The organism is Stenomitos frigidus ULC18, assembly GCF_003003795.1.
Classification (GTDB): Bacteria; Cyanobacteriota; Cyanobacteriia; order Leptolyngbyales; family Leptolyngbyaceae; genus Stenomitos; species Stenomitos frigidus_A.
Window position 1 is genome coordinate 1 of sequence record NZ_PVWK01000079.1, and the last position, 56,297, is coordinate 56,297.

Annotated in this window: 58 protein-coding genes and 1 riboswitch (1 of these 59 running past the window's edge); of the genes, 28 read left to right on the forward strand and 30 right to left on the reverse strand. The window is 51.7% G+C overall.

Annotated elements, in window-relative coordinates; genetic code table 11:
• Positions 1 to 76: 76 nt before the first annotated feature.
• A complete protein-coding gene (locus tag C7B82_RS35105; protein WP_422632135.1) occupies positions 77 to 244 on the reverse strand; it encodes a transposase in 168 nt (55 codons plus the stop codon).
• A gap of 52 nt (positions 245 to 296) precedes the next feature.
• Complete coding sequence (locus C7B82_RS13180) at positions 297 to 920, reverse strand: MBL fold metallo-hydrolase (protein ID WP_281258974.1); 624 nt, start codon at positions 918 to 920, stop codon at positions 297 to 299.
• Between the two features lie 428 nt (positions 921 to 1,348).
• Between C7B82_RS13180 and C7B82_RS13185 the strand changes: the two genes are divergently transcribed.
• From C7B82_RS13185 to C7B82_RS13210, 5 genes are all read left to right on the forward strand, one after another.
• Positions 1,349 to 4,627 carry a phytase gene (locus C7B82_RS13185; protein WP_106256751.1) on the forward strand — a complete coding sequence of 1,093 codons (3,279 nt, stop codon included), beginning with the start codon at positions 1,349 to 1,351 and terminating at the stop codon, positions 4,625 to 4,627.
• Positions 4,628 to 4,780: 153 nt separating this feature from the next.
• Complete coding sequence (locus C7B82_RS13190; RefSeq protein ID WP_106256752.1) at positions 4,781 to 5,404, forward strand: hypothetical protein; 624 nt, start codon at positions 4,781 to 4,783, stop codon at positions 5,402 to 5,404.
• Between the two features lie 7 nt (positions 5,405 to 5,411).
• Complete coding sequence (locus tag C7B82_RS13195; protein WP_106256753.1) at positions 5,412 to 7,184, forward strand: Hsp70 family protein; 1,773 nt, start codon at positions 5,412 to 5,414, stop codon at positions 7,182 to 7,184.
• 70 nt (positions 7,185 to 7,254) lie between these two features.
• A complete protein-coding gene (locus C7B82_RS13200) occupies positions 7,255 to 7,554 on the forward strand; it encodes a hypothetical protein (protein WP_106256754.1) in 300 nt (99 codons plus the stop codon).
• Between the two features lie 748 nt (positions 7,555 to 8,302).
• Entirely contained in the window at positions 8,303 to 9,124 is an 822-nt protein-coding gene (locus C7B82_RS13210; protein ID WP_106256756.1) for a tetratricopeptide repeat protein, read from the forward strand.
• A 72-nt stretch (positions 9,125 to 9,196) separates the two neighbouring features.
• Here C7B82_RS13210 and C7B82_RS13215 read toward each other — a convergent pair whose 3' ends face one another.
• Both C7B82_RS13215 and psaM read right to left on the reverse strand, forming a co-directional pair.
• Entirely contained in the window at positions 9,197 to 9,583 is a 387-nt protein-coding gene (locus tag C7B82_RS13215) for a slr1601 family putative cell division protein (RefSeq protein WP_106256757.1), read from the reverse strand.
• Positions 9,584 to 9,911: 328 nt separating this feature from the next.
• Positions 9,912 to 10,004 carry a photosystem I reaction center subunit XII gene (gene psaM, locus C7B82_RS13220; RefSeq protein WP_106256758.1) on the reverse strand — a complete coding sequence of 31 codons (93 nt, stop codon included), beginning with the start codon at positions 10,002 to 10,004 and terminating at the stop codon, positions 9,912 to 9,914.
• A 480-nt stretch (positions 10,005 to 10,484) separates the two neighbouring features.
• Between psaM and C7B82_RS13225 the strand changes: the two genes are divergently transcribed.
• Complete coding sequence (locus C7B82_RS13225; RefSeq protein ID WP_106256759.1) at positions 10,485 to 11,243, forward strand: TerC family protein; 759 nt, start codon at positions 10,485 to 10,487, stop codon at positions 11,241 to 11,243.
• Between the two features lie 101 nt (positions 11,244 to 11,344).
• On the opposite strand, the gene ndk is transcribed toward C7B82_RS13225, so the two are convergent.
• From ndk to C7B82_RS13245, 4 genes are all read right to left on the reverse strand, one after another.
• Positions 11,345 to 11,794 carry a nucleoside-diphosphate kinase gene (gene ndk / locus C7B82_RS13230; protein ID WP_106256760.1) on the reverse strand — a complete coding sequence of 150 codons (450 nt, stop codon included), beginning with the start codon at positions 11,792 to 11,794 and terminating at the stop codon, positions 11,345 to 11,347.
• A gap of 109 nt (positions 11,795 to 11,903) precedes the next feature.
• The gene (locus C7B82_RS13235) at positions 11,904 to 12,407 is read right to left on the reverse strand and encodes a pentapeptide repeat-containing protein (RefSeq protein WP_106256761.1); all 504 of its coding nucleotides are present in this window, start codon (positions 12,405 to 12,407) and stop codon (positions 11,904 to 11,906) included.
• Between the two features lie 87 nt (positions 12,408 to 12,494).
• On the reverse strand, positions 12,495 to 13,577 hold the full coding sequence (gene hrcA, locus C7B82_RS13240; protein ID WP_106256762.1) for a heat-inducible transcriptional repressor HrcA: 1,083 nt from the start codon (positions 13,575 to 13,577) through the stop codon (positions 12,495 to 12,497).
• A 230-nt stretch (positions 13,578 to 13,807) separates the two neighbouring features.
• Positions 13,808 to 14,161, reverse strand: a complete 354-nt coding sequence (locus C7B82_RS13245) for a rhodanese-like domain-containing protein (RefSeq protein WP_106256828.1) — start codon at positions 14,159 to 14,161, stop codon at positions 13,808 to 13,810.
• A gap of 359 nt (positions 14,162 to 14,520) precedes the next feature.
• On the opposite strand from C7B82_RS13245, the gene C7B82_RS13250 reads away from it, so the two are divergent.
• Positions 14,521 to 16,356, forward strand: a complete 1,836-nt coding sequence (locus tag C7B82_RS13250; RefSeq protein WP_106256763.1) for a DUF3352 domain-containing protein — start codon at positions 14,521 to 14,523, stop codon at positions 16,354 to 16,356.
• 114 nt (positions 16,357 to 16,470) lie between these two features.
• Here the strand turns inward: C7B82_RS13250 and C7B82_RS13255 are convergent, their stop codons facing one another.
• Positions 16,471 to 16,956 (reverse strand): DUF1643 domain-containing protein, encoded by a 486-nt coding sequence (locus tag C7B82_RS13255; protein WP_106256764.1) that lies wholly within the window; start codon positions 16,954 to 16,956, stop codon positions 16,471 to 16,473.
• A 210-nt stretch (positions 16,957 to 17,166) separates the two neighbouring features.
• Positions 17,167 to 17,760, reverse strand: a complete 594-nt coding sequence (locus C7B82_RS13260; protein WP_181357478.1) for a thylakoid membrane photosystem I accumulation factor — start codon at positions 17,758 to 17,760, stop codon at positions 17,167 to 17,169.
• A 510-nt stretch (positions 17,761 to 18,270) separates the two neighbouring features.
• On the opposite strand from C7B82_RS13260, the gene C7B82_RS13265 reads away from it, so the two are divergent.
• Entirely contained in the window at positions 18,271 to 18,717 is a 447-nt protein-coding gene (locus C7B82_RS13265; RefSeq protein WP_106256765.1) for a Fur family transcriptional regulator, read from the forward strand.
• Positions 18,718 to 18,753: 36 nt separating this feature from the next.
• Here the strand turns inward: C7B82_RS13265 and C7B82_RS13270 are convergent, their stop codons facing one another.
• Complete coding sequence (locus C7B82_RS13270; protein ID WP_245939875.1) at positions 18,754 to 19,983, reverse strand: 5-(carboxyamino)imidazole ribonucleotide synthase; 1,230 nt, start codon at positions 19,981 to 19,983, stop codon at positions 18,754 to 18,756.
• 50 nt (positions 19,984 to 20,033) lie between these two features.
• Positions 20,034 to 20,546 carry a pentapeptide repeat-containing protein gene (locus C7B82_RS13275; RefSeq protein WP_219904343.1) on the reverse strand — a complete coding sequence of 171 codons (513 nt, stop codon included), beginning with the start codon at positions 20,544 to 20,546 and terminating at the stop codon, positions 20,034 to 20,036.
• A 194-nt stretch (positions 20,547 to 20,740) separates the two neighbouring features.
• On the opposite strand from C7B82_RS13275, the gene C7B82_RS13280 reads away from it, so the two are divergent.
• Entirely contained in the window at positions 20,741 to 20,968 is a 228-nt protein-coding gene (locus C7B82_RS13280; RefSeq protein ID WP_219904345.1) for a hypothetical protein, read from the forward strand.
• A gap of 5 nt (positions 20,969 to 20,973) precedes the next feature.
• Positions 20,974 to 21,141 (forward strand): hypothetical protein, encoded by a 168-nt coding sequence (locus C7B82_RS32275; RefSeq protein ID WP_181357479.1) that lies wholly within the window; start codon positions 20,974 to 20,976, stop codon positions 21,139 to 21,141.
• A 58-nt stretch (positions 21,142 to 21,199) separates the two neighbouring features.
• Here the strand turns inward: C7B82_RS32275 and C7B82_RS13285 are convergent, their stop codons facing one another.
• Entirely contained in the window at positions 21,200 to 22,105 is a 906-nt protein-coding gene (locus C7B82_RS13285; RefSeq protein WP_106256768.1) for a succinate--CoA ligase subunit alpha, read from the reverse strand.
• A 386-nt stretch (positions 22,106 to 22,491) separates the two neighbouring features.
• Between C7B82_RS13285 and C7B82_RS13290 the strand changes: the two genes are divergently transcribed.
• The 4 genes from C7B82_RS13290 (at position 22,492) to C7B82_RS13305 (ending at position 26,390) form a co-directional block, all read left to right on the forward strand.
• A complete protein-coding gene (locus tag C7B82_RS13290) occupies positions 22,492 to 23,460 on the forward strand; it encodes a sodium-dependent bicarbonate transport family permease (protein WP_106256769.1) in 969 nt (322 codons plus the stop codon).
• A gap of 4 nt (positions 23,461 to 23,464) precedes the next feature.
• On the forward strand, positions 23,465 to 23,776 hold the full coding sequence (locus C7B82_RS13295; protein ID WP_106256770.1) for a P-II family nitrogen regulator: 312 nt from the start codon (positions 23,465 to 23,467) through the stop codon (positions 23,774 to 23,776).
• A 140-nt stretch (positions 23,777 to 23,916) separates the two neighbouring features.
• Positions 23,917 to 24,624, forward strand: coding sequence for a carbonic anhydrase (locus C7B82_RS13300; protein ID WP_106256771.1), 708 nt, complete (start codon positions 23,917 to 23,919; stop codon positions 24,622 to 24,624).
• Positions 24,625 to 24,791: 167 nt separating this feature from the next.
• Positions 24,792 to 26,390 (forward strand): phenylacetate--CoA ligase family protein, encoded by a 1,599-nt coding sequence (locus tag C7B82_RS13305; RefSeq protein ID WP_245939876.1) that lies wholly within the window; start codon positions 24,792 to 24,794, stop codon positions 26,388 to 26,390.
• Between the two features lie 6 nt (positions 26,391 to 26,396).
• On the opposite strand, the gene C7B82_RS13310 is transcribed toward C7B82_RS13305, so the two are convergent.
• Complete coding sequence (locus C7B82_RS13310; protein WP_106256773.1) at positions 26,397 to 27,023, reverse strand: HD domain-containing protein; 627 nt, start codon at positions 27,021 to 27,023, stop codon at positions 26,397 to 26,399.
• A gap of 22 nt (positions 27,024 to 27,045) precedes the next feature.
• Between C7B82_RS13310 and C7B82_RS31495 the strand changes: the two genes are divergently transcribed.
• The 3 genes from C7B82_RS31495 (at position 27,046) to C7B82_RS13320 (ending at position 29,044) form a co-directional block, all read left to right on the forward strand.
• Positions 27,046 to 27,369 (forward strand): hypothetical protein, encoded by a 324-nt coding sequence (locus C7B82_RS31495; RefSeq protein ID WP_146141148.1) that lies wholly within the window; start codon positions 27,046 to 27,048, stop codon positions 27,367 to 27,369.
• 4 nt (positions 27,370 to 27,373) lie between these two features.
• Positions 27,374 to 27,871: a TonB-dependent receptor plug domain-containing protein gene (locus tag C7B82_RS13315; protein WP_245939877.1), complete on the forward strand. Its 498-nt coding sequence runs from the start codon at positions 27,374 to 27,376 to the stop codon at positions 27,869 to 27,871.
• A 249-nt stretch (positions 27,872 to 28,120) separates the two neighbouring features.
• Positions 28,121 to 29,044 (forward strand): histone deacetylase family protein, encoded by a 924-nt coding sequence (locus C7B82_RS13320; protein WP_106256774.1) that lies wholly within the window; start codon positions 28,121 to 28,123, stop codon positions 29,042 to 29,044.
• A 75-nt stretch (positions 29,045 to 29,119) separates the two neighbouring features.
• On the opposite strand, the gene C7B82_RS13325 is transcribed toward C7B82_RS13320, so the two are convergent.
• On the reverse strand, positions 29,120 to 30,559 hold the full coding sequence (locus C7B82_RS13325) for a sensor histidine kinase (RefSeq protein WP_106256775.1): 1,440 nt from the start codon (positions 30,557 to 30,559) through the stop codon (positions 29,120 to 29,122).
• A gap of 602 nt (positions 30,560 to 31,161) precedes the next feature.
• Between C7B82_RS13325 and C7B82_RS13330 the strand changes: the two genes are divergently transcribed.
• Both C7B82_RS13330 and C7B82_RS13335 read left to right on the forward strand, forming a co-directional pair.
• The gene (locus tag C7B82_RS13330; protein WP_106256776.1) at positions 31,162 to 31,692 is read left to right on the forward strand and encodes a universal stress protein; all 531 of its coding nucleotides are present in this window, start codon (positions 31,162 to 31,164) and stop codon (positions 31,690 to 31,692) included.
• Between the two features lie 84 nt (positions 31,693 to 31,776).
• On the forward strand, positions 31,777 to 32,502 hold the full coding sequence (locus C7B82_RS13335) for a hypothetical protein (protein WP_106256777.1): 726 nt from the start codon (positions 31,777 to 31,779) through the stop codon (positions 32,500 to 32,502).
• 196 nt (positions 32,503 to 32,698) lie between these two features.
• Here the strand turns inward: C7B82_RS13335 and C7B82_RS13340 are convergent, their stop codons facing one another.
• Together C7B82_RS13340 and C7B82_RS13345 are read right to left on the reverse strand one after the other, a co-directional pair.
• The gene (locus tag C7B82_RS13340) at positions 32,699 to 33,736 is read right to left on the reverse strand and encodes an aromatic ring-hydroxylating dioxygenase subunit alpha (RefSeq protein WP_106256778.1); all 1,038 of its coding nucleotides are present in this window, start codon (positions 33,734 to 33,736) and stop codon (positions 32,699 to 32,701) included.
• Positions 33,737 to 34,003: 267 nt separating this feature from the next.
• Complete coding sequence (locus tag C7B82_RS13345) at positions 34,004 to 35,395, reverse strand: malic enzyme-like NAD(P)-binding protein (protein ID WP_106256779.1); 1,392 nt, start codon at positions 35,393 to 35,395, stop codon at positions 34,004 to 34,006.
• 330 nt (positions 35,396 to 35,725) lie between these two features.
• On the opposite strand from C7B82_RS13345, the gene C7B82_RS13350 reads away from it, so the two are divergent.
• Positions 35,726 to 36,160 carry an SRPBCC domain-containing protein gene (locus C7B82_RS13350; RefSeq protein ID WP_106256780.1) on the forward strand — a complete coding sequence of 145 codons (435 nt, stop codon included), beginning with the start codon at positions 35,726 to 35,728 and terminating at the stop codon, positions 36,158 to 36,160.
• 109 nt (positions 36,161 to 36,269) lie between these two features.
• On the opposite strand, the gene C7B82_RS13355 is transcribed toward C7B82_RS13350, so the two are convergent.
• A complete protein-coding gene (locus tag C7B82_RS13355) occupies positions 36,270 to 37,169 on the reverse strand; it encodes a TIR domain-containing protein (RefSeq protein WP_245939878.1) in 900 nt (299 codons plus the stop codon).
• Between the two features lie 368 nt (positions 37,170 to 37,537).
• On the opposite strand from C7B82_RS13355, the gene C7B82_RS13360 reads away from it, so the two are divergent.
• The gene (locus C7B82_RS13360) at positions 37,538 to 38,365 is read left to right on the forward strand and encodes an LmeA family phospholipid-binding protein (protein WP_245939879.1); all 828 of its coding nucleotides are present in this window, start codon (positions 37,538 to 37,540) and stop codon (positions 38,363 to 38,365) included.
• A gap of 187 nt (positions 38,366 to 38,552) precedes the next feature.
• Here the strand turns inward: C7B82_RS13360 and C7B82_RS13365 are convergent, their stop codons facing one another.
• The 3 genes from C7B82_RS13365 to folD all read right to left on the reverse strand — a co-directional run bounded on the left by C7B82_RS13365 (position 38,553) and on the right by folD (position 41,102).
• Positions 38,553 to 39,008: a divergent PAP2 family protein gene (locus C7B82_RS13365; RefSeq protein WP_106256782.1), complete on the reverse strand. Its 456-nt coding sequence runs from the start codon at positions 39,006 to 39,008 to the stop codon at positions 38,553 to 38,555.
• Positions 39,009 to 39,105: 97 nt separating this feature from the next.
• The gene (gene crtE, locus C7B82_RS13370; protein WP_106256783.1) at positions 39,106 to 40,032 is read right to left on the reverse strand and encodes a geranylgeranyl diphosphate synthase CrtE; all 927 of its coding nucleotides are present in this window, start codon (positions 40,030 to 40,032) and stop codon (positions 39,106 to 39,108) included.
• 203 nt (positions 40,033 to 40,235) lie between these two features.
• Entirely contained in the window at positions 40,236 to 41,102 is an 867-nt protein-coding gene (folD, locus tag C7B82_RS13375; RefSeq protein ID WP_106256784.1) for a bifunctional methylenetetrahydrofolate dehydrogenase/methenyltetrahydrofolate cyclohydrolase FolD, read from the reverse strand.
• A gap of 136 nt (positions 41,103 to 41,238) precedes the next feature.
• Here folD and C7B82_RS13380 point away from each other — a divergent pair, with 136 nt between their 5' ends.
• The 3 genes from C7B82_RS13380 to C7B82_RS13390 all read left to right on the forward strand — a co-directional run bounded on the left by C7B82_RS13380 (position 41,239) and on the right by C7B82_RS13390 (position 43,677).
• Positions 41,239 to 41,685 carry a hypothetical protein gene (locus tag C7B82_RS13380; protein ID WP_106256785.1) on the forward strand — a complete coding sequence of 149 codons (447 nt, stop codon included), beginning with the start codon at positions 41,239 to 41,241 and terminating at the stop codon, positions 41,683 to 41,685.
• Positions 41,675 to 42,121, forward strand: coding sequence for an NUDIX hydrolase (locus C7B82_RS13385; protein WP_106256786.1), 447 nt, complete (start codon positions 41,675 to 41,677; stop codon positions 42,119 to 42,121). Before C7B82_RS13380 ends, C7B82_RS13385 begins: the two co-directional genes overlap by 11 nt.
• 539 nt (positions 42,122 to 42,660) lie before the next feature.
• Positions 42,661 to 43,677, forward strand: coding sequence for a GGDEF domain-containing response regulator (locus C7B82_RS13390; protein WP_106256787.1), 1,017 nt, complete (start codon positions 42,661 to 42,663; stop codon positions 43,675 to 43,677).
• Positions 43,678 to 43,889: 212 nt separating this feature from the next.
• Here C7B82_RS13390 and C7B82_RS13395 read toward each other — a convergent pair whose 3' ends face one another.
• On the reverse strand, positions 43,890 to 46,568 hold the full coding sequence (locus C7B82_RS13395; RefSeq protein WP_106256788.1) for a DEAD/DEAH box helicase: 2,679 nt from the start codon (positions 46,566 to 46,568) through the stop codon (positions 43,890 to 43,892).
• A 407-nt stretch (positions 46,569 to 46,975) separates the two neighbouring features.
• A riboswitch (cyclic di-AMP (ydaO/yuaA leader) is annotated at positions 46,976 to 47,109 on the forward strand.
• Between the two features lie 132 nt (positions 47,110 to 47,241).
• Here C7B82_RS13395 and C7B82_RS13400 point away from each other — a divergent pair.
• Positions 47,242 to 47,913 carry a universal stress protein gene (locus tag C7B82_RS13400; protein WP_245939880.1) on the forward strand — a complete coding sequence of 224 codons (672 nt, stop codon included), beginning with the start codon at positions 47,242 to 47,244 and terminating at the stop codon, positions 47,911 to 47,913.
• 70 nt (positions 47,914 to 47,983) lie between these two features.
• Here C7B82_RS13400 and C7B82_RS13405 read toward each other — a convergent pair whose 3' ends face one another.
• On the reverse strand, positions 47,984 to 48,970 hold the full coding sequence (locus C7B82_RS13405) for a M48 family metalloprotease (protein ID WP_106256790.1): 987 nt from the start codon (positions 48,968 to 48,970) through the stop codon (positions 47,984 to 47,986).
• A 214-nt stretch (positions 48,971 to 49,184) separates the two neighbouring features.
• On the opposite strand from C7B82_RS13405, the gene C7B82_RS13410 reads away from it, so the two are divergent.
• From C7B82_RS13410 to C7B82_RS35110, 3 genes are all read left to right on the forward strand, one after another.
• Positions 49,185 to 49,601 (forward strand): hypothetical protein, encoded by a 417-nt coding sequence (locus tag C7B82_RS13410; RefSeq protein WP_106256791.1) that lies wholly within the window; start codon positions 49,185 to 49,187, stop codon positions 49,599 to 49,601.
• 164 nt (positions 49,602 to 49,765) lie between these two features.
• Positions 49,766 to 51,484: a gamma-glutamyltransferase gene (gene ggt / locus C7B82_RS13415; RefSeq protein WP_106256792.1), complete on the forward strand. Its 1,719-nt coding sequence runs from the start codon at positions 49,766 to 49,768 to the stop codon at positions 51,482 to 51,484.
• Between the two features lie 150 nt (positions 51,485 to 51,634).
• Positions 51,635 to 51,868, forward strand: a complete 234-nt coding sequence (locus tag C7B82_RS35110) for a PTPA-CTERM sorting domain-containing protein (RefSeq protein ID WP_146141149.1) — start codon at positions 51,635 to 51,637, stop codon at positions 51,866 to 51,868.
• Between the two features lie 18 nt (positions 51,869 to 51,886).
• Here the strand turns inward: C7B82_RS35110 and C7B82_RS13425 are convergent, their stop codons facing one another.
• The 7 genes from C7B82_RS13425 to C7B82_RS13450 all read right to left on the reverse strand — a co-directional run.
• The gene (locus C7B82_RS13425) at positions 51,887 to 52,072 is read right to left on the reverse strand and encodes a hypothetical protein (protein ID WP_106256794.1); all 186 of its coding nucleotides are present in this window, start codon (positions 52,070 to 52,072) and stop codon (positions 51,887 to 51,889) included.
• Between the two features lie 111 nt (positions 52,073 to 52,183).
• The gene (locus C7B82_RS13430; RefSeq protein ID WP_106256832.1) at positions 52,184 to 53,215 is read right to left on the reverse strand and encodes a M28 family peptidase; all 1,032 of its coding nucleotides are present in this window, start codon (positions 53,213 to 53,215) and stop codon (positions 52,184 to 52,186) included.
• Positions 53,216 to 53,275: 60 nt separating this feature from the next.
• Positions 53,276 to 54,106 carry an Npun_R2479 family HD domain-containing metalloprotein gene (locus C7B82_RS13435; protein WP_106256833.1) on the reverse strand — a complete coding sequence of 277 codons (831 nt, stop codon included), beginning with the start codon at positions 54,104 to 54,106 and terminating at the stop codon, positions 53,276 to 53,278.
• A 48-nt stretch (positions 54,107 to 54,154) separates the two neighbouring features.
• Positions 54,155 to 54,289 (reverse strand): hypothetical protein, encoded by a 135-nt coding sequence (locus C7B82_RS34280; RefSeq protein WP_281258971.1) that lies wholly within the window; start codon positions 54,287 to 54,289, stop codon positions 54,155 to 54,157.
• A gap of 130 nt (positions 54,290 to 54,419) precedes the next feature.
• Complete coding sequence (locus C7B82_RS13440; protein ID WP_106256795.1) at positions 54,420 to 55,292, reverse strand: aldo/keto reductase; 873 nt, start codon at positions 55,290 to 55,292, stop codon at positions 54,420 to 54,422.
• 199 nt (positions 55,293 to 55,491) lie between these two features.
• Positions 55,492 to 55,941: a hypothetical protein gene (locus C7B82_RS13445; protein ID WP_106256796.1), complete on the reverse strand. Its 450-nt coding sequence runs from the start codon at positions 55,939 to 55,941 to the stop codon at positions 55,492 to 55,494.
• Between the two features lie 128 nt (positions 55,942 to 56,069).
• Positions 56,070 to 56,297, reverse strand: the 3' portion of a protein-coding gene (locus C7B82_RS13450; RefSeq protein WP_106256797.1) for a TIGR02450 family Trp-rich protein. Its footprint extends 36 nt past the window's final position; only the last 228 of its 264 coding nucleotides appear in the window; its start codon lies off the right edge, out of view — the gene reads right to left on this strand; the stop codon is at positions 56,070 to 56,072.

Sequence of the window (56,297 nt, forward strand, 5' to 3'; positions counted from 1 at the left end):
AAAGGGGCGTCCTGGCATGACCCATGACCTCAAAGGGGACTCCTTTAGTTTGGCGCAACTTCATATTTAATTGGTATTAGGACACCGCCTCTTTGAGCACGGACTCCATCGCCTGACGCAGTGAAGCCGCTTGCGCGAAGCGCTTGCGCATGAGACTTTTGAGCCAAGCCCAACACTTTTCAATCCGGTTGAGATCGGGCGAATAGGGCGGCAGGTACAAGAGGCGGCAACCGGCCGCTGCAATGCAATCAAAGCCGCAATGCGTCCGCCATGATGAAAGGTGGCATTATCGGCAATCACGACCTGTCCGGATTGGAGGGCTCCTGATAGCGATCGCGCCCAAAGGTGTTGTAATGACCGGGATAAACGGTGTTGATCGGCAACTTCTGCAAGCGTTCATAGGTGGCAATATACGTGGGGATATCGCTTCCGGGCAGTTGGTCGAGCAGTTCGCCATCGTAAATGACATCACCAGAGAACAGCTCTTGATTTTTAGCATCGTAGAGCGCAATGCAACCGGGGGAATGTCCCGGTAGGTGGAGCACTTCAAAGGCGCGATCGCCCAAATCCAGCACATCGCCTTCCTGCAAAAGCTGCGTGGGTTCGGCACGGTTGAGCGTATACTGCATTGCCGTAAAGCCCGCATAGGGCAACTGCTCAAAGTGCTCATCCAGCACAAAGCCCAGTTCACGAGAGCAGGCAGCCGCATGGTTATCGCTCGATCGCAAGGCTTCAGCTTCAGCAGGATGAATCGCTCTGTGGTCAAATTCGTGTAATCCGCCTGCGTAGTCAAAGTGGATATGCGAGGCGATCGCGAGGAGCGGTTTGTCAATCAACGAGGCGATGTGCTGGCGCAAACTCGCTACGCCTAACCCCATATCAATCAGCAAATCCTGCTTTTGCCCTTTGATGAGCCACAGATTTGCGCGATTCCATTCCTAGTAGTGAATTTCGCCGATGCAGTAGAGACCCGGATTAATTTGGCGCGTGGCAAACCAGCGATCGCAGACAGACTTGGAATTCAACACAGTAGACGTCTTTTTGCGAAACCCTCTTATGCCCTTATAGCAGAAATCTTATGCCCTCATAGCAGAAATTAAGACATCAGTAAGACATGCCTCCATGCGCTCTTACCGACATTTTTAACGGAGTGTTAGAAACCCCTTAAAGTTCCTGTGGGATTTGTAGAAATTGGCACCTGAAATGGCACTTCGCTTTCCCGTAGGTTCCTTGGTTGGAACGGGCAAGCGAAGGAAACGTTTGCGGCATGACCGAAACCGCCATTCTACGGACGTGAGCACCTGTACATTGCTGGCTTCATTCACCTCCCTCTATCCAGGACACCTCTATGGCAAGCGACCCAACTTCTTCCCAAGCGACTTCTATCCCATCTACACTCACCGGCAAAACGCTCACTGATGATCTGAGCTTTCTGGGACAAACGATTTTGGCAACGGGCTTTACACCCACAGGAGCAGCAGGCGAGATCGGCGGTACGTCAGTCGCAGTCGGTGGCTTGTCGGGTGTCACCTATGATGCAGCGAATAATCGCTACTATGCCATTTCGGACGATCGCTCCTCGTTGGCTCGCTTTTACACCTTCACGGTGGACCTCTCGACATTGGCAACCAAAGGCGTGTCTTTTACCAACGTGACGCAGCTTAAAGATGCCAGCGCTAAGCCGTTTGCTGCCAACAGCCTCGACCCGGAGGATATTGTGCTGACCTCAAAGGGTACGGTGTTTATTTCTTCAGAAGGGGAAGTGAATCCTGCTCTGGGAGACAGTCGCGTTACGAATCCGTTTATCAACGAGTTTAATTTGGCAACAGGGCAACAGGTGCGATCGCTGCCCATCCCAACGAAGTTTTTGCCTGTGGTGCAAGACACAAATGGCAATGGCATTGTGGATGCGGCTGATAAGCAAACAGCGGGCGTGCGAAACAACCTGGCGTTTGAAAGCCTCACCATTACACCCAACCAGAAATCGCTGTTTAGCGCGACCGAGAATGCACTGTTTCAAGATGGTTCGGTGGCAACCGCAACCGCGACGAGTCCCGCTCGCATCTTGCAATACAATCTGACGACGGGGCAGCCAGAGAAAGAGTACCTGTACGAAGTGGATAAAGTGGCTGTCGCGCCACCCACTGCAACCAGTTTCAATACCAATGGCTTGGTGGATCTGCTGGCGATCGACGATCGTGGGACGCTGCTGGCACTGGAGCGATCGTTCACCGCAGACATTCCTGGCACTGGCAACACCATCAAGCTCTACGAAATCAGCACGCAAGGTGCAGCCGATATCAGCGGCATTAATGCCCTCAGCAGCCTGACCGCTGAGCAACGCGCTGCCATTCAGCCTGTGCAAAAGCGGCTGCTTCTGAACCTGGACGATTTGAAACTGCCGACTGGATTGGACAATGTGGAAGGGATTGAGTTTGGTCCCAAGCTGGCAGATGGTCGTCAGTCGATCGTGCTGGTGAGCGACAACAACTTCAGCGCCACGCAGTTTACCCAAATTCTGGCGCTTGATGCGGAAGTGCTCTCCACAGTGGCACCCAAGGCCGAAACCCGTCCAGCTCTACTGGATGACGACGTTCAAAAAGCTGATGCGGATGATCCAGCGATTTATGTTCACCCCACCAATCCGGCGTCGAGTCTGGTAATTACATCGGTCAAAAATGGCGGCCTGCGGGTATACAACCTGTCGGGTGAGTTGGTGCAGACGATCAATCCGGGCAAGATTCGCTACAACAACGTTGACATCATCTACGGGTTTGAGCTGGATGGCAAAACGGTGGATCTGGCGATCGCCAGCGATCGCAATAATGACAAGCTAGCGATCTTCACGATCAACTCCGCTGCAACGGGCAACTACCTGACCGAAGTGACCGACAGCAGCATTGGCACGATCTTTCAAGCGGCTCCCTTCAACCCACCCTATTCGGCTTCGACCCGCAGCGCTTACGGACTGGCAGCATACACAAGTCCCTTCACAGGTGATGACTATGTGTTTGTCACTCGCCGCCAAACGGGGGATGTCGCGCAGTACAGGCTGGTGGATACGGGCAATGGCACGATCGGCGCAGAGCGAGTACGCACCTTCACGGTGCCCATCCCAACGGGCGCGCCTGCTGACACCGATCCGCAGCTTGAAGGCACTGTCGTCGATCGCGAACGGGGTGTCGTATACATCGGGCAGGAAAATGTCGGCATCTGGAAGTACGACGCAGAACCCAACGGCAGCAACACGGGCAAACTGGTCGATACGGTGAAGGCGATCGGTGGCAAGAACCTCACCGATGATGTGGAAGGGTTGACGATTTACTACGGTGCGGATGGTACAGGCTATTTGCTGGCATCCAGCCAGGGCGACAACACGTTTGCTGTTTACTCCCGCGAGGGCAACAACGAGTTTCTGGGACGGTTTGCGATCGGCAATAACGGCAGCATTGACAGCGTGCAAGAATCCGATGGCGCGGATGTTATCAACGTACCCCTTGGCCCCAACTATCCCTTTGGTTTATTCGTCACGCAGGATGGTTCCAACTCTCCAGCGGTATTGATAGACGATGATGGTGAACTCGTTAACATCAGCACCAACTTCAAGTTTGTGCCCTGGGAAAGCATCGCCAACGCGTTCCCAACGGCGCTGCAAATCGACACCAGCAGCTACAATCCGCGCGAACTGTCTGTCATCGGCAAAGGCGGCAACACGACCTTTTTGGCGAACGAAGGCACGCTGACAATCAAAGCGTTTGGTGGCGTCGGCGCAGGCGTGAATCCCTCTGCCGAGGCGATCGCTGAAGTAGACACGATCGTCTTCAGCGGTGGCGGTCTCATCGCCGAGAATTTGCAGTTAACCCAAAACGACAACGATCTAGAACTCAGTTTCTCTGGCATTACCGCTGGCAAGGTGGTGCTGAAAAACTTCGCGCTTGAAGACCTGGATAATCTCCAGCGCTCCACGGGTGCCAGCGTGAATCTTGGCAACATCTTGTTTGATGGGCAAACCACCATTCAAGATAGCTTCGATGTCTTCAACGCCGACTGGGACTACAGCCAGGTGTTTAACCGCAATACGGTTACTTTCTTGAATGATTTGGACAACACCATCAAGGGGTTTGACGACTCCAATGATGTCATCAATGGTCAGGGTGGCGACGATCGCATCAACGGTCTGAGCGGTGATGACATTCTGCGCGGTGGCGAAGGCAACGATCGCTTGAGGGGTGGTGCTGGCAACGACCAACTCACCGGTGGCGCTGATGCCGATCGCTTTATCTTCGCCTCCGGTCAAGCCTTCAACCTTGACGATCTAGGCGTTGACAAAATCATCGATTTCAGTAGGGCTGATGGCGACAAAATTGTGTTGAGCCGCACGACGTTCACAGAGCTGAGCGGTGCTGGGCGATCGCTGGCTGCAAGCGATTTTGCCACTATCTCGACGCCTGCTAATGGCACTACTCTTGCCGCTGGCAGCACTGCCAGCATTGTCTTCAACCGCTTTAACGGCGACCTGTACTACAACCAGAATGGCGCGGATGCCGGGTTTGGTTCTGGTGGCAAGTTTGCGACTCTCACACCGTTTACATCGCTCAGCACGTCCGACTTCCGCCTGCGTGCGTAAGGCTCAACAGACCAAGTGCTTAGACCTCGGAGGTTTTGCAAACCTCCGAGGTCTAAAGCCGTTACGCCATAATACGGTCAGAGCAATTGGGTCGAAGCCCTATGGTATTTGAGTCGATCGCAGGTGGATTAGTCAAAGCAGCATCGCCCAAAGGTGGCAGGCGCGATCGCCAAAGCAGTGAAAGATAAGCTGAACCCAACCGAACTACAACGAGCGTTGGAAGTTGGATTGAAGGAGTCAGGTGCGTTCGATCGCGGACAAAAAGCGCGCAATCCAGTTTTTTACCGTTCGACCGACAAAGATACCGATACCTTTTTGGCAGCACTGCTCAAACATCCAGAAGTGCAGCGCGAATTGCAAAAGCCGCTGGAGCAAGAGGGTGCGCCAGATGTGGCAATGTTGGTGCAGGCAGCAAAGCAAATTGCGATCGATCGCCAGCTTCCCATCGAAACAGACCATCTGGAAACATGGCTAAAAGCATTCGTCAACGCCTACTTTGAGACGATTACCGCCATTCGGTTTCAGGTCGCGAAAGCCGATTACCTGGAACAGTTAGCCAACTGGTTTGATGACGTAAAGTTTGCAGGCGTTGCGGTCCCAGGACAGGATGTGCAACGGGCAGACCGCTTGGCGCAGATCTTTGTGATGCCAGATGTGGAGGAGGAGAGGGGACAGTTGGTGTGTGGGAGCGATCGGTTTTGGAGGAGCAAGGGGGGCAGGGGCGGCAGGCCAGAGTCAGTAGACGCTATGCTTAAAAACATTGCAGGGTTCAAGTGAGAGAACAATGAGTAGAGCCGTTGGCATTGACCTGGGCACCACCAACTCCGAAGTGGCGATCGTGGGAAAGGGTCAGGCGCGAGTCTTGCCGGATGAAGCAGGCGATCTCATCCTGCCATCGTGTGTGGGATTCAACGAAAGCGGTCAATTGCTGGTCGGGCGTGAAGCGTTACGACAATATGCGGCCGCGCCAGAACGCACGGTTAAATCCATCAAACGCTGGATGGGAACTGACCACAAAACGACACTGGGCGATCGTGACTATTTGCCCCATGAAATTTCTGCCATCATTTTGCGTGCCCTCAAGCAACGAGCCGAAACGGCTCTCGGTGAACCCCTTACCCAGGCAGTGATTACGGTGCCTGCCTATTTTACCGATGCGCAACGGCAGGCTACCAAAACAGCGGGCGAAATCGCTGGCTTGGAGGTGCTGCAAATTATCAACGAGCCGACCGCGGTGGCTTTAGCGTATGATCTGCGACCGGATGAAACCGAGCGAGTTCTGGTCTATGACCTGGGTGGTGGCACCTTTGATGTCTCGGTGGTGGAAATTACAGGAGACGTAACCGAAGTCCTCGCCAGTCACGGTAATAACCAGTTAGGAGGCGACGACTTCGATCGCCGCTTACAACTGCATTTCAAGGATCGGTTTCGCCAGCAGCATGGGGTAGAGGTGCCCGACGACCTCTCAACTAACGCCCGGTTACTGCGAGCCGCCGAGCAAGCCAAAATCGACCTTAGTAGCCATAGCTTTACCACGGTACGCGAGGCATTCTTGGGGAGCAAGGGCCAGACGGCTCTCCATTTAGACGCTGAAATTGCCCGGACTGACTTTGAAGCACTGATTCGCCCCTTATTAGACGAAACCCTGGAGGCGATCGATCGCGCCTTACAGGACGCCAAGGTGTCGCCAGCAGAGATCGATAGCATTATTGTGGTTGGTGGTTCCACCCGAATGCCACTCATCCAGCAGATGATTGAAGCGCATTTGGGGCAGCCTCCGACCGATGGCATTCAACCCGATCTATCTGTCGCGTTGGGTGCATCGTTGCAAGCGGGAGTTTTGGTCGGCGAGGCAGTGGATGCCATTCTGGTGGATGTGATTCCCCATTCGCTGGGCATCTCTGCCGTCATGGCAAGCCCGATAGGGATTATGCCCGGCGTGTTCAGTGTGATCATTCCCCGTAATAGCGTCATTCCCACCTATCGTTCCTCAGTCTACTCCACGTTTTCGGATCGGCAGGAGGCGGTAGAAATTGAAGTCTTTCAAGGCGAAAATCCGATCGCTGAGGAAAATGTGCCCCTCGGGTCCTTTAAAGTTGAAAACTTGCCGCCCAAACCAGCCGGAAGCGTGCAGATCGAAGTGCATTTTGACTTTGATTTGAATGGTATTTTAACGGTGACAGCCACTGAAAAAGACAAGGGACAACAGACCAGTCTGACGGTTCGCCATGCTAGTGGTACACAACGCCTCTCCAGCCATGAGCTAGAAAAGGCTCAAACTGATTTAGACATGCTGTTTGCGAAGACTGAAGTGCTGCATGATCTAGAGCTGACAGCCGAAGCGACTGCGATTAACTACGGCCCAGCATTGCAGGCATTGATCGAACGCGCCGAGCAAGCACTGGAGACCCTGAAGGATGAACCCGCTGAAGAGCTACAAACCTTGCTGGGGCAAATTGAGGCCGCTGCCTCCGAAGACTCAGATGAGGATTTAGAAGCGCTCCAGTCAGAACTGGAAGACTTTCTCTACTACGGTCTGAGCGGAACAGAGGCGTGAGTCAGCCGATGAAATGCCCCGTTTGTCGTGCCACGTATCAGCCCGGACAACTATCCTATGTCTGTCGGCGGTGTGGACTGATCTGACAGCACTCATTCAAATTCACGATCGCGCCCTCTGGCACTATCGACAGGCGATCGCCGAGCTCAAAGTCGAAGATTATCCAGGTGCCCAAATCCAGATTCAGCAAGCGCTAGCCTTGGACGGCAGACAAGCCATCTTTTATACGCTCGCTGGGCAGATTTCGGCACTTCAGGGAGAATGGCAACTCGCGATCACAACCTGGAAGCAGGCCCAACGGCTCGATCCAACTAACCCGATCGCTCTTCAATGTCTCCAGCTGCTGTCAGCGGTTGCTCAACAAAACTGAGTCTCAGTGACACTGCTTGGCTAAGGCTCCTAGATTGAATCACCTGTAATTCTGGTTTAGCAGTGTCATGCCCTTGTGGCAGGAAGGCATCAAAGACAATCTTTAGGTTAGGAGCTGAGGGGTGAAAGGAGCGGTGGCAGGCTTAGTTTTAGTAACCCAAGTTGCTAGTTAAGTTTCCATACTAAGAATTGCTGCCTTTGACGGAGATTGAAGTTACTGGTCAACTCGGATGGGTACCCATCCAGAGCTACCGACTCAGATTGCCAAACTGCTAAAGCGACAACACAGACTATGTTCTTACTACAAGCTGTACTTTAAGTCAGAAGACCTGTTGGAAGTTAACTATGTGGACGGGAACCACCAGAACAACAAGTGGGAAAATCTGACATTGATACACCAGCACTGCAACGACCTAATTCATTCAGGTATGGATGACAAGCACCCAGTTGTTGAGGAGCCGTGTGAGGTTACCGTCTCAAGCACGGTTTTGTAGACCAGTGGGTAGGTGAAACACAATCCCGTTGAAGGTCTATGCCATGAACCAGACAGAGAATCTGGCACGCTTCTTCGGAAATGGTGCTGCACCTCGCTGTAGTCCATCAAAGATTCGATGAACAAGCCATAGCGGAGGTTAGGGCGGTCATCACAAGCAAAGTCTTACTTTAGACACATAAGCAAGTGACACACCGATAGAGCAACTGCAAAAGGAAAATCTTTAATCTAATCGCATATCCAAGGTAGGAAGGCTATGAATCCCCGCACGTTTAACGGTCAGCAAGATAAGGGTCGACAAAATAATACCCAACAACCCACGCGCTCGCTTGTCTCCACCACATCAATTGCTACCCAAAATAGCCGTGTCCATCGGTTAGACGGCAAGAAGCTGTCGCCTGATCGGTCTGGTAGCCCTACGGCTTCTCTTAGTTTGGCTGAACAAGATACCTTACTGCGTCAGAAAGCACTCTACGAAATCAAACAAGGTAACTATGACACCGCGATCGCTCTTTTCAGCCTGCTGATCGATCGCAACCCTCAAAGCGTCAATGATTATAACAACCGGGGCTTGTTGTACTTTCAAAATGGCCAGTTCGTCTACGCGTTGGCTGACTACAACACGGCGTTACAGTTGAATCCTCGGTTGGCAAAAGTTTACAACAACCGTGCAAACTGCCATGCGTCAATGGGGCGACCCATGGAAGCGCTCTTTGACTACGAAACAGCGCTTGACCTCAACCCGGCCAATACCCATGCCCGGATCAATCAGGGTATTACGTTTCGTGAGTTAGAAATGTATGAGCATGCGATCGAAACATTTGATCTCGCGCTCCAGTTTGATCAAATGTTAAGTGGCTCTAGTAGTGCTCCTACAAAAAGCTCGATTGCGGGCCACATCTATGCTCAGCGCGGACGGACATCGCATCTCGCGGGCGACTGGAATTATGCGGTCGCTGATTATCGACGGGCACTAGCAGTCTTAGCTCCTAGCGGTGCCGCGCTTTTAGATGTCTCTCGGCGTCTACGCCTGCAAGTCAGAAATTGGCTCAATGAGCTTCTCATGCCTCAAGACTAAACCTGAGATATAGCCTAGTCCCTATCAAAAGGCGTCTTAAAAAGGTAGCAAAATGGCTTGCATCCTACACTTTTACCGCCTATTTGCTGGCTCACGCCAAACAATGCGACGCTGCTGAGCCCCAATACGATGGCTCTGCGCCTGCATATTCGCCTCAGTTCGGTAGGGGTCAAAATACTGTTCGAAATTGCTTTTAACTTGCTGCACCCGCTCATCCATTGATTTCAGGGCCGCTTGAAGTTCTTGCAATCTGTCTATCTGAGACGATCGATAGGGTAAAAGCTGTGTCAGGGCACTGATTGCCACCGTTGACAAGACGACATTAACTGACAGTCTGACCGTTGCTTCGATCGCGAGCGGCCGATGGGGATGCTGACGTGACTTGGCTTTGGTACGAGGAACCGTCCGGGAACGTTTAGGTGGCTGTGGCGGAAGGTAGGACGGTTTCAGTGCGTGCATGATGTTCAGTCCGGTCTAAGCAGTCACAATGTAGAGCAATCCCTGAAGCAGCGTCTGTCGGTAGTCGCACGCGTGAAAAGGGGGACAAGAGGCAAGCTTGCTACGGAAGCATGATCTATTAAAGGCAACAATCCGTCAGTTGGCAACTTAATTTCGAGATAATGATCTCAATTTAGAGAAATTAACTGGTTAAACAAAAAATAGGTAGCTTGTCTTAGCGATCGTGCTCGTGAATGACGACGTCACTGCTCTAATCTGAAGGCAGAGCCGAGAGATTATCGAGCCAAACCGCAAAACAACCTACCTATCATGTTTTGACAAACGATGTCTATTTGTAAAGCTCAGTAGCCAACCGGAAGGCGAGAACGCCAGGAAGCAGTGCTACAACCAGAGCAATGAAAATTTGAGTCTCCGATAACATTGTCTAAAACTCCTTATTGTGGGGTTCATAGTTCCCCAATGTCCTCTAAAGTGTCCCCTTCGGGAACATCTTGTTACAAGATGCAACAGAACGCTTGTCCTGGCAAGCCCTTCCCCAACACTGGCCACCACGTTTAGCAGTACCCTTCTGAGTAGACAGCCATCATGAGCTGTAAGAAAGAGTGCCAGAAGCTTCGTTGTTGGACAGGGGAATTCACCTTTGAAAGCAGCTTTAATTTGACCACCCCTGGCTACTTGAATAGCGAATTTTCATGCTTAAGCGTTAGGCTTGACTAGTATACTGGATACGCTTTGGCGACGGGGATCGCTAGAGCGGTCTGCCAACCCGACGCTGTAAACTGATGTGATCGCGGACTGCAAACAGTTCAGGTAGCACGCTGACCTTCCTTGGTAAAAGTTGGGTTGATGCTTGCCTGGGGCTGGGATCAGGGCGCGGCATTTGAACCTTAGAAATCATTGAATGCTAGATCAACTGCTTGATTCTCCTAATTTTGGGGTCGAAACGCTACTGGTGCTGCCCGTTTTGATCGCCCTTGAGGCGGTGCTATCAGCGGATAATGCGATCGCCCTTGCGGCTCTGGCGCGGGGTTTGCATGATAGCGCCTTGCAGCGACGTGCGCTTAACATCGGGCTGGTGCTTGCTTACATTTTGCGCATTGCCCTAATTTTGACGGCGACCTGGGTTGTTCGGTTTTGGCAATTTGAGCTAGCAGGAGCGCTCTACCTGCTGTGGCTGGTCTTTCAGTACTTCACGTCCAAACCCGATGAAGATGATGAGAATCCGCATCACGGGCCTCGCTTTTCGTCTCTTTGGCAGGCGATCCCCTTGATTGGCATTACAGATTTAGCGTTTTCGCTCGATAGTGTGACAACAGCGATCGCCGTTTCTCAAGAAACCTGGCTGATTCTCATTGGCGCTACGATCGGCATCATTACTCTGCGCTTTATGGCAGGGCTGTTCATCCGCTGGCTCAAGGAGTTTCAGCACCTGGAAGATGCAGGCTATATAACGGTCGCCCTGGTCGGGCTACGCCTCTTGCTTAGAGTGATTAATCCTGCTCTGGTACCACCAGAATGGCTGATGGTCAGCGCGATCGCGATCATTTTCCTCTGGGGTTTTTCCAAACGCAATGAAGCATTGGAAATGGTGCTGCCAGATGTCGTCAACGAAGTGAAAGACGTTAATCGGCTAGCTGAAAAAGAAAAAGCGGAATTGTAACCCAGGTTTGAGTGTTGTTTCAGTAAGAAACCGGGTTTCTGATGACCATTATGACTGTGACCAGTCTGGTTTAGTTGAGAAACCCGGTTTCTAAGGCCAATTTACTCGTGAATCCACGACAGCAATGCAGGCTGCCAGTTGACGAGTTCTTCGTCCTTAAACCAGAGGCTAACCTCTTGCTGTGCAGTTTCGGGAGCATCTGAGCCATGAATGAGGTTGCGTCCCACATTCACCCCAAAGTCGCCGCGAATGGTGCCTGGCTCGGAATTTAGCGGGTTGGTCGCACCAATGATTTTCCGGGCAGAAGCAATGACCCCTTCACCTTCCCATACCATTGCTACAACAGGAGCAGAGGTGATAAAGTCCACCAGCCCTGCAAAAAAGGGACGCTCCCGATGGACGCCATAGTGAGTCTCTGCCAGTTCGCGACTGACGTTCATCAGCTTTAAGCCAACCAGGGTGAACCCCTTGGTTTCAAAGCGGCGGATGATTTCACCGACCAGTTTCCGCTGAACGCCATCGGGTTTAATGGCCAAAAATGTCCGTTCCAAGGTTAACTCCTAGAGTTTAATCAATTGTTACAGCACCAGATTAGCCTATGACGGTGATCAAGTGAGGGGTGAGGAGTGAGGAGTGGGGAAAGACAAGAAAAGACGCGAATTAGGGAGGACAGCCGAGAGATTCGCGGGTATTAACACCCGTTACAGAGTTAGTACCGCTGGCCGCTTTGCATAGTTGCAAGACCTGAGTGCGATCGAGCAGTGCAAAGCTAAAGTCTGCTCCTGTCACGTTCGCATCCCGAAAGCTGGATTTCAGCAGCATAGCAGACGTGAAAATCGCATCGCTCAGATCGGCTCCCGCCAAGGTGGTGAGGTAAGCGATGCCATTGCTGAAATTCACTCCATGCAAGTTAGCGCTGGTGAGATCAGAACTATTGAAAACAGCGCCTTGCAAATCTGCACCACTAAAATTAGCGCCTTTTAACTTCGCGCTGCCAAATTCTTCTCTGACTAAGTTTTGCCCTGAGTAGTCCTGTGTGGTTGTTTCCGCATCGTCGTAAGCCCGGATTGCTGCTGAACTAGCAGCCTGCGCTGGAAAAGGGGCGATCGGGATCAGTATCAGTAGAGCGATGAGAAGGGTAAAAAAACGCTGAATTACACGCATGGGAAATGTTAAGTTTGACCGCTTGCCATTGTCAAACTTAACATTTTTTATTACCGGCCGAATGGTTGGTTGAGAGTCCCTTTGCCGTTACGAGCTCAATGCCTCAGAGAGATAGTCGGCTGCTGCTTCTACCAGCGCGATCGCATTTTCATAGACCATCCGGGTAGGCCCTAGTACACCGACGCTGCCTACAGGTACAGAATCTTTGTGATAGGTCGAGGAAATCAGTGTGCAGGTTCGCATAGGCTCTAAGGGGTTCTCTGCCCCGATGCGGATGCTAACGCGACTACCTGGCTTCTGTAAGTCTGACCGCTCGAAAATTAGAGGCACCAATTGGTGTTGCTCTTCCTCTAATAGGTGAATGATGGTTTGCACCTGCTGGAGTTCTGAAAATTCTGGCTGGCGAAGGACTTCTGCCAAACCGCTAATGACGATCTGCGCGGGTGGTGGCGGTTGAGAGCGACGCGTCAGTTCAACCAGAATGGTTCTGAGGAGATCAGCATAGCGTTCAAATTCGCGATCGAGTTCGCTCCAATCAAGCGTTGCTAATTCAGCGATCGCCCGTCCCCGTAGCTGGCTGTTCAAAAAGTTGGATAAAATCTGTAGTTCTCGTTCCAGCAGGTCGGCATCAATATCAGCAGCATCAGCAGATAATGGCAACTCAATCAGAGCCGATTGAGTTTCGTAAGAATCTGTGACAAAAATCAGCATGATTCGACTGGAATCGACTGGCACAAGCTGTACATGGCGTAAATGGCTGGTGCGCGTTTGAGGCGTGGTAATCAGCGTAATGTAGCCACTGACCGTTGCCAGAATTTGTGCGGCTCCCCGCAGCAGGGCTTCAAAGCTCCAATCGCCTGAATTCAAGCGATCGTTGAGCAGATGCGCCACCTGATGTGTTAAATCCTGAGATGGCACAATCAACTGATCGACATAGGTGCGGTAGCCAGAGTCTGAAGGAATGCGCCCAGCTGATGTGTGTGGCTGGAAGAGTAGCCCACCTTTTTCGAGAACCGCCATCGCATTGCGAATGGTGGCAGAACTGACGCTGAGGTTATAGTCTTTGACTAGCGCCTCGGAACCGACAGGCTCAGCCGTGGCAATATAGTGGCGAATGGTTGCCCAAAGGACTTGCTGCTGGCGATTAGTAAGATTGACCGGTTGGGACATTCTAAATTCGCGATCGTAAAAGGGTTAGAACAACTGCTGATGCATCAAAATAAAGGCACCAGTCAGCACACAGCGAAACAACAGTCAGCAACGTTAGGGTTTTAAAATCTCAGGCGGCAGATACAGCATTTTCACTCTAAGTTCTGATGCGACGAGTCACAGTTGCAACAAAACTCAAAAATCTTTACCGAATTTTAACTAAAGAGGCATTCCGTCCTGAGATGTGGCGATCAGTACTGTGGAATCGACGGATCAACCGCGATGGCATAAGCGTCAATCCCGCCTACCACATTCTTGACTTGTGTAAACCCCTGAGTCTGTAACCACTGGCACATCTGCGCCGATCTGACTCCATGATGACACAGGACGATCGTTTCCTTCTCTGGGTCAAGCCGCGTCTGAATCTCGCCTGACCAGATTGCAAACTCACTGAGAGGCAGATGCTCAAAGCCGTCTAACCGGGCGAGTTCCAGCTCACTGGCTTCGCGGACATCGACAAACTGCACGGCATCAGAAGGGGTTTTCAAAAGCTGTCCTAACGCTGTAACGCTGATCTGGGGAATGGGCGGGTATTGGGCAGACATGGCCATTGGGGAGTAGGGAGTAAGGGAAATGGACAACTCAGGATCGTGGACTAAATAAAATCGACCAATTGTTCGCAGGTAGGGGCGCACGGCGGCCGTGCGCCCTTACAGGAAATGCCGAAGTGATTAAATTCGTGTTCCTTAGCGGGTTAATTTAGCGATGATTGTAGCAGTCTGGTAGCGATCGCTATCTCCCTCGTTCGCCTGCTTACCAATAGCTGATCGCGTCACCAAACATTTTTACTGATGCGAACAAGCGGCCTATAACCGTGGCACGATCGCTGAGAAGGTGCACGCACTACAGGATAATGATGCTGGACTATTTTTGTGCCCTTGCCTACTAGGGACATTTGATTTTCATGAAGCTCCGTTCGCTCTTTTCCTTTTTGTCTATCGTTGTGCTGGTGCTGCTCTTACTGAGTGCTGGCGGTTTCTACTGGCTAGTGGCTCGTAATCCTGTACGGGTATTGAGCAGTGAACCAAGGACTACGCCTGGTGCAGCGCTGTTTGTGCCGCGACAGGCTCCTGTAATGGTGTCACTGTTGCTCAACCCGGCTCAGCTAGAAACGTTTCAACTGGTCGCGACGCCGCCAGCCGAACGGCGTAGGGTGAGGGAAGAGCTAGACCAACTGAAACAAAATTTACTGACCAATACTGGGCTGGACTATAAGCGAGATATCCAACCCTGGCTAGGGCAAGAAATTACACTAGCGGTAACATCACTGGATCTCGACCATGATGCAGCGAATGGTCAGCAACCAGGCTATTTGGCAGCGATCGCCACTGAAGATCCCCAGCAATCACGTGAATTTTTAGAGTTGTTCTGGCAGAAGCGAGCGATCGCAGGTAGCGATCTGGTGTTTGAGCAATACAAAGGTGTGAAAATTATTGCTGCTAACCCCCCAGCCGGCGATCGCGACAGCGTCGCTACCGCTCGTAAACCAAAGCCACCCAGCTATCGCCTACAGTTACAACCGCTCAAACCACTCGCAGCGCCAGCGCCCACTCGAACCTTGGCGAGTGCCGCTGTGGGCGATCGCTTCATCCTGTTTGCAAATCATCCCAAAGTTCTCCGTGAGGCGATTAATAACGTCCAGGCTCCTGACCTCAGCCTTGAGCAGTCAAAGGTTTTTACACAGGCGATCGACACTCTGACACAGCAGCGGGTCGGGCTTACCTACATTGATGTGCCCAAGCTCACGCAACTGCTAGATCGAGAGCGGCCCCTTACAACATCAGCACAGCGACCCACGATGGCTAACCCCACGATCGCTGGAGATGAGTCCTCCCTGCTCAAGCAAACGCTTGTGGCTGGTTTTGCGCTCAATCAGCACGGGCTGCTGGCTGAAATGGCCTTGTTGTCACCCGGTGGAGCAACAACAGCCTTCGCACCACCCTTGTCTCAGCCGATCGGAGCGTTGCAGTATCTGCCCAGCACCAGTTCGCTTTCTGCGTCAGGAACACACCTCGATCGCCTCTGGTCTCAGCTAAGCAAGGGGCTCGCGTCTTATGAAACCGTGTCTCAACTCATCGACCAACCACTACGCGCGCTTCAAGATCGTTGGCAGCTTGATCTACCCAACGATGTGTTTAGCTGGGTAAAAGGTGAATACGCGCTGGCAATGGTACCGCCAGACAGCGTAAGTGCAAACGGTACCCTTCGACCTGATTGGATCTTCGCTGCTCAACGCCCATCGCTTGAAGTTGATCAACAGGCGATCGCGCATCTGGATGATCTTGCCAAACAACAAGGATTGAATGTCGGTCCACTCACTATGGGCGATCGCACCGTTTCAGCATGGACGCGCTTGACCGCTGACAGGGCAGCATCGCAGCCACTCAGCTTACAGGCCTCTGTGCAAGGTGTGCATGCGTCTGTTGGCAACTATGAGCTTTTTGCAACCTCAGTAGCGGCCATGGACAGCGCCCTTAAAGCAGCCGATCGATCGCTTGTGGCGGTTGAGACTTTTAAGCACGCAACGACGTCTCTGCTGAAGCCCAATAGTGGCTATCTGTATGTTGACTGGGATGCCAGTCGCCCCATTCTGGAACAGCAATTTCCTGCCTTGAAGGTGCTGGAGCTAGCAGGCAAACCCTTTTTCAATCGCCTGCGATCGCTGACCCTTAGCAGCTATGGCGCTCAGTCTGGAGTCCAGCGTGGTGGCGCGTTAATTCAGCTCAAAGGCACTGCCTAAGCGTTTAGCGAGCAGCGTAAGGCTAGCAACCTGACGGCTGAGTGCATCCAATGCAAAACGGCTTCTGTCGCTTGCATGGATGGCACTTGCATGGATGGCACTTGCATGGATAGCTCAAGAGCAACGCGGTGACCACGGGGAAAGCGGCACTTCACGCCGGACATAGAGCGGATGTCGCGGCTGTCCAAGCTTCGTTAGGCCGAAGCAAGAAACCGCTTTTTGACCCTTCAATAAGGGCATCACAGAGCGATCGCGCGACTGTAAGACACCGCTATTGCCCCAGGCCAAAATAATGTGATCGACCCGCTGCTCCAACGCTGCAAGATAGCGATCGTTCTCTACCCCAATCGGATCGTTCACTCGGCGCAGTTCAGACGGTTGAGCGGTACGATACGCAAAAAGGTTAACCACGTCTAACGAACCATAGCCCCACGATCGCGCAAAACCAAGGCAGCGTCGGATCGTTGGATCGTTGACCGTTGCATCCGCCTGACTCGGATTGAGCATCACAAAGCCAACTCTGGGAGCCTGCTCATCCCACGATCGCCAGAGCAAATAGCGGTAGCAGCCAGTAGCATCAAACTCAGCTCCAGTTTGCATAGGTAGAAGGTCAGAGGAAGTTTTGAGTAGCCCTTTGAGCCGCTACGCTGGAAAGTTTTGAGCTTGAAGAGTGGCTAGTGATTGGTTGTAGAGTCGCTTGAATACACAAGATAAAGTCGCTTAAGCAGACAAGAACAGTGGCTTGGGCACACAAGAAAAGGGCTAGTGTAAATTGCTTTACGACCTCCTGTCTCCTGCCTCTTCCCATCCTTACCTTGCCAATTCAGTTGTCACTTCATTCACCTGACGACGTTTCAGGTCAAGCGTTTGTGTGCGTGGCAACAAGTCAAAGACTTCGCGAAACTTGGTATCGAGCGTTTCAAACGGAATCGTACCTGCTTCGTTGAGCACAATCTTCCCAGACGCATCAAACAGTACTGTTTGTGGTACTACACCTTTGTAATAGTATCCAGCCTCTGTTGGAGCGTAGGTCGTCTTTGGCGGAAGGCCATCCAGTCGCACTGGTAACAGATCCGCTGCTCGCCCGTAATAGGCTTGTACTTGAGAAACCACGGCGGAGTATGCCTTACAATCGCTGCTGTCATCAATATAAAGCACTAAAAGTGTTGGCCGATCGCGCTTCAGTGCTTCTGCCAGCGTAAATTTCGGTGGTACCAGCGACCCATTGCCTGCATAAAGGGTAAAAATTTCGCCATCAAACCGATCGTCCTTAAGACCGGCTAAGGCTGGGGACGCTCCCCATAAAACCAGACAGCTAACCATCGCTAGCAGCAACCACGATCGCCCTAAACGTTTCTGCCATCGAGCGAGGCTTTGAATACCCGCGAGCACCAAATCTGACATGTGCAACTGCAAAACTCTCATAAACCCCGGCACTGCGATAACGTTTCTCTCCCCATTCTCTAGCAAGCGAGGACAGAGGGGAAGGGGAGAGGCGTGAGGAGTGAGGGGTGAGGGGTGAGGGGTAAGAGTGATAAGGCCGCAGACAGAGGGCTGAGGGTAAGGCCTGTCCTGAACTCAAAACTTTCCAGCGTAGCGGTGCAAAGCGCTACTCCCCACTTTTTCCCTCCTAACTTCCTGCCCCCGAAACCAAAGCAAAGTTGTAGCGAGTTTGGATTAGCGTGTGATACAACTGTATGTAAGTAGCAACGCCTACTAATATGATCCTGAGTGAGTTTTTGGGAGTACAAGCTCTGGCAGGATAGCGTTGTTAGTTGATCAAGTCGTTCTTAGAACCTTGAGTAGTCTTTTGGTTTGAAATTCTAGGCACTTTAGCAGACCAGTCTTTGATAGCATCAAAATCTGGCATGGTACAGGCAGCTAGGTCAAGTATGTGAGTCGAGAGCATTTAGTATGCAGAATGATGTGGTAACAACAAAACCAATTCGATCGCTGGAAGATGCCTTAGACCGTTGTCAGGCGTTGGGAATGCGATTGAGTCGTCAGCGCCGCTTCATTCTTGAACTGCTGTGGCAAGAACAAGAGCATCTAGCTGCAAGGGAAATCTACAACCGTCTCAATCGCCAGGGCAAGGAAATTGGTCATACGTCGGTTTACCAAAATCTTGAAGCGCTTTCTGACCACGGCATTATTGAATGTGTTGAGCGCTCAGATGGACGGCTCTATGGCAATATTAGCGATTCACATAGCCATGTGAACTGTCTCGATACAGAGCAGATTTTAGACGTTCACATTGAGTTGCCTGCAGCGCTATTGGCACAAATTGAAGAGCAAACGGGCGTTCGCATTACTGATTACCATATTGATTTCTACGGCTATCGCAACGCGCCAGAGCAATAGCAAGAAGCCATCCGCGAGGACTGCTCAAAGATTCTCTTAGTCGCTATACCAAATGGCTTCGATCGCGCTTGCAAGCTGCATCTCCGATCCTCCCTTCTCTAACAACACAGTAACGTGTCCCAATTTTCGTCCCAGACGTGATTCCATCTTGCCGTACCAATGCAGGTGTGCGTTTGGGATCGCTGTCAACCGTTGCCGCTTTTCCTGGTAGTCGCTGTGGGAGTCCTCATAACCCAAGAGATTCACCATCACGGCTCCAGAAGCGGTCATTGCCGGACTACCTAATGGCAACCCCGTAACCGCTCGCAACTGTTGTTCAAATTGAGATGTTTCGCAGGCATCTAGCGTGAAGTGTCCAGAGTTGTGAGTGCGCGGGGCAATCTCGTTGACCAGTACCTTGCCGTCAGCCGTCAGAAACAGTTCGATGCCAAATAAGCCAACCACATCCAGACTGCTGAGTAAGGTCTGCGCGATCGCCTCCACGTCTGCCGCGATCGCCGCACTCACCGCTGCTGGTGCAAACACCCGCCGACAGACCTGATGTTCCTGCTGCGTTTCGACAATCGGGTAAACTACAATGTCGCCATTGCTAGACCGAGCAGCGATCGCTGCTAACTCGCGCTCAAAGGGCACAAATTCTTCCACTAACAGTGGGGCATGTCCCAACCGACTCAGCGTTTCGTCTAATGCTTGAGCATCTTTGATAATAAACGTTCCCTGACCGTCATAGCCATGCCGTCTGGTTTTGAGGACGATCGGGAATGAAGGTGCCGGGTGTAAAGCCTCCGGCATCGCTGAGTGCTCTGCACTCGCTTCGCAAACGCTAAGGGTGATGGGTAAAGTTTCTTGTGTATCTCCCTTGCTTCTGCCTACACCTACCTGCCACCCCAACTCTTCCCAAGTGGCAAACCGAGGCGTCGGCAACCCCAACTCTCGCAAATAGCAACGCTGGTGATACTTATCCAGTAAGGGTTTGAGTGCATCCAGTCCAGGGCGAAAGCAAACTCCCTGTTTTGCGAGCTCTAACAGTGCCTCCAGGTTGACGAACTCATTTTCAAAGGTGATGACATCGCACAAGGCCGCTAATTCTGCGGTTGCAGTGGCGTCATCGATCGTTGCCAGAATGGTCTTTGCTGCAATGCTCACTGCTGGGTCGTCGCAGGATGGAGTTTGCACGAGCAGTTCGATACCCAATTTTTCTGCTGCCCCTGCCATCATCCAGGCAAGCTGCCCACCGCCAATCACACCCACCCGCTTCATCACCATTTGTCGTCTCCCTGCAAATCCATCAACTACTCCCGACGCTCCCCCCTCCCTCAACGACATCCCAACGACTCTCGCGTCTCCACACCTGTTTTTGAGTTCACTCCACTTGCCAGTTGGCACAACTCCCGAATCTGGACCCGATCTAAAATAGCATCGCTGAAATCGGTGCCAGTAATATTCACGCCATCAAAAACGGTACGGAGCATCATCGTATTCACTAAAACAGCGTCGCTGAGATCAACGCGAGACAGCTTCACTTGATCCAGCATGGCCTGGGTTAAGTCAGCACCGTGCAGATTCGTTTCCGTCATCGTTGAAGCGCTAAAGACCGCACCTGCTAGATCCGCATTAGCAAAATTGGTGCGGTTGAGATTGGCGTTTGAAAACTCTGCTACACGCAGCGATTGCCCGGAGAAATCTTTGCCCGCTAGCTCAGCATTGCTATAAGATGGCGGCGGCGCATATTGGGAGGAGTATTTAGTCCCTGTCGCTGCCTGTGCTTGACCCGGAAGCACGCCCAAAAAAAGCAACAGCGCAAACAATGTGGCGAAAAAGCGACTCATCAGCATCTGTCACCGTATGGAAACTACATTTTTCAGTGTAGTCAGAAGTGGAGATGCTAGCGCGCCTGCGTCAATCGCAGACAGCGTATTCCTTGGTTAAGGTGTGCTCGGTTAAAGTGTTCTCGATCGTGGTTGCCGTAGGTTAGATTGCGCTGTAAGCAGCAACGTTTAAGCGCTTGAAGCGGTAACCCATGATGCAGTCTCAGCGGTCTCAGCCAGTTTTGTGGGCGCAGGTGATGGGGTTGGCAGCGGTGCAAGGTGCGATCACTCTTACCTGGGTTGTTTACAATCTCTACCTGCCACAACTTCTGGGTCAGCTTGGTTTGCCCCAGACAATAGGTGTGAGCTTGCTAATCGTTGAGAGTTTGCTGGCGATCGTGCTGGAACCGTTAATGGGCAGCGGGTCTGACGGAATTGTCTGATAGGGATGCTGCCGGGTGGCGTGATCGCCCTCACCCTGCTTCTGGGTGCAGCGTTTACCGCGTTCTTTGGGCAGTTGGGCCTACTCAGTCTACTGACCTTGCGCTTGACCCGTCAGATACGACGAGCTGGCGCATCAGAAACAAAAGCACTGCTAGCAGCCAGCCGAAGCTAGTCCCCAAGGCTGGCGGCTAAAATCTAAACTTTAGCCGCCAGCCTTTAGCCTTTCTACCTCAGCCTTTTCTAGTTGGCAGCTTCAGCATCTTTTTAACCAGGTCAGGAATCTGCCAGGGGCGATCGGCAACAGGAATTTTTGCCCGTCGAAACGCATTAATCTTACTGTCTGCTGTGCCCACTTCAGTGCCCGCTTCCGCCGTTTGAGAGTTGATGATTGCGCCAGCATGACCCATACGCCGGCCTTTAGGAGCGGTGCGCCCAGCGACATAGGCAATGACAGGCTTATCGATCGCTTCGGCAATGTAGTGAGCTGCCGCTTCTTCGCTATCGCCACCAATTTCGCCAACCAGCACGATGATTTCAGTGCTTTCATCTTCGTCTAAGATTTGCAGCCACTGAGGGAACGATGACCCCACGATCGCGTCGCCGCCAATGCAAACGCCGATCGATTGGCCCAGCCCTGCTTGCGTCAACTCCAGGGCAATTTCGTAAGTCAACGTACCGCTGCGACTGATTAACCCGACGGGGCCAGGCGTATAGAACTCGCCCGGATGAAGACCCAGTAACAGTTGACCGGGAACAATGAGACCGGGACTATTCGGACCAATCACCAATGTTTCGGTCGCTTCTGCCTTACGCAGCAGGCTCACCATATCTAGCGGCGGAATGCCCTCACTAATGAGCACAATCTGCCGCACGCCAGCCGCGATCGCCTCCAGCGCTGCATCCAACGCTGCGTAAGGTTGTACAAAGATCACAGTTGAATCAACAGCGCCAACAACCGACAGCGCTTGCTCAACCATATCAAACACACGAATGCCTTGCTGAGTAGTGCCTCCATGCCCTGGGCTAACGCCTGCCACCACCTGGGTACCGTATGCCTGCATCAAGGGCGCGTATGTCGCACCGAGTGGTTCCGTAATGCCCTGTATCAGGACCTTGCTGTCTGGGGTGAAATTCATAACCGCTGATGATGGAGACGATCGCACCGTAAAAAACCTAATAGTATCTAGAATGCATGAGAAAAGCGAACTCTACTGCTATTCCAGTAACAGAATGGGGCAATTCCCAAAACCGCAACCTGAAGTGAGAAGCCTACTACAGCTATGTTTCCCACAATCGGCATGAATTGGTAAAGAGTACAAAATTTAGTCTGAACTCGTTATTCAGTGTGCACCCGTGACGTCATTGCTCGTCACCAGCGCCGTCTGTAAGCACTGATTGAGACACGTCAGGCGCATTGACATGGGGGACGGAACACGATACATCATGGTTCAATCGTTAGATTATTTTTTCAAAATGTACCGTTTTCTCAACGTCCGTTTTATCGGCCTCAGGAGGGATGGACATGGATACTAGCTTGATCCTATCCAACATCCTGAACCCACCCATTCTGTTTTTCTTTTTGGGGATGATAGCTGTTTTAGTCAAATCTGACCTGGAAATTCCCGCGCCAGTGCCGAAACTCTTTTCACTTTATCTGCTCTTAGCGATCGGCTTTAAAGGAGGCGTTGAGCTGATCAAAAGTGGAGTGACTCAAGAAGTCATTCTCACACTCCTCGCAGCGATGCTGATGGCTTGTGTTGTACCGCTGTACACCTTTTTTATTCTGAAGCTGAAGCTGGATACCTATGATGCCGCCGCGATCGCCGCCACCTATGGCTCGATCAGTGCAGTCACTTTTATCACGGCGAGTGCCTTTCTGACTGAACTTGGCATTGCCTTTGATGGCTATATGGTTGCAGCGCTGGCTTTGATGGAGTCTCCAGCGATCATTGTGGGTCTGATCCTGGTCAATCTCTTTACAGTGGATGAAAAGCGAGAATTCGTCTGGTCTGAAGTACTGAAAGAAGCCTTCCTCAACAGTTCAGTCTTTCTGCTAGTGGGGAGCCTCCTCATTGGTGTTTTGACCGGAGAGCATGGTTGGCAAGTCCTGGAACCCTTCACGCAGGGTCTGTTCTACGGTGTTCTAACCTTCTTTTTGCTTGATATGGGACTAGTCGCCGCCAGAAGAATTAAAGACTTACAAAAAACCGGCCTTTTCCTCATCCTGTTTGCCATACTGATTCCTATACTCAATGCAGGCATCGGGTTGCTCATCGCTCGACTCATTCAGATGCCTCAGGGAAATGCACTCTTGTTCTCCGTCTTGTGTGCTAGCGCATCCTACATTGCTGTCCCTGCCGCGATGCGGATGACGGTGCCGGAAGCCAATCCCAGCCTCTACGTTTCGACGGCTCTGGCGGTGACATTCCCGTTCAACATCATTGTGGGGATTCCGCTTTATTTGTACGGAATTAACCTGTTGTGGAGGTAAGCGTATGCATCTCGTTAAAAAAATAGAAATCATTGCTAACTCTTTTGAGCTGGGTAAGATTTTGGATAGTTTAGACAAATCAGGTGTTCACGGTCATGCTGTCATTCGCAATGTGGCCGGGAAAGGGTTGCGAGAAGGCAGTGAAGATTTAGACACGACCATGCTCGATAATGTTTATATCATTGCGTTCTGTATGCCTGAGCATGTCAAAACGGTTGCCGAAAACGTGCGCCCCTTGCTCAATAAGTTTGGTGGCACCTGTTATATCTCAGATGTGATGGAGATTCGCTCTATCAAATGTGTGGCATCACTATAGCGATGCCCAAGTTCGTGAGGGATGACGACTTGGGACGTCTTTAGACGCTAGAAGTCAGAACGCAGAAGGGGCTGGTCATGCTGGCTCCTGGACTCTGATTGAGTCAACGCTACATTGCAATGGAGTGAAAATTGCCATCTATGAGTTGCAGAAATGGTTTTATTGGTCGTCGTGAGTTGCTTAAGTTAGGCTCGATCGGAGCCGTTGGATTAGCAGCAAACCTGTGGCGCGTGAAGCAGGTTTATGCTGCAGAGCGATCGGTGATCGAGCCTCCACCCAATCCCGATCTGGCTCTGAAAAAATTAATGGCTGGCAACCAGCGCTTTGTGCAGCATCAGCCGCAATATCCCGATCAGTCTGCAAAACGGTTGCAGGAAGTGGCTCAGGCGCAGCATCCTTTTGCCACAATTTTGAGTTGTGCCGACTCACGAGTCCCGGCTGAGATCGTGTTTGATCAAGGCATTGGTGATGTTTTTGATGTGCGGATTGCCGGAAATATTGCCACATCGGAAGCGATCGGCAGCATTGAATATGCGGTCGCACTCTTAGGCACACCGCTGTTAATGGTGCTAGGGCATGAACGCTGTGGAGCCGTCACCGCTGCGGTTCAAAACGAGGCACTACCGGGTGAAATGAGCACGTTTGTCAATGCTATTCTGCCAGCGGTCAAGCGGGTTGCTGATCAGCCGGGGGATGCCGTGAACAATGCCGTTGTGGCGAATGTGCAATACCAGCTTGAACAGCTGCAGCAATCGTCCCTCCTCAAGGAACGGTTACAATCCGGCAAACTGAAAATGGTGGGCGCTCGCTATGACCTGGATACAGGAACGGTGTCGATCATCGCTTAAGACATACGCTGTTCCTTCAACTGCCATAGCTCGAACGTTCTACCACCGACTCCTTCGACCAGCATTCGGCTTGCCTCCGCCTGCTTTTCGATCGGTTAAAACGGCATCACGCACTGGGCGTTCCTTTAAAGAGATTTCTAGCAAATACAAGACCCGTAGGGGCAGATTTGACACCAACGCGATCGGCGGGAGGCAAAGACGCTGGCAAAACCGTCCCTCTACCCAGCGGTACCTTTTTTCTCGGCAATCACCTAAGTGATCAGACTATGCACCATGATCGATCGCAGCAGATGCTTGAGGCCCTACAAGCCTTTCTGACCACTCCACTAGAGACGACATTGCAGCAGCATAGTCAAGCAGACTGGGAGCAGTCGGTTCTAGACTTATGCCATCAAACGATTGCGACGGTGCCTGCCTATCGATCGTTTCTGCACGCCCAAGGCGTTGTTCCTGACTCCATTCGAACGATCGCAGACTTTCAGCAACTCCCCCTCACCACAAAAGACAACTACCTGCGGCACTATTCTTTGACTGAGTTGTGTCGTCGGGGGCAACTGGAGCACTGTGACATGCTTGCCGTCTCTTCTGGCTCTACAGGACAACCTAGCTTTTGGGCGCGATCGCTCACTGATGAGTTACAGGTTGCCACTCGCTTTGAGCAGATTTTTCACGATAGCTTTCAGGCCGATCGGCGTCGCACTCTGGCTGTCGTCTGTTTTGCACTGGGAACCTGGGTGGGTGGCATGTACACAGCCAACTGTTGCCGCCACCTGTCCAGCAAAGGCTACCCCATCACCCTCATTACGCCTGGAAACAATAAGGCTGAAATTTTTCGGGTCGTTCAAACCCTAGCTCCCCAGTTTGATCAGGTTGTGCTGCTGGGCTATCCTCCGTTCCTGAAAGATGTGATTGATAGCGGCATTGCTCAGGGAATTGACTGGCAAGCCGATCACGTCAAACTGGTGATGGCAGGTGAGGTATTCAGCGAGGCGTGGCGATCGCTGGTGGGCGATCGGCTTGGCTCCACGGACGTCTGCTTTGACTCTGCCTCTCTTTATGGCACTGCCGACGCTGGCGTGCTGGGGAATGAAACACCCCTGAGCATTTGCATTCGCCGTTGGCTAGCGGAACATCCCGATGCGGCTCGCTCCCTGTTTGGCGAATCGCGCATGCCAACGCTTGTGCAATATGACCCGATCAGCCGCTTCTTTGAAGTTCAGGACGGGACACTTTTATTTTCTGGCGATAGTGGCATGCCGTTAATGCGCTATCACATCGCCGACAACGGTGGTTTGCTTTCGTACCCGCAGATGCTGGATTACCTCGCAGAGTGGGGCTTTGATCCCATCAAGGCGCTTCCAGACAACCGAGGCGTTTACCCACTACCCTTTGTTTATGTGTTTGGGCGATCGCACTTCACCGTGTCTTATTTTGGTGCAAACGTCTACCCTGAGAATGTCACTGTGGGATTGGAACAAGCGCCCATCTGCGAATGGGTTACCGGAAAGTTTGTGATGCAGGTGATGGAAGACACCGATCAAAACAAGCGTCTCGCCATTGCTGTTGAGTTAGCACCGGGTGTAGCGGGCAGTGAGGAGAAATGTAGTGCGATCGCGACTGCCATTCTTCATCATCTGCGACGACTCAATAGTGAATTCACCCACTATGTTCCTGACGCCTACCAGCCTCCTCACATTACTTTGCACCCAACCGGAGATGCCAATTATTTTCCCATTGGCGTCAAACACCGTTACACACGAGCATAAACGTCACTAGAATTGCTGCCCGCGCAGTTTTGTCAGCGATCGCTCTAGATTCTGCCTCGCCTGTGCCTCCAGTCGCTCCCGAAAAAACGAGGTGTAATAGATGGTCGATCGCTGGAGAAACCGCTCCAGAATGGCCGCACGTCCAGTACAGTATTGTGCTTTCGGGACCCAGGCATACTCGCGGCGGATACACTGCTCATACGCGTCAAACGGCTCTGGCGCTTGCCCCAGGATTGATAAGTCGATATCTAGCAGCAACTTGCAATCATGGTGCTCTGGTAAGCGATCGTGCTTTGTGGCAACAATCATCGCGGCGATCCGATCGATAACAACAGCACTCACTCCAAGCTGTTGCAGCCGTTGGGTTGCCCAGAGCGCACTTTGTGCTTCGTTATCGACTGCGTTTGGAACATAAACCGCATCATGGAACCACAGTGCTACTTCCACCTCAGCGGGGTGTTCTGCCTCGGCTTGAGCCAAATCAAACTGGCGCAAGCAAGCCTCAAGATGGGTAGCCGTATGGTAAGCACGGTGTGGTTGAAGATAGGCCTCCAGCAGTTGGGTGAAGAGCGCTGAACCGTCATGACCACCGAAGTGCTGCCATACCTTCTGGAAGCGAACAGGATCAAGCATAGTCGTGCATGGTTAGGGAGCGGTGGGAGGAACTTCTACAGGCGATGGCTCGACAACGGCTTCAGGTGATGGGTTTGAAGGAGAAACGTCAGCGGGTGCTGGTGGCGATACAGGGGAGGCTTCCGGTGCTGGCGTTGTTGGCTGCAACGGTGGAGCGGTTGGTTTAGTCACGGGGAGCGATCGCGCAGGGGCAGGAGCAGAGCCTGGTTTAATGGGAGGCTCCTTCACTGTAGTTGCAGATGGCGTGGATGGTTCACCCTCACGGCGCTTCTTCTCTTCATCGGTGACTTGCTGGCGATCGTACCAATGCGGCTCTCTTCGTTCTCAACACGTTCAAAATCCTTGATCATGTGCAGCTTGAGCTGGGTCTACGCCAGAACTTCAACACCGAATTTGGTAGTTCAGCGAACCCCAGTGTTGGTACTCGCTGGGACATCACGCCAGCGATCGCGCTCCGTGGTAGTTGGGTCTCGGTACGCCGCAATCCTGGGCTAGATCAGCTATATCTTTTTGATACCGTTCACGGCTGGTTGCCAAACCCAAAGCTAGACCCAGAGACAGGTTCTGCGTGGACAGCCGGGGTTGACCTGAACATAAGTTCTACCCTATCTGCCCAACTTACTTACTTTGGCAACCGTTTAGAGGATCGCATCAGCGTTGTTGCTGGACGCTGGGAAAATATTGGTCTGGTCAAAACTAATGGGTTTGAGGCCGGTGTCCGGTGGCGCATTACGCCTCAAATTTCGGCGCTGATCAATTACACCTATACCGATGCGCGGATTGAAACAGATGCAGAGAGGGGCTTACAGCTCAGTACCATTCCCTTCTCAGTCGCTACGAGAAAGTAAACCGCATCTACCAACCGGGTTTGACCTTTCGAGTCGGTCTCTCTGCGACTTTTTAATCCTAAGGAACGCAGATTTAATAAGGTGCAATTCTTTCTGTAGGGGCGTTCCATGTAACGTCCCTACAGAAGGGAAATGGTTCAGATTAATTAATCCACGATCCTAAGGAAAAGGTTGGCGGGTCGCGGATTCATCGTCAGTCAGTGAGGTCAGTAGCCTAAAATCAAAGCATTGTCAGCCCCTCAATGCTCTATGCTGCCCATCATTTACTCTGACGATTTTTTGCTGCACGAAACGGGTTCCTTTCATCCCGAAAAACCAGAACGCTTGACGGCCATTAGGAACGCATTGAAGTCAGCGGTTTGGGCCGATCAGTTGGATTGGCGATCGCCCACTCCCATTGCCACCCGTCCTGTGATGGCGCAGCTGCAACAGGTGCATACTCAACGCTACATCGACGGTGTACAGCGGTTGGTAAGCCGTGGTGGTGGCTACATTGATGCCGATACACCCGTTTCGGCGCAGACTTACGATGTGGCGCTGTTAGCGGTCAGTGCCTGGATGGATGGGGTCGATTGCGTCTTAGCGACCGATAATCCAGCGTTTGTCCTGGCGCGTCCACCCGGTCATCATGCGGTCAGTGAAGTCGGTATGGGGTTTTGCATCTTTTCCAATGCCGCGATCGCCGCTCGTTACGCACTGGAACAACCCGGTGTCGATCGCGTGGCGATTCTGGATTGGGATGTGCATCACGGCAATGGTACCCAGGCGATCGTTGAAACCCATCCTCAGATTGCTTACTGTTCGCTGCATGAATCGCCGCAGTATCCTGGTACCGGAGCCGAGCATGAACGCGGCTTGCACAATAATGTACTCAACGTACCGATGCCGCCTGGCAGCACAATGGCAGCTTACGAACCGGCCTTTAGCCAGAAAGTGATGCCGTTTTTAACCGGCTTCCAACCCGATTTGCTCATCATTAGCGCTGGCTACGATGCCAACCATGCCGATCCCCTTGCTGGCATTTCACTCAAACCAGAAGACTTTGGGGTCTTTACACGCTACTGCTTAGCGCTCACCCGTCGCCTGCTCTTTGGGTTGGAAGGTGGTTACGATTTGGATGCGATCGGGCGATCGGTGGTTGCCACGATCGAGCCATGTTTGCCATTGAGATGATGTGAGGCGGACAAAGAATGGGTAATGGTTTCTGGAAAATTTTAGAAATTTCCTAATTTCCATCCTGGAACGCGTTTAAATCGGTAAGCCGATCACAAAGACGCTCCCTTCGCCCAGTTTCGATCGCACCGAGATCGTACCGCCCATCCCTTCTACTAAAGTTTTGACAATGGCTAACCCTAAGCCATGACCTCCAGTCGAACGAGCACGGGCTTCATCAACTCGGTAGAAGCGTTCAAAAATGCGACTCTGATCCTGGAGCGGAATACCAACGCCGCGATCGTGCACCTGGATGGTTGCCTGCTGGTCTGTTCCCTCCAGAATTAAATCAATCGGTTGGTTGGGCTCCGAATATTTCACGGCATTATCGATCAGGTTGATCAACACCTGTCTCAGGCGATCGCGGTCTACGATGGCGACTACTGTTTTTGTTGCTTGCACTTGGAGCAACCGACTACTAAATTTCTCTGCCATCCCTGCCACTTCAAAAACCAGATCATTCAAACTGATCGGCTCTAAAAGATAATGCGCGTAACCGCTATCAGCTCGTGCTAAATCGAGTAAGTCTTGCAGCAGGCGCACTGTGCGATCGGCTTCCGATGCAGCCGTTTCCAGCGCCTCTTGCTGATAGTCGGTTAAGTTGTTACTGCGCCGCAGCAAACTTTGCAAATAGCCCAACACAACCGTCAAGGGTGTGCGCAACTCATGGGAAATATTGCCAACAAACTGTCGCTGCTGTTCCCAGGCATCCGATAGCCGTGACAGCATCATGTTGAAAGTTTGCGCCAGTTCTTTTACTTCGGTTGGTGCATTGCTTAGTTGCAGCTTGGCTTGGCTCAAATCATCGACTGAAATGGCGCCTGCCATTTGACTCATTTCCTGTAAGGGCTGCAACGATCGCCGAATTCGCAGGGCGATCGCGGCCATCGTCAGCATGGTTGCCAGCACGCAGACGATCGCTAAACCCTGGATCGCAGCAATCAATTGCCGCTGGTCTTCCGTTATATCCTGCGCCATGTAGACCTTGCCCAACAGCTTTCCCTTTGCTGTCACCAAACCTTGATACAAAATCAGGTAGTGACTCCCAACTTTATAGACCTGAGGTTTGAGTGGCATCTCCGCTAATGACATCAGTTCGTCCGTTGCGGTAAACGATGAGGTCGCCCCCGTTGACTGGGCGAGCAGTTGCTTGCCATCGATACTTTTCACCCAGATCACTAGCCCCGCTACAGACACATTATTGATGGTCTTTTGGAGGCCGATTTCAACTGGCAGCATTTCACTATAAAGTTCCACATCGCGGGGAAAGCGATTAGCGATGTATTCCACACTCTGAGTATGAGTTGTAATCAAGAGCTGCTGCATTTTCCAGCTTGTCCAGATAGCAACGCAACTCAGACATAGCACCGAGAGCGCAGCAATTTCTGTGGTTAAACGAAACTGAAGGGAAGCCGTATCCAGTGGCCTTCGCTTGACACGACGCATTGCCCCCCGGAGTGTGTGAATTAGTTGCATTGGCAATTAGCGATGTCCGTGCATTTCATCAAATTGCAGATAAATTCTAGTGAAAGCATGCGTTTAATGATTATGCAGAAACTTGAGTTTCTTCGCGAGCAGACGCGAGCCAAAACCCAAGTGACGTCCGGAAACCCGGTTTCTCTCGAAACAAGTGTCAGTACTAAAGCAGGAAACTATTTCTACTGTAGCCGAAGCCCTCTCTGTAGAATGATGTGGATTTAATGTCTCCCTGAGTTTTTGCTGAGAAAGGCGATCGTGCTGAGAGCGAATTAGCCGTTGCGTCTGTTCCTCACAAGTTCCTCAAAGTTTTTTCTTACTCTTGAGATGCTGTTAGCAACGCAATTCTGCTCTTCAAGGCAACGGTAGCGACAGCACTTAACCGACAGCACTTAATAAAGATGGCTGGTTCCTAACAGACTGCTTGCGATCGACGGTTCTGAACTGGTTCGCCATCCTTTTCATCAGTGCGTCTTGCTAACGTCACTGGCGCTGATGCAAACACTGCGGCCTGTTCTGTTCAATGACACAACCCAGCAGCAGGGTTCTTGAGGAGAGGTTTTGAGCAAAAAAGGCGTTACGTATTGAACAAAGGAGGTTCTATGTTTCACAAAATTCTCGTTGCAGTCGATAGCTCTAATAGTGGCAAAAAGGTCTTTGAGGAAGCACTTGCGTTAGCTAAAGCAACCAAAGCAACGCTAATGCTCTTACACGTGCTCTCAGGCGAGGAAGTAGGTAGCCCCAAATATCCTGCCTTAACAACGCTGGAATACTATCCAACGCTGGATGGCAGCATGCTCGATATTTATCGAGAGCAGTGGCAGCACTACGAAAAACAAGGACTAGAACGACTGCGGTCGCTGACGCAGACAGCGACCGATGCAGGTGTACCAACAGAGTTCACTCAAAATCTTGGCAGCCCTGGGCCCGTGATCTGCCAGCTTGCCCGTAACCTGGACGTTGACCTGGTTATGCTGGGTCGTCGGGGGCACTCTGGCTTAAGTGAGTTGCTTTTAGGTAGCGTGAGTAATTATGTGCTGCATCATGCACCCTGCTCAGTGCTCACAGTGCAGGGCGAAACTCATGCTGATGCAGACGCTGCTATGGCAAAACAAGCCTCGATCGCGTCCTAAACCTGTAGCGCGATCAAGCCTTGAAAGAAGATGGTTTGCGATGCCGATCAAACAGCAAGACTAACGTGTAGCGAGGCTTGATCCATGTCTAAACAAGCGCTTGAGAACCAGGAGCACCGACCGATCCACATCTTAAGCCGGAGCAAAAGCTGGACGCTATGGGAAGCATGGGTGGCCGCAACCGCGATCGCTGAATTTGTGGGCTTAGGGATTGTTCTCATTGCCAGCACCACGCTGAATCTGCTGGGCACCACTGAAATCGTCGCCGTTTTGCATCTTGTCGGTTTGCTACAAGGTATTATACTCGGCTTTGCCCAATGGCTTGTGCTGCGACGGTACATTAAACACATTGGCAAATGGATTGCGATGACGGCGATCGCGGCCTCGATCGCTTGGTTGATTGGCATTAAAGCCAGCGCAATCATTTCGTTCTTCCTGATCCTGGATCATACAGGCACCGTTGAGGTGAAAACCCTGGCGCTCGCTAGAGCTGTGCTTCTTTTAGGAGCCTGGGTCGGAAGCGTCTTAGGGTTGGCTCAATGGCTGGTGCTGAGAGAGCATATCCGCCGAGCAGGCTGGTGGATTTTTGCCAATGCAATTGCCTGGGCGTTTGGGCTGCTCGTTGCTTACGCAGGAACAACCTTCATGACGATCGATCGCTTTAATCTTGCGACCGCTCTAGCAGCAGCGGCCACTGGCTTAACGGTCGGCGCTGTTGTCGGCGGTATTACAGGTATCGCGCTGCTCTGGCTCTTAAAGCCACGTTTGTTAAGGCATGCGGCAAAACCTGCCTCTCGGAAGTCTCCTTGATCCAGTACCGATGCAGTTAGAACGTGCAAGCCTAACCCCCCAAACTCATACTGATGCAATGCACTAGAAAAAAGGGAAACCTCTAAAGTCTCCTTTTTCTAGCAGAGCGGCTCGATCGCACGAAGTTTGGGAATCTCTTCTGAGTCAGCGTGATAAACAGTGCCGTAGGATGATGAGCAAAGATTACAGCAGCCTTTTACGCCGTATAACTTCTGCCTAAACCAAGCGCACCCAACCCTTTGCGATAAGCGATCGAGGTTCTATCTGCGCCGATATGCGATTCAGCGGAGAGTTCTAACGGCAGATCTTCAGGATACTGTGCTTCAACCACTTCCTTGTCTTCGGCAAACACCTGGTAATTGAACTCAAACACTGGTTCCAGCGGTGCGTCTTTATCAAAGTTGCGGCACAGTGGGACGAAAACGCGCGTTTTGCGAGCTGATACTGGAGAGGCTGCGTTGAGAATGCACAGTCGCCCTTCGCCAGGGAAATGCACCGTCAGACGTGCTGTAAACGGGAAAAAGACCTCAAAAATACGGAGCCATTGAAAATCAGGCGGAGCCAAATCCTGCATCGCTTTAGGAAAGTTGCTGACCGTACTGAGATATTCAGCGCGAATCCCATTCGGCGTTTTATCAACTTCATAGCGCGGCACGACTGGATTGTTGAGGTCGCCGAAGGTGTTGGTATGCACCCAGGCAAAGTGAGCCACATCCAAAAAGCCCTCAACCTGTCTACCTGCCGCTGCATTGAGATCGACAGCATCAGGAAGAATCTGTTGATAGTCGGGGTCATCCCATTCGTGCAGGTTGGGCAAGGGATACTGTTCGCCGCCACCCAGGGATGTCCATACCAAGCCATACGCTTCTTTGACAGGATAGGTTTTGAGGCAAAGCTTGATGGGAATGCTAGTACCCGGACTGGCTGGCACTTCGACGCAACGACCCTCTGCCGAGTAATGAAACCCGTGATACTTGCAGACGAGCTGATCGCCGCTGACCCATCCCATACTCAACGGAATGCCTCGGTGCAAGCAAATATCGTTTGCCACAGAAATGCCCGCAGAGGTGCGCCAAATAACCAGCCGTTGATCCAGCAGCGTCGCAGAGAGGGGCTGCTCTTTCACATCACGGCTAAAGGCGATCGGATACCAGAAGGGCGCAAGAGCGTCCCAATCTGATTCGGTAAACGTACATCCTCGTGGATAAACCGTTCGATGAGCTGTACTAACCATGTCAACTACGACTCCTTACAACAACGTGTGGCGCACGACACGCTAAGGTATGCGGTATACATAGTCCAATGACAGGGCAGTGAGTTGCAGTCACGCTTGTTACCGAACAAACAATTGTGATCGAACCTTTGGTTGCTGCTTCGATCGGCCGCAAGGGAATAGTGACGAAGAAAGGAGCGGTCAGGAGTCAGGAGTCAGTGGTCAGCAAAAAGCTGATAGCTGATGGCTGACCGCTGATAGCTGCTACAACGTGCTGTTCTTTAACCTCTACATACGAGCCACACCGTCCTGCCGTGCGGCCTGCTGCACAGCGGCAGAAACAGCGGTCGCTACGCGCTCATCAAAAACGGACGGGATAATAAACTCGCGATTCAGATCGGACGGTTTGATCAGCGAGGCGATTGCCTGTGCCGCTTCCAAATACATATTGATCGTAAAGGTGGACGCACGGCAGTCTAAGGCACCGCGAAACACACCTGGAAACGCCAGTACGTTATTGATCTGGTTGGGATAGTCACTGCGTCCAGTGGCCATAATAGCGACATCCTGCATCACCAACTCGGGCTGAATTTCGGGAATTGGGTTTGCCATCGCAAAGACGATCGGGTCTTTTGCCATCGATCGCACCATTTCCGGTGTCACCACTCCTGGCGCACTGACACCCAAGAAAATATCACTATCTTTCATGGCATCGGCCAGTTTGCCACCCTTCTCAATCGCAAATTCCTGCTTTTGCGTGGTCAAATCTGGGCGATCGAGCGACAGAATACCTTTAGAGTCGCACATGGCGATATGTTCCGCGCCTGCTTTACGAAGGAGACGAGCGATCGCCACGCCCGCCGCTCCAGCACCATTAATGACAATCTTCACCTCTGCCATCGACTTGCTCACAAGCTTCAACGCGTTGATCAATGCTGCCAGCGTCACAATCGCTGTTCCATGCTGATCGTCGTGGAAGACCGGAATATTTAGTTCGCGCTGCAAACGCGCTTCAATCTCAAAGCAGCGGGGAGCGGCAATATCTTCCAAATTGATGCCACCGAAAACAGGCGCGATATTTTTGACCGTTTCCACGATTGCATCCGTGTCTTGCGTTGCCAAGCAAATGGGGAATGCATCCAAACCACCAAATTCTTTGAACAGCATGGCTTTCCCTTCCATCACGGGCAAAGCCGCTTCGGGGCCAAGATTGCCCAACCCCAGCACGGCACTACCATCGGTGACGATCGCTACGGTATTTTGCTTAATCGTGAGGGTATACGCTTTTTCGGGATCTTCGGCGATCGCGGTACAAATCCGCCCGACACCTGGCGTATAGGCCATTGCCAAATCTGCTTGACCCCGCAGCGGAATACGGCTCTCTACAGTGATCTTGCCACCCCGATGCAAATCAAAGGTGCGATCGTACACGTTCAACACTTTAATGTCTGGCAAGGCCTTGACCGCTTTCACAATGGTCTCGGCATGTTCGGTGCTGGCAGCGTCGATCGTAATGTCCCGAAGCGACAGTTGGCGGGTCTGCTCAATCAAATCAATCTGACCCATGTTGCCGCCTAAGCTAGAGACCGCCTTGGTCACCGATGCCAACATGCCCGGTCGGTTTGGCACCTGAAAACGGATGGTCAGACTAAAGCTGGAGTTAGGAGTGAGGTTAGTCATGCGCGTTGGGGATGGCAATTGTAGAGTGTCGATTTGAAACGTAGCGATTTGAAACGGGTCTCAAGCATCAGGCTAAAGAGCGAAGGAGATTTCTAGTCAACAAAATACCCGTAGGGGCAGATTTGATCATAAAGTTAACGGCTAGAAGACAAAACTCTGGCAAAACCTGCCCGTCCCTAACGGTAATTTTTTCTGGAAATCTCCTAAGCCATTCAATGCGTCCCTAGCTTAGCAGAGCCGATCGAAGCTAGCTTAAAGGAATGTTTGACCCGCAATTGTACCAAGTCACACCAACTGCTTTGATGTAGTCATCATGAAATATTCGTCTCTATGCCCAGTCTCTACGCCGAAATTGAAATCAACGTCTCTCGGCGACGGGTCTGGCAAGCGCTGGTGCGTAAAGACCAATGGCTGTACTGGAATACCTATCTTTATGACTGCGATCCAAGCCAAGCGTTCAAGCAAGGAAAAGACGTTGACCTCTCGCTAAGACGCCTTCCGGGTGAAGAAGAAACCGCCTTTCAGCCAATCGTAACGCTGCTGCAACCAGAAGTCTGCTTAAAGTGGGTGTCAGCGATCCCCGGCTTCGTAAACGAGCATGTCTTCCAGCTTCAGGAAACCGGACGCGATCGCACGAAGTACATTCACCAGGAAAACTTCTCTGGGTTGCTCACCCGTGGCGTTTTCCCATTTATCCGTCAAGATGAACAACAAGGCATGCGCCGCATGGCACGGGAGATAAAGCGATATGTGGAGGGAGAGTGAAGGGGCAGGGGAAGAGTTTTGAGTTTTGAGTTGAAAGAGAGGAGTGAGGTGAGAGGTGTGAAGAGAGTTTAGCCTTTAGCCTTTAGCCTTCAGCCTTTCCCTTTTCCCTTCATCCCGATCGCTTGCCGATCACCGCTCGAATGCCCTGCGCGACGTTGAGAAAGGCTTCGTCGCGATCGTCCCATTTGGTCACAGGCTTGGCGTTTTTAGGTAGCGCCTGTAGCTTGCCGAAAGGTGCACCTGTCCAGTCACAGGGTTTCAGAATAATCGGGATAACGGTCGCTTCTCCAGCTTCATGGCGTTTCATGGCTTGCTCTAGCTCAAGGTCGTAACAGTAGTCAGACGCAAGAAAGTTGGCGCTGACCAGTAACAGAATGACGCTGGCTGAGTTGAGGTGCGAATCGATCGCGCCTGCCCAATCGCTTCCAGCCGTAATTTCGCGATCGTGCCAGGCAGCAATAATCCCCTGTCGCTTCAACATGCTCAGGTGAATGGCCAATTCATCCCGTAGCTCTTCATCTCGGTGAGAGTACGAGAAAAAGACGTCCGTGGGCACTGGCGGACGAGCAGATACCTGACTGGCAGCAAGTGATCGTTCTACCACCACATTCTCTGTTGGAATCGGTACTGGAGTGACGGCCGGTGCGCTGAGCAGAAACGCTTGTGCCGTCTGGAGTGCTGCCGCCAGTTCTTCATGATTGCGGGCTTTGACCGTAATTTTTCTGCCATCGACTTCTAAGGTCATTTCGATCGCAGCACTACCCACCACTGCATCCAGCGCACCGAGAACAGCTGGTGCTTGGGCAGGAGCAACCCGCGCCGTTAATAGTCCACTGAGAAAGCCACCAAAGGCTTTGCTACCTGTGGGCGGTGTAGGATCGACCACGCGATCGACCTGCTCTACGGCATCAAATTCACGCAATTGCCGCTGTAAATTTTGAGTTTTAGCTTCTAGTTCTTCGCTGTCTAGCGCTGGATCGACTAGGTTAAAGGTAATGTGTACAGTCAAGATCGATTCCTGGAGAAGGCAGAGGATAGCTTCGAGTTTTTCTCTAGAAGGAGAGAACTCTAAAGAGCGATACCTTCTGAAGGTTCGCAGCCATATTCTACATCAAGCTCTTTATGGAGCTTTGCTTAATGGAGGGTTCAAGCAGAATGCGACTTCGTAGCATGACCAGAGAATCGAAAACAAAATTTACAAATTTGAGCTAAAATTTACAAACAGCAATGTTGTAAAAAATCTAACCATCAATTTTTAACTGGCAGCATAATTTAAATCAAACTTGATATAAAGGCGTTTAACCCTCACTGATTTAATTTTCTTATAGACGACACGGCAAACTCTGACTCTGAAATGATTGCAGTGTCCTTCACAATTTGTTACAACGTAGTGAGACAACCCTCGGGACGAAAGACCGCATGATTGGTGGCTTCACTGCACCCCCTACCGGCACCGACTTTGGCGAACGTATGCTCAACAAAGTCCTCAGCCAATCAATCCGTCATCTGTTCTCCCAATGCGAGTCAGTTGATGTTGCCATTCGCTGTTCTCCTTCTAGCAAGCTGCTACAGGGGAGCGTTGACAACTTTAAGATGAGCGGTAGCCGTTTGGTCATCCGCAAGGACTTTTTTGTCGAATCGATGTCGTTTGAAACCGATGCGGTCTCGATCGACTTTGGCTCTGTTTTGAGCGGTAAAGTGCGTCTAAGGCAGCCAACACAGGCGATCGCGCAAGTTGTCCTCACTGAAGACGGCATCAACCAGGCATTTACAGCAGAATTGGTGCAAAAACGCCTCCAGAACATTGACACGCCTGAACTCACTAACTTGTCAGGTGGCGAGCCTGTTTCTTTTACAGATATCAATCTTCAGTTGCTGCCTGATAGCCGGATCAAGATTTTTGCTAAGGCTGAGCTTCCTAATGGCACCATACCGATTAGCCTTTTGGCGACTTTAGCAGTCGAGCGTCGTCGTCGAATCTCGTTTCAAAACCCGCAGTTTAACGCAGATGCTGTATTAGAGGAAGTGAGAGGCGTTTCAAAGGTGCTGACGATGGCCTTTGCAGAGATCCTCGACAATATGGTGGATCTCGATCGCTTTGACTTAGATGGTGTGACCATGCGTATCAACCGTCTGGAGACACAGGGAAAGCAGCTTATTTTCAGCGGCTATGCCCAGATTGAGCACTTTCCAGGCAGCAAATAGCGCAAGCACGATCGTTACAGAGCAATCGCATAAGAGATTTCTAGCAAACAAAACACCCATAATGGCAGGTTTGATCACAAGGTTAACGGCTAGAGGGCAAGACTTTGGCAACACCTGCCCCTACCCAACGGTAAATTTTTTCTTGAAATCTCCTTAGAAGGGGCTTGGCAGTGCCAAGCCCCTTTTTTTAGTAAGCAATTTCGGCAAGCCAGGAGATCGCAATCCCCAAGATTGAGCCAGCAATAACTTGAACGGGTGTATGACCGAGCAATTCTTTCAGGCGATCTTCATTAAATTGCTGGTCTTCCTGAAAAAACTCGTCAATGATTTGGTTCAAAATCCGTGCTTGCTTGCCAGCCGCTTGACGCACCCCAGCCGCGTCGTACATCACAATCACAGCAAAAATGATCGCGATCGCAAACTGCGAACTTGCCCAACCAGCTGTTTGCCCAACGCCCGTCGCCAGTGCGGCTACCAGCGCTGAATGAGCACTGGGCATCCCACCTGTTTCAACCAGCACCCGCAGATTGACTTTGTGGTGTTTGGCAAACTCAATGACTAGTTTCAGGGCTTGAGCCAATAAACAAGCTACAAGCGCAACCAGCAGTACCTGGTTATGGATAATGTCGCCAAAGTCCTGCATGTGTTTTGCGTTGAAGGGGGAGAATAAAAGGAAGGGATGAAGGATAAAGGATAATGCAGCGTATTCGTTTTTTAGCCCTTAGCCTTTAACCTTGCAATCAGTGGGTACGAGCGGTGATGAAGTCAGCGATCGCCGTCAGTGGTTTGGCGCGATCGCCAAAGTCAGCCAGTTGTGCTTTAGCCTTCTGGACTAACGACTGTGCTTGACTTTTAGACTCCTCTAAACCCCAAACACTAGGATACGTTGCCTTCTGCGCTCGCAGGTCTTTCCCAGCCGTTTTGCCTAGCTCTTCCTGAGTGGCAGTAATGTCCAAAATATCATCCACGATTTGAAACGCGAGCCCAATATGTTGGGCATAGCGAGAGAGTCGCTGCAAATCGACATCAGAAATGCCTGCCAGAATGCCACCCGATGTTACCGATGCTTCGAGCAGTGCTGCTGTTTTGTGGTTATGGATGAAGTTGAGGGTTTCCAGGCAAATAGCGGTATTGCCTTCCGATTCCAGATCAACCACCTGCCCGCCGACGAGCCCGGCTGCGCCAACGGCACGACCGAGAATAGCGACAATCCGCAAGAGGCGATCGTTCGGTACATTCTTAGTCTCCATTGCCACATGCTCAAACGCGTAGGCAAGCAAACCATCACCTGCCAGGATGGCGATATCTTCACCATACACCTTGTGGTTGGTCAACTTACCACGACGATAATCATCGTTATCCATGGCGGGTAGATCGTCATGGATCAACGACATTGTATGAATCATTTCCAACGCACAGGCCGTTGGCATGGCCATGTCGATCGTGCCACCAATCAATTCACACGTGGCTAGACAGAGAATCGGACGCAGCCGCTTGCCGCCTGCCAGCAGCGAGTAGCGCATAGCATCGTAAATTTTCTCTGGATAGATCACTGGGAGGGAACGATCGAGCGCCACTTCTACGAGAGTTTGTCGTTCTTGTAGATAGGCTGCCAGATCAAAATGGAGTTCCTTCTGGGACGTGTGCATTTTGTCTGATAAAACCATTTCTCTATCTCCCTCCCCGTTGTCACTTTAGTTACACCACAATCACACCGACCGATCGCGATCCCTCAATCATTCGTTATCCCTCAATCATTCTACGGAGGTTTCTGCACTCATGAGACATTGAGTTCTTTGACTCCTTTCGGCGCAGGCAGAGAAAAGGCTTTGAACTTTAGATGTCAGCGTGCTCAGAGCCGAGCGAATGGCTACCGTGCGTGATAGCTGAGCACCGTATTTTGCAGCAGCATGGCAACCGTCATCGGGCCGACACCACCCGGTACGGGCGTAATCATCTTCGCTACAGATTGAGCAGAGGCAAAGTTAACATCCCCTACCAGGCGAGATTTGCCACTGGCATCGGTAATCCGGTTCATACCGACATCAATCACGATCGCCCCTGGTTTCACCATATCCGCCGTAATGAGCTCTGGGCGACCGACTGCGACCACAAGAATATCAGCCATCCGAGCGATCGCGCCAAGATCGGGAGTGCGAGAATGGGCGATCGTGACCGTTGCATCTGCTTCCAGCAACATTAGTGCCTGCGGTTTGCCCACTAGAATGCTGCGTCCAATCACCACCGCGTGTTGCCCTATGGGGTTGACCTCATACGCCTCTAGCAGCCGCATGACGCCCGCAGGCGTACAGCTTCGTAGACCAGGCTCACCTCGCACCAAACGTCCCAGGTTCACCGGATGAAGCCCATCAGCATCTTTGTCGGGGTCAATCTGATTCAGTAGGGCGACAGCATCCAGATGCTCCGGTAAGGGCAACTGCACGAGAATACCATCGACCTGATCGTCCACATTCAGCGCTGCGATCGCCTGCGTTAACTCAGCCTGGGTTGCCGTTGCCGGAAAATGCTGACCAAAGGACGCAATCCCCACATTGGCACAGGCGCGTTCTTTGTTGCGGACATAAGCAGCGCTGGCAGGGTTATCCCCAACCATCAATACCGCCAGACCAGGGGGGCGCCCTTTTGGGGCTTGTAAGGCTTGAACCTGCTGCGTCAGATCGGTTTGAATGGAGTTCGCTAGGGCTTTGCCGTCAAGCAGGAGAGCAGTAGAAGACATGCGTCAGAATGAAGGCAGCGATCGCTACCGCACAAATGGTCAAACCTTAACGTCTGTGCTAACACAGCGTTAGGCTGTTCACAAGTGTCGCAGATCCAGCGTCCCTTTTTGTCAATCTTCAGAGGATAGAAGTGCGATGTGGTTAGCAAAAGCTCACACTCAATGGTCAGTCGTTACTCTGTTAGCGATGACGATCATCGGCTGTGCTCCACTCAGTGGGTCGAAACCAGACAGCGTTATGCAGCCCGTCGGGTTTGCGATCGACGCGAGCACCATTGCTACGGTCAAACAAACGTCTCAGATGAATGCCATTGTCCAAATCAAAGGTAGGGTCAGCAACCGTGCTCCGCTCCTTGGTAAAACGGCCTATGAGCTTCAAGACCCGACCGGAAGTATCTGGGTGCTGACCACTGACCCAATCCCAACCATTGGGGATGAGATTGTACTGAAAGGCAAACTCCTTTATCGCAGCATTCAACTGAATGGTAAAGAACAGGGATCGCTTTACATTGAGCAGCAGCAACAGCTGCAGCGGAAACCGGCACTGAAAAGCGATCACGCGGGGATGAAGGATGAAGGATGAAACGAGTCAAGAGCAACGCCATAGAGTTGCGATCGCTATCCTGCACCAAGACGGCAAATTTTTGCTCCAACTCCGCGATGACATTCCTGGTATTTTCTATCCAGGCCATTGGGCACTTTTTGGGGGGCATATTGAGCCAGGTGAAAGCCCTGATGAAGCCATGCAGCGGGAGTTGCGGGAAGAAATTGGCTATGCCCCAGCCACGTTAAACCAGTTTGCTTTATATGAAGACACTCAAGTGGTTCGCTATGTTTACCACGGCGAGCTGGATGTGGATGTTAGTCAGCTCGTGCTGCATGAGGGATGGGATATGGCGTTGGCAACCTCTGAAGAAATTGGTCAAGGCGATCGCTACTCACAGCAAGCTAAGCAGAGACGGCCTTTAGGCAAACCCCATCAACGCATCTTGCTAGACTTTATGGCGCGTAGCGGCTAAAAGCAAATGGCGACTGTATGGGTACTTTCGCTCTGGAGAGAGGCTAAAGCACTGGCTCAAAAACAAACGACCAAGCAACAAGATTCGAACGAGTAAGGGTTTTGTTAGAACTCACCTAAAGCCCCAGTATGATGGCGAAAAGATAAGCAACGCAGAGGTACTTAGCGTGAATATGGGCACTCTCAGAGAATACAAAAGAGGCAATCAGAAAAAAGGACCGTAGTCACCTGGCGGCGTTTTTTCTGCGTGTCATCAGTGACAATAGAATGTTATTAACGTGCTGAATTAACATGCCAATAGAGGAATTGCATATCCCAGAACCTCAGTGCCTCAATCAATCCATAGTTTTTACAGCAAGTCTTCTGGAAACGACTCATGCCCGTGTGAATCCCATCTTTAGGTATAAACTGATACTCTCAACTTTTAAGGTTTTCCTCCCTCTTGCCGAATGGTCTATGACACATACTTTCGGCAGTGGAAACTCCGGTACCTTAGTGAAGTGATGAACCTAATTCCTAAACTAGGCTGCTGAATTGCCAATGGACGCTTCGATTCTATTAGTCGGAGGTGATGACTTTCTAGCAACACTTCTGGTTCGTATCCGTAACTTAGTCAGTTGCACAGTAGAGATCGCACCGAATCCTAGCGAGGCGATGCCGCTGATCCAGGCGCAGCAGCCAGATCTTGTCATTCTGCAAGGAAATCAGCCTGGTGGGTTAGAGCTTTGTCGCCAAATCAAAGAGCAAACTCGCCTCGCCTGGATTTATTGCATTCTGCTGGACTACCCAACCCAAATGCTGGCAGAGGCATGGCGCGATCGCTTCTGGGAGATGGAGTGCCGAGCGGAAGCGTTAGAAAGTGGTGCCGATGCCTACCTATGGTGCCCCAAAAATGATGCGAAAGGCGAAGCGCTCGACATTGACGTCATTTTTCAGCAAGATCGCTTACTCAGCTCTCAGATTGCCTCTGGGCTGCGCACGGTAAAGAATCACCGCGAACTGATGCGGACAAACGACATTTTGTCTGCGATCGCCCTTTCAGACCCACTGACCGAGCTGAACAATCGCCGCGCACTGGATTGGGAACTCCCCCGTCAGGTGCAGAATGCCCGTTCACGCTCTGAGCAAATGAGCGCCCTGATGCTCGATGTTGATTACTTCAAAAATATCAACGATACGTATGGTCATCCCGTTGGCGATCGCGCCCTGCAGCTAATCTCAGGTCGCCTACGGCACAACCTCCGGTTTCGCGATACGCTATTTCGCTACGGTGGCGAAGAGTTTGTCATTCTTTTGAGTAATACGGATGAACAAGAAGCGCTGCTGGTGGGTCGTCGACTCTGCCGCTTAATTAGTGACCAGACCTTTGCGATCGACGAGACCCTCAGTCTTGACATGACCATTAGCGCGGGGGCGTCCTCTCTTAAAGAGAGTGACGACTCGAAGGGTGCCAGTCTCTTGAAGCGTGCCGATCAAAATCTACTCAAAGCAAAAGCCGCCGGACGAAACCGGGTGATCGGCGGCGAGGATGAAGAACCAGAATTAGTAAAACATTAAAATTTAAACATTAAAAGCCTCGCCAGGTTCTTAGGACTTGTTAAAAAATAACTGCACACTTTTGGCTTAGCTATCGGCTATCAGCTATCAGCTATCAGCTTTTCTCTGATTGCTGACCGCTACGGTCAATGACATTCTGTCTTTACAGTCGCTTACCTTTTTGGTGGCATCCATGCTGCAACTCGGAACCATTTTTTAACGGTTCATTGCCTTTATACGCCTTCTTTCACTGGGAAGCGATCGATCAGTCGAATCGCACGGTTAGCGTTAGTCTTGAGCTCATTCGGTGCATGAGGCACATGCGGAATCTGCGAGAGAAAATCCAGAGTGCGACGCAGAATACGGACGACATCACCTTCATCAAGGCTGGTATTGGCGCACAGTTCTGTCCATTCTATGCCTAGTGCCCATTGTTCCACCAAACCCACAAGCTCGTACTCTAACCAGACCGGGAGCACAACCTGATATTTACGCTGGAACTGAAACAGACGACGACGAATGCCTCGCAACCCACCCAAGGCTTCTTCGACTTCACCTGAAAGGTCATAACGAGTCCAACTATCCGGTCGCGAGACTTCAGTGACCAGTGCAGCACACGCGGTTGCCAAATGGTGTGGATCGAGAGGGTCAAGTTCTCCAGACATCAGCGCCAAACCGAGCCACAACTCGTTATCGCCTCGAATGGCAGCGGTTGCCTGTCCTAGCGGCGTTGGTATCAACCCGTCCAGGCAGCCAAAGTGTTGCAGGATTTCAATTAAGTCGAGAAATTCTCGCCAGTGCTGCTGTGACTGCCGATCGAGCTTGTCTTGACGATCGGCCAGTTCCGTCTGCACAGCCGTAAGGCGCTTTTGTCGCTTGAGAATCGTCACGCGGTTGCCCCAGCGGTTGACTGGATGAAACTCGATCTGCTGCTGCACGCCTTCCATCCGTTGGAGTTGCTCGTACACTTCAGGGGCTTCGTCTACAGGCGAGGGCACAGAGGGAATCTGACGAGCGATCGTGGCGGTTTGGTCATTGCCCAGCTTCATCTGCCCTGGTTTGAGCGGCATTTCTGGCGGTGGAGCCAAATGATCAACGCCACTTAACCGGGGAATTTCGCCCCGCAAACCGACGACATCCTTGACGGTAACCACGTACCAACGATTGTCCTGCCCTAAGCAAATCAGGTAAGGAAACTGACCAGAACCAGGAACTTTCATGACTAAAGCGGCAGGGAGCGGTTGAGCGACAGGCACATTGGCACCTTTAAGGCTCAAAACAGTGCCCGCGATCGCAAACGACAGGGCTACTGGTAAATCACCCGCCCGCATTTCCGTTGCCTGGTCTTGCAAAAGCTTGAGCAAGCGACGTTCTTCCTTCAACCGCTCTTGCAGTTTTTCGTACTGCGCCAGCAAATCCCAGTCCACCCCTTCCAGTTGCGCTCTCAGTTGGGCAAGCTCGGCTTCCAGATGGGCGATCGCCTCCTGTTGAGGACGCAAATAGAGCGTCGATAGATACTGCCCAAAGCTGCGCTCCACCAACTCTTTCGCTTCGTCCAGCGTATGGGTTTGCAGCAAGTTAAGCACCATGCCATAGCTCGGTGTGAACTGGCTGACCAGTGGATCAGCCCCGACTGTGGTCAAATAGGCCGCTTCCCGCGCCCCTTCAAACGGCGTTTGCACCGTGACTACATGCCCCTGGCTATCCATACCGCGCCGTCCGGCTCGTCCCGCCATTTGCAAAAACTCAGACGCATTCAACAAGCGATGCCCCAGATCAGTACGCTTGGACAGGCTGGAAATAACCGTTGTTCGGGCAGGCATGTTAATTCCTGCGGCCAGCGTTTCTGTAGCAAACACGACTTTGATCAGACCCTGCTGGAAGAGTTCTTCCACCAACCCTTTCCAGGCAGGCAAAATGCCCGCGTGGTGCGCTGCAATGCCCTGATACAGTGGTTCGATTTGCCCCACTCGTCCGGCTTCGGGATTTAATGCCAAAAATTCATCGATCTGGGTACGCAACTGAGCGGCTTCGGCCTCATTCACCATTGACAAAGGGGCATCGCTGACGGCTGCGACTGCCTGGTCACAGCCCCGCCGACTGAAAATGAAATAGATGGCAGGCAGCATATCTTTTTGCCGCAGCTGGCTCAATACAAAGGCCAAATTGGGGCTTTCCTGACGCGGCCCTCGTTTGTTACCACCCGGAGCACCTTTAGCACCCTTGAGCTTGAGGCGGGGATTAATGCGTTTCTGGCTATCGTCAAGTAAGGGAAAGAGCCCCTTGGGGTTACAGAAGTGAAACTCTAAGGGGACGGGTCGAAAATCAGAATAAATCAGTTCGGTCGGGCCGTGGACTTTATGAATCCAATCTGTTAGCTGATCGCTATTGGCCACCGTGGCGGACAATGCCACCAGTTGAATTTCGGGCGGACAGTAGATGATCGATTCTTCCCAGACGGTACCGCGCTGGCGATCGTTCATATAGTGGCATTCGTCCAGTACTACCGCTTCGACGCCTGTGAGGGAGGCACCGACTTCGCCGATCGGCGTGCCATAGAGCATGTTACGAAAGATTTCAGTGGTCATGACCAGAATCGGCGCATCACGGTTCACTGAGACATCTCCTGTCAGTAACCCTACTGTATCGGTACCAAAGAGTTCACGAAAGTCACGCAGTTTCTGGTTCGATAGCGCTTTGAGCGGCGTTGTATACAAGACCCGTCGCCCCCGCTTGAGCGCTCGATGGATGGCATACTCCCCAATGAGCGTTTTGCCGGAACCCGTTGGGGCACAGACGACAACCGATCGACCCGCTTCTAATGCGACGATTGCCTGCTTTTGAAACGCATCTAACTCGAAGGGAAACAGAGTCTTCAGGTCTAGCCCTGACGCTAAAGGGGAAACAGTCACGCCCAAAAATCCTAACCGTAGTGAAAACCAATCAACCGTCGTTTTACGATCGTCCGTTCATCATATATCCTGATTTTAGACTGACCACCTTATAGTCTTTATTGGCCGAGGCTCTCCTGTAGTTAAAAGCTCGTACTTACGGTCTCTACACTCTAAAGTCTGTACTCAGTAGCACACTAAATCTATCGTTAAGCTTCCTACAGGAAGTAAGGTAGTCTTTTTGAAGCGGGCTATAATAGCAAAGGGTGATTGAGCCCTCCATCAAACATGATGTACTGCTTCTGTTCCAGAGATAGCAGTTTAGACTGGCTAAATCGTCTAGATTAAAACAATCATGCACATTGTCGCTGTTCGGCATCAAGCATGTCACGTACAAAACTATGTGGGTAAGCCTAATTTGAGTTTATCTATACACAACGTTGTGTTAGACATTCAGCTCAAGCGGAGGAACCAGTTTCATTGGGGCTAATCTCGGTTTTTCTGAGAGAGACACCTTCCAGTCTTAGCCCGTCAGCTAACTCCGTCGGCAATGGGAGGAGTAACCCAAAACTATTGCTTGCCAAGCTATGGTTATTGGAGTCTCCTGATAGGTACCGCTTCAGCGCTAGACAGCGTGATCGTATCTGTTACCTGACCCACCTCTCGCAAACCCTATTCCCTGAGAGGTTCAACCGTGAATATTTTGTCTATGCTCGCACGTCTGCAAGACGGGCTAGGTTGCCCTGACCTCACCAAGCAAATGGTGCTGATACCAGCACGATCATCTGAGCCACGATCGCCGAAAGCAATTAATCTCCTTGTGGGTTACAACGGCTCCCCTCGCAGCCAGACGGCTCTGGATTTGACCTTATGGATTGCCCACCGAACCCGTTTGGCAACAGGTAAACAGGTCACCGTTCAAGTCGTCTACGTGCTGGATATGGAGAACGAGTGTCAGCCTCTTTCCTCATTGCCCCATCATCTTGTTGCCACAGCGGGTAGTGACCAGATGCTTTATCCCAGCGCGATCGGCAACGGCTATCGCCACGTCGAGACAGGTCATCGCTCTACCAGTGCCGTGGCTGAACTGCCCATTCGCTCTACGTCTTGTCAGTTGAACCAGTTTGACCAGGCAGACTTAATTCTCTGGCAAGCTCGCCATATGGCAGATGAGTGGCGTGGGTCACTTAAAACCCATCTCCGGTTTGGATCGGTTGCAACAGAGCTGCGTCGTGTGGCTCAAGCAGAGTCGGCAGAGCTGCTGCTATTGGGCTGTGATGCTGCAACTCATCCCCTGGTAGAGCAATTGGCGATCGACTTTCCCTGTGCGGTGCTCGGCATTCCGCCCGCAACGCCGATCAGTTAGGTAAGCCAGACGCTTAGCTATCTTTAAAAGGACGCCAAGATTAGGTATCTTGGCGTCCTTTGGATGTGTCTCAATCACCCCGTCGAGCGCGATCGATTTCACGTTGCAGTGCTTCAATCTGGCGACGCAGTGCATCGACCTCGGCTTGGGAAGACTGGGATTGAGTTGCGGCAGGTGCTGAAGGCACCTCTACCGACCCTTCAGCACCTGCACGGGGATAGTTGCCCTGCCGAATCTGTTGGTACTCGCTCGAAACTGACCACTCACGCAAAAAATGCACTCGCTCTACTGTAAAGGGATGAGTCAGGAAGATGCCTGTAGAAAGATTATTGTAAAGGAAGAATTTGTAAACCTGGTTCAGACCATCTTGATCAAGCTCTTGGTAGCGCTCGGATTGTCGAATAAATTCATCCAGGCTAATTTCGTGGGCATGTTTGGTGCTACCACCCGCCATTTTCATCATGCTTTTCAGCACTGGATTCAGATCATCGGTCACTAGCAGCGCAGCGCGATCGGCCGACAGTTCAGCTTTGCGCTTCCACTCAGCAAACGCCAGCAGCAGACCCGTTGTCACCAGATTACTTAGCCCAAACGTGCGCTCTGCCAGCCCCGAAATAATCTGGTTCACCCAAAGCGCCATTCGCACCAGCGTTGTGTGACCACACTTAATATGTCCCAGTTCATGAGCCATCACGGTACGTAGTTCGTGGTCATCCAGCAAATCGAGCAAACCACTGTTGATGACCATACTGGGAAACTCTTGCCCCAAAGCCAACGCATTCACAAATGGATCTTGGGAAATAAACAGCACCGGTTCTGGAGAAACATCCAGATCACGCACACATTCCCGAAAGATTTGGTAAATGTTTGCATATTGGCGTGGTCCCACTTGAATACTGTTGCCCATTTGATACACAAACTGCGGGCGTTCAGACAGGAACTCAACAAAGGTTCGTGCCACCAGATCGAAGCCAGGGACTCTGCGTAACGCTTGCTCGGCTTGACGATCGAGCGGATGACGAAAAGCTTCGCTTGAGATTCCGGTATAGGTAGGCATGGTGAGGGGGGTAAGGGAAGGGGAGTTTTGAGTTTTGAATTTTGAGTTTTGAATTTTGAGTTAGATTTAATCGCTGACCGCTGACCGCTGACCGCTAACCGCTGACCGCGCGGCATAGATCCTGTTCTTTTGTATCCTATTAGCCTGTTTAATTGCATCGACTCACCCATAATCATCGAAACCAACAAGCTCAAACTGTCTATCCGCAAAGGCTATGACTGGATCGCGTTTTTCTCTCTCGGTCGTTCTATCTGTCATGATCGCAATGATGGCCCTGCTGCTAGGACAATCAGCGGCTACCCAGGCCTCTCCATTTCAAGACGGCAACATGTCTCTGGGAGACACCCTTCGACAACCGAACACCTTGATTAAGCGATCAAATGTGGCATCGGGTGATTCAAAGCGGCAGTGGTTGCTTGACTCTAGGGAAGCAGCCGGTCTTGGTGCAGTTGTGGGGCTGTTTGCGATCGTCATCTTTTATAAAGCTCGTCAAATGCGTGCTGTTGCGCCTGAGGAAGCCGAGCTTTTGAGCAAGCATCCACAGCTTGAACATCCAGAGATAACGCTAACCGTAGTGCCTAGAGAAGCATTGCCGTCTGCGTTTGATTCAGACTTGCAGCTGGCGCGTTAGGGGTTGGGCAAAGGCGAGTTGTTGCGGTAAAGTTTTCCTCCGGTTTTCTCCTTGGTTGTGTGCGGAACAGACCTTCTGACAAGTAATTGTCAGGGGTCTTTTTATTTTTGGTGTGGAGGGATGGGTGTAGGGTGTAAGAAAGGATGAAGAGGAAGGGACAAGGGATGAAGCTGCTTAGCCGTAAACGACTGGCAATGCCATGGCTCTGCTTGATGATGGTGTTGCTCAGCAGCCAGAGTGGATGGGCGTTTCCCCATCCCGATCGCGCCAAACGGGGCATGGTGGTTTCAGCACACCCCCTGGCGAGTGAAGCCGGTTTGACCGTGCTACAACAGGGTGGCAATGCGATCGATGCTGCAGTCGCTACAACGCTGGCAATTTCAGTGGTAGAGCCAGCGTCGGCAGGTTTAGGTGGGGGCGGCTTTTTGCTCCTTCGGTTGGGCAAAACGGGCGAAGTAAAGGCACTCGATTTTCGTGAACGGGCCCCTTTAGGAGCAACGCGCACGATGTATCTGGATGCTCAAGGCAAGGTGCGCCCCAACGCCAGCACCGATGGGTATCTGGCAGTGGGTGTGCCTGGTACGGTTGCGGGACTGTATGAAGTGCAGCATCGCTATGGCAAACTGCCCTGGAAGGCCGTGGTGGCACCCGCGACCCAATTAGCGGCAAAAGGCTTTTGGGTCAGTTGGCGGTTAGCAGACGCGATCGCCCAGCAAAAAACGCTGCAGCAGAATCCCGCTGCCCGTAAGATTTTTACCCGCAATGGCACGCCTCTGCAAGCGGGCGATCAGCTGGTACAGAGCGATCTGGCAAAAACGCTTCAAGCACTGGCAAACAATCCACAAAGTTTCTATACAGGCAGTCTGGCGGGGACGATCGCTCGCGATATAGCTACAAACAAAGGCTTGATCACCCTCGCAGACCTGAAACGCTACCGCCCCATCTGGCGCGACCCTGTCTGCGGCAACTTTCGAGCCACACGCATTTGCTCCATGCCACCGCCATCCTCCGGTGGTGTTCATCTGCTAGAAATCCTTAACATCCTGGGTGATACTGATCTCAAAGCGATGGGCTGGCATAACGTCGATGCGCTGCACTTAATCGTGGAAGCGATGCGAATTGCCTACGCCGATCGCGCGGTATATTTGGGCGACCCTGACTTCGTGAAAGTCCCAGTTGCCAAGCTGATCAGCCCGGCCTATGCTAAACAGCGCCGACAGGAGATTGATCTGCAAAAAGCCCGACCTTCTAGCGAAGTACGAGCGGGTACTCCAGAAATGCTCAAACGCCTGGGTAAAGAGTCTAATGACACCAGCCACCTGAGCGTGGTGGATAGTGCTGGCAATGCTGTGAGTCTGACGTTTACAGTAAACCTGGGTTTTGGTGCTGGCGTCGTGGTTCCTGGTACTGGCATTATTCTCAACAACGAAATGGACGACTTTGCGATCGCCCCTGGTGTGCCCAATGCGTTTGGCTTAGTGGGTGGCGATGCCAACGCGATCGCTCCTGGCAAAACGCCACTGTCCAGCATGACACCGACGATCGTCACCGAAAAAGATCAACTACGACTGGTTGCGGGCGCTCCTGGTGGAAGCACGATCATTACGACCGTTCTACAAGTCGTGCTGAATGTGTTGGTCTACGGCATGGACGCTAAACGTGCGGTCGCGGCTCCACGTCTGCATCATCAGTGGCTGCCTGATAAACTGATGGTTGAACCGTGGGGCTTTGACCGTTTAACTCTAGAAGATTTGCGCCATCGGGGACATCAGATTGAAGAACGACGTGCCTGGGGGAATGCTGACGCGATCGTGCGATCGCCGGATGGTTCCCTAGAAGGAGCCGCCGATCCACGGGGAGAGGGAGCCGCGTATGGGCTCTGAGGCTATCTTCTACCTGTGTAACCACCTTTGTAAAATTCCAGTAAGAACACGTAGACCTTCCGTAAAACCCTCATAAAGGTGTATCAACTCACGCGGAAGCTCAAGAAGCTGTCTGTAGTGGTAAGTACACCAAACCAAAAGGTCGTTCTCATGTTGGAAGGATTTGTTACGCTCTGGGCTATCCTGTTACTCCTCTTGCCAGGACTTTTCAATCATGGGACGAAGGGGAAAAGCGTAGTGACGCCAAAATCACCCGTAGCCGTTCTGCCATCTACACCCCCTTCTTCTGAAAATATTCAAAAAATTCCGACCCCTGCTTTACTGCCAGGTTTAATTGTCTTTTTTGGAAGTGCGTTGCGAAAAAAGGGGCAGAAGGATAGTTAAATCTCTGCTGGCTCTCAGTTAATCGACGACTCTCAGCAAGCCCTCCCTTAGACGATCGAACACTTCGTTAAGCAGGGTTTGCTCATCACTATTCAGGTTCGCTAACGAGAGCAGCAAGCGTTGATCCATGCGAGTAATGCGGCGAGAAGACAGAATTCGGTCAGTAACGTCTTGAAGCGAGGGAGTTAATACTTGGGCTTGCATGGGTTTGAGGGGCAACTCGATACCATTTAGTATGCGATCGTTCTACAAGCAACCAGGTGATTGAGTAGAGCCCTCCGGCGTGACAATGCTGCAGTTGTAGCGTGATTTGGATCAGTTAACAGTCGTCGTGAAAGCCGCTCGGTTATCCAGAAGGATGCCGACCGCATTCAATACCCGTTGCGCTGCTCCAGTGAAGAACGTGCGATCGAGCGTCTCTGGTGTGTCACTGGGTTGATGGTAATGAGGATTGCGAAAATTGGCCGTATCGCCTACCATTACGGCGCCAATGTTCTTTGCCCAAAACGGGGCGTGATCGCTGCGTAAGACAGCTGGTGTCAGCAAACCCTTAAGTGGAATTGGCACCGTAATCATCGCTGGCAGATTGGACTGTCCTGATGGGTTGGAAGCTGATACCTGGAAGACATTCAGCAGCGGCAAATGCTCCTGGTCACCGACGACGCCTAAAAAGTCGCCACGATCGCCTATTGGATTCACAGGTAACCCTTCTGGATATTTCTGACATCCGGCAGTGTGACAGGCGTAACCCATCATCTCCAAATTGACCACACCCTCAAGCTTCGCCAAGTTTTCAGGGTGCGAGGTAAACGTAAGACTGCCAACTAAGCCAGCTTCTTCGCGATCGAAAAACGCAAGCCACAGGGGGCGATAAGTCGGACGGGCGCCCAGCAACCGGGCAATTTCAAGTGTAGTAGCGATCGCACTGCTGTTGTCATCCGCACCGGGCGAACCGTTCACCGTATCGTAGTGCGCACTCACCAAAATCGCACCAGCATTAGGATTGCTACCAGGACGTTGAGCGAAAACATTGACGCCACCATCAAAGGCTTGCAATTGCGGTTTCCAGCCAAATTCAGTCAGCGTTTTAACCAGATAGCGGCGAGCACGATCGCGATCGACCGTTTGATACCGCTCAAAGTTCAATGCTTCGATGTGCTGGAAGAGACGTGTTGCGCCGATCGGTGGTAGCGGCTGTATGGAAGGGATTGCTTGAGGACTGATAGCCTGTATCGGACTTGGGGTATCAGGAGATGGCTCTGGAAGGGGTTGAGAGGAAGACAAATGACAGCTAGTGATGATGATCAAGGCGATCGCCAGCAAACCTCCCAAAATCCATCGTTTCATCACCATGACCGTTTAACGCTTTTTTGTCTTCATGCTTTATGCTCTATGCCTCACCCTTCCTTAAATGCCTCCATGCTCCACAACAAATACGTTGGAGTATAGACACGCTGTAATCTGCTGCCCCTGTTGAGTCACAGACAGATAGCGAAGTGCATCCTGGATATAGGGGTAAACCCCTTTCCAGTAGAACTGAGAGTAGCTCTGGCGCAAGTCTCCGGGGTTACGGTAGCCAAGCGCTTTGTTGACGCCGGTTTCTTCAAATTCATAGAAAAGCGCCGCGATCTTTTTCAGATAGCGCGGATCGCTGAGTTGTCCAATCAAATCCGCAGCACGTACTAGCCCAGGATAGTTGCTGGTGTCCTGATGGTCTTCAGCCGCAGGGACGGGGAAGCGAGTCAGCTCAATATTACGCTTAATCAGTTCGGCATCAAGTAAGCGATGACCACCAAAGCGTTCGTCGATAAAGAGCTTGCCGCGATCGACATGATACGGCGTGAGGCTGGCATCGGTGGAACCGGGTGGTAAGGCAATCATGGTCTCGGCAATACCCGTGGCACAAATGTTGTCGTGATCGTCCCGACAAACACCCCGAACGTAGCCGATATCATGACAGACCAGGGAAATGATGCCATGCAGCCAATCTTCGGGTGCGACGCCACCTTCACGGATATGCTTGCCGCGCAGAATTTCTTGCCCCACCAGGGTAACCAAAATCGTGTGCTCAATATCGTGATAGAGCGCATCACTATTGGCAATGTTTTCCAACGCCATGCTGCCTGCCCAGGCAATGATATCGGCATAATCGGCTTTCAAATTGCCATAGGTGCGTTTGTAGCCCGCCTTTAGCTGCTGCACAAACGCACCCGTCAGAATTTCGGTTGCGTTAAACATCTTCAAATCCTCCATCCTGTCCGTTGTAACGAACGTTGGATCAGCGTTTCACCCTTCCACTATGCCGCGATCGCCTAACTGCTGGGGTGATAGTGAGGAGCCATCAACGTGATTATGCTGGGGAAAAGCAGTGATTTCGATCGGATACATTGCCAGAGACAACACGATCACACGTCGATGCACTCACCCTTAGCCAACAGGAGTTATGAGGCGAAGCGTTGCTAGATTGCTCTTACCTGGCTGCTTTAGAAGTGTGTTGATAGAACATTCTAGGACTTCGTAAAGCCTGCGATCGCGACTCAAACCGTTGTCTTCAAACAGCCGTAGCGCGATCAATTTGGCCAACCTCCGATGGAGAGAGGTGAATCGTCGCGGCTGTGATGGAATCGGCAATGCTCTCTGGCTTACTAGCTCCAGGAATCGGCAAGACGCTGAGTGATTTTGCCCGCAGCCACGCCAGCACAATGCTGTAAACGGAAACGTTCTTTGCCTTGGCCAGTTGCACGATCGCCTCAATCTCTTTGATCTGCCCAAAGCGCCGACTGCCGCCCAAGGGACTCCAGGGTAAGAACGTTAGTCCTTCGCGATCGCAATACTCCAGCACACCATCTGACTCTGGATCGCGATGCCAGGGGTTGTATTGGTTTTGTACAGAAGCAAGCTCGACCACATCACGGGCGCGCTTGATCTGTTCTACCGAGAAGTTAGAGACACCCACAAGCCGGATAAGACCGTTAACCACAGCTTCTTTGGCTGGCTTGAGTGACTCTTCAATTGAGTAGTCAGGGTCAGGGGCATGGTATTGCCAAAGCCCGATCGGTTGGTCGCCGCCCAACGCCTCAAAGCTGGTACGAATCGTTTCTCGAAGATGGTCGGGGTTACCGTTGCGTGTCCAGGCACCATCCGGCCGCATCAAACCACCTTTCGTCGCGATCATGACGTTGGTAGTGTCACCGCTGTATTGCTGGAGTGCTTTGTAAATCAGCCGTTCGTTGTGGTGCTTATCGGACTCATCCTTGCAATACGAGTCAGCCGTATCGATAAGAGTGACACCGAGATCAAGGGCACGATGGATAGTAGCGATCGCCTGTGCTTCGGGTGGGCGACTGCTGAGCGACATGGGCATACCGCCCAGACCGATCGCGCTTACAGTGATCCCTGTGTTGCCTAACTGTTTTGTTTCCATGTCCTACCTATATGAGTGAACTACGGTTTAGAGAACGCGTTGCTATAGCTTCTCTGCATTCACGATTGCTGTCATTCGCCACAATGCAGAGGCGAAGCAACCATTGCGTTTCTCTAACCGTAGAATCAACTCAAGCATGATCAATCGTCATCCTTCTAGAGGCGTGATACTTAGAGACACGGTACTTAAAGAACGGATATCAGGGGCATCCTGAAGCGACAACTGTGTAGGCGTTTCCAGTCACCGGAATACCCCCAACCACAACGTTGACCTGATAGGGTTCTGCATTTAAGCGAGGTGAGCCTGAGATATTAACGGACTCACCGTCCTTCAGCGTCACCTTCTGATCAAAAACTTTATCAGAGGTGCGATTAGCATACTTAAGGTTCATTTGGATGTTGTAGACTCCCCCATTTTTGGCTCGCACTGTTGCTGCATAGCGGCTAAAGCGGCGTCCATTCGATACAGCAAAATCCGTATTCCAGTTACTGGGGCTCACTGGAGTACTGGCAGCGGACACCTTTTTCTGCACTGAGTAGGCTCCTTTGCCTTCGACCACCCTGAGAAGAGAGCATGTTTGAGCATTGGCAGGTAGACCAAGACAAACCAATGCACCTACTAACGCTGTTTTTCCTAACCAGTTCATCATAAAAACCTCTTTGGTTTAGTAATGCCGCCTCACGATCGAGGCTAATGACTGAAATACAGCGATAACAGTTCCCAAAGCAAGCGTCTTAGGTAAGATTTAAGTCTCATCGGTGGCCTGAAGTGCTCAACTCACTGAATGTTTATCGTCTCGGGTTCGTGTGTCGCTTGGTCTTGCAGCGATTGCCAGCCAGCTTGCCAGAGCGAGCGATCCTTCAGCAGTTGCGCGTTCACCCAAAAGCGCACGGCTGGATCACAAGCTGCCACCATTTCGGCGAACACCCACTGTCCTTGGTTTTTGCGATTAGTTACCTGAAAGTGCTGCCATCCATCAATTTTTTGATGAGCGGTCCACTTGGA

Coding starts and splice junctions, on each gene's coding strand:
- C7B82_RS13185 (WP_106256751.1), top strand. CDS start 1,349: ATGGCAAGCGACCCAACTTCTTCCCAAGCGACTTCTATCCCATCTACA.
- C7B82_RS13195 (WP_106256753.1), top strand. CDS start 5,412: ATGAGTAGAGCCGTTGGCATTGACCTGGGCACCACCAACTCCGAAGTG.
- C7B82_RS13210 (WP_106256756.1), top strand. CDS start 8,303: ATGAATCCCCGCACGTTTAACGGTCAGCAAGATAAGGGTCGACAAAAT.
- C7B82_RS13215 (WP_106256757.1), bottom strand. CDS start 9,583: ATGCACGCACTGAAACCGTCCTACCTTCCGCCACAGCCACCTAAACGT.
- psaM (WP_106256758.1), bottom strand. CDS start 10,004: ATGTTATCGGAGACTCAAATTTTCATTGCTCTGGTTGTAGCACTGCTT.
- C7B82_RS13225 (WP_106256759.1), top strand. CDS start 10,485: ATGCTAGATCAACTGCTTGATTCTCCTAATTTTGGGGTCGAAACGCTA.
- C7B82_RS13235 (WP_106256761.1), bottom strand. CDS start 12,407: ATGCGTGTAATTCAGCGTTTTTTTACCCTTCTCATCGCTCTACTGATA.
- hrcA (WP_106256762.1), bottom strand. CDS start 13,577: ATGTCCCAACCGGTCAATCTTACTAATCGCCAGCAGCAAGTCCTTTGG.
- C7B82_RS13245 (WP_106256828.1), bottom strand. CDS start 14,161: ATGTCTGCCCAATACCCGCCCATTCCCCAGATCAGCGTTACAGCGTTA.
- C7B82_RS13250 (WP_106256763.1), top strand. CDS start 14,521: ATGAAGCTCCGTTCGCTCTTTTCCTTTTTGTCTATCGTTGTGCTGGTG.
- C7B82_RS13255 (WP_106256764.1), bottom strand. CDS start 16,956: ATGCAAACTGGAGCTGAGTTTGATGCTACTGGCTGCTACCGCTATTTG.
- C7B82_RS13260 (WP_181357478.1), bottom strand. CDS start 17,760: ATGTCAGATTTGGTGCTCGCGGGTATTCAAAGCCTCGCTCGATGGCAG.
- C7B82_RS13265 (WP_106256765.1), top strand. CDS start 18,271: ATGCAGAATGATGTGGTAACAACAAAACCAATTCGATCGCTGGAAGAT.
- C7B82_RS13270 (WP_245939875.1), bottom strand. CDS start 19,983: ATGGTGATGAAGCGGGTGGGTGTGATTGGCGGTGGGCAGCTTGCCTGG.
- C7B82_RS13275 (WP_219904343.1), bottom strand. CDS start 20,546: ATGAGTCGCTTTTTCGCCACATTGTTTGCGCTGTTGCTTTTTTTGGGC.
- C7B82_RS13280 (WP_219904345.1), top strand. CDS start 20,741: ATGCAGTCTCAGCGGTCTCAGCCAGTTTTGTGGGCGCAGGTGATGGGG.
- C7B82_RS32275 (WP_181357479.1), top strand. CDS start 20,974: ATGCTGCCGGGTGGCGTGATCGCCCTCACCCTGCTTCTGGGTGCAGCG.
- C7B82_RS13285 (WP_106256768.1), bottom strand. CDS start 22,105: ATGAATTTCACCCCAGACAGCAAGGTCCTGATACAGGGCATTACGGAA.
- C7B82_RS13290 (WP_106256769.1), top strand. CDS start 22,492: ATGGATACTAGCTTGATCCTATCCAACATCCTGAACCCACCCATTCTG.
- C7B82_RS13295 (WP_106256770.1), top strand. CDS start 23,465: ATGCATCTCGTTAAAAAAATAGAAATCATTGCTAACTCTTTTGAGCTG.
- C7B82_RS13300 (WP_106256771.1), top strand. CDS start 23,917: ATGAGTTGCAGAAATGGTTTTATTGGTCGTCGTGAGTTGCTTAAGTTA.
- C7B82_RS13310 (WP_106256773.1), bottom strand. CDS start 27,023: ATGCTTGATCCTGTTCGCTTCCAGAAGGTATGGCAGCACTTCGGTGGT.
- C7B82_RS13320 (WP_106256774.1), top strand. CDS start 28,121: ATGCTGCCCATCATTTACTCTGACGATTTTTTGCTGCACGAAACGGGT.
- C7B82_RS13325 (WP_106256775.1), bottom strand. CDS start 30,559: ATGCAACTAATTCACACACTCCGGGGGGCAATGCGTCGTGTCAAGCGA.
- C7B82_RS13330 (WP_106256776.1), top strand. CDS start 31,162: ATGTTTCACAAAATTCTCGTTGCAGTCGATAGCTCTAATAGTGGCAAA.
- C7B82_RS13335 (WP_106256777.1), top strand. CDS start 31,777: ATGTCTAAACAAGCGCTTGAGAACCAGGAGCACCGACCGATCCACATC.
- C7B82_RS13340 (WP_106256778.1), bottom strand. CDS start 33,736: ATGGTTAGTACAGCTCATCGAACGGTTTATCCACGAGGATGTACGTTT.
- C7B82_RS13345 (WP_106256779.1), bottom strand. CDS start 35,395: ATGACTAACCTCACTCCTAACTCCAGCTTTAGTCTGACCATCCGTTTT.
- C7B82_RS13350 (WP_106256780.1), top strand. CDS start 35,726: ATGCCCAGTCTCTACGCCGAAATTGAAATCAACGTCTCTCGGCGACGG.
- C7B82_RS13365 (WP_106256782.1), bottom strand. CDS start 39,008: ATGCAGGACTTTGGCGACATTATCCATAACCAGGTACTGCTGGTTGCG.
- crtE (WP_106256783.1), bottom strand. CDS start 40,032: ATGGTTTTATCAGACAAAATGCACACGTCCCAGAAGGAACTCCATTTT.
- folD (WP_106256784.1), bottom strand. CDS start 41,102: ATGTCTTCTACTGCTCTCCTGCTTGACGGCAAAGCCCTAGCGAACTCC.
- C7B82_RS13380 (WP_106256785.1), top strand. CDS start 41,239: ATGTGGTTAGCAAAAGCTCACACTCAATGGTCAGTCGTTACTCTGTTA.
- C7B82_RS13385 (WP_106256786.1), top strand. CDS start 41,675: ATGAAGGATGAAACGAGTCAAGAGCAACGCCATAGAGTTGCGATCGCT.
- C7B82_RS13390 (WP_106256787.1), top strand. CDS start 42,661: ATGGACGCTTCGATTCTATTAGTCGGAGGTGATGACTTTCTAGCAACA.
- C7B82_RS13405 (WP_106256790.1), bottom strand. CDS start 48,970: ATGCCTACCTATACCGGAATCTCAAGCGAAGCTTTTCGTCATCCGCTC.
- C7B82_RS13410 (WP_106256791.1), top strand. CDS start 49,185: ATGACTGGATCGCGTTTTTCTCTCTCGGTCGTTCTATCTGTCATGATC.
- ggt (WP_106256792.1), top strand. CDS start 49,766: ATGAAGCTGCTTAGCCGTAAACGACTGGCAATGCCATGGCTCTGCTTG.
- C7B82_RS35110 (WP_146141149.1), top strand. CDS start 51,635: ATGTTGGAAGGATTTGTTACGCTCTGGGCTATCCTGTTACTCCTCTTG.
- C7B82_RS13425 (WP_106256794.1), bottom strand. CDS start 52,072: ATGCAAGCCCAAGTATTAACTCCCTCGCTTCAAGACGTTACTGACCGA.
- C7B82_RS13430 (WP_106256832.1), bottom strand. CDS start 53,215: ATGAAACGATGGATTTTGGGAGGTTTGCTGGCGATCGCCTTGATCATC.
- C7B82_RS13435 (WP_106256833.1), bottom strand. CDS start 54,106: ATGTTTAACGCAACCGAAATTCTGACGGGTGCGTTTGTGCAGCAGCTA.
- C7B82_RS13440 (WP_106256795.1), bottom strand. CDS start 55,292: ATGGAAACAAAACAGTTAGGCAACACAGGGATCACTGTAAGCGCGATC.
- C7B82_RS13445 (WP_106256796.1), bottom strand. CDS start 55,941: ATGATGAACTGGTTAGGAAAAACAGCGTTAGTAGGTGCATTGGTTTGT.